Raw genomic sequence first — 46105 nt, 5'->3', positions numbered from 1 at the left:
GTCTTGCAGGTTGTAGAAGCCGACGTTGGTGTCGCCTGCCGACACCGTGACGTTGGGTAACTTGCCTTCGGGGTTGAGCAGCATGCTCCTGGCTTGTGAGTCCCGTGCAATTTCATGAAACACAAGGCGGCGCACCGCGAGCAGTGACAGAGTGCGTTCGCCAATGATCATGGACGGAAGGACGCGGGTACCACGCACAGTTTTCCCCTCCCGGTCTTTGTGCAGCGTGACCCAGTAGTCGCGCATGCGTTCTTCGGCGTGGGCGGCATCGTAGGCAAGGTAGCTTGGAGCGGGCATGCCCATGGCTTTCTGTTCTTCGAGGAGGTCATCCAATTCGGAACTTTTCACATTCCCGTTGATGTACGTGGGTGTGTTCAACCATTCGCGCGGCAGTCCAAAGAACACGTTTGGGTCGAAGTAATTGGGGCGGCCGGTGCCCCGCTTGAGGGAATAGAAGTAGTTCGCGTTCTCAAGGTAGTCGTTAAAGGTGTTCAGCGGAGCAGTAATCAAATCGCTTAACGCCGTGGCGAATTCATCTCGCTCCACGTGCGGTAAGTCTTCCAGCCGCAGGCGGCGAGGCACGCCACTAGTCACTTGGCCCACCGCATCGCCCAGCTTGAAGCGCTTCGCTTGCAGATCGTCGTCATTGGGCTGTGCGAGCCCTTGTGCCCACAGCAGATTCCATTGAGTGGGGTAGCTTCGGCGCATCAGCGGGTTGAGCCATTGCACGCCAAGCAGGACGGCGGCAGGAGCCTGGCCCGGATCACCTTGTTGTGCTTGCGTTTGCATGCGCGGCCAAGCGATGGGTTGGCGGTAGTAGGTTTTATTGGTCGGCATCTGGACTCCGGATTGACAGGCAGTAAGCAACAGGCAGGCGACGGCTAGCGCGTGGGTGGCAGCATGCCTGTAAGCGATGAGATGAAATGAATCGCGCATATGGGTTTCTCAGGCGTAGCGTGGTCCGCCTGGCGGCATGTGGAGGGCATCAAAGCGTCCGGGGTTTCGCGCATCGGGAATGCCGATGGCCCTGACTGCCCCCTCGGTAGCCGCTAGGTTTTTGTGTTGGGCCAGCATGCCTCCCTTGTAAGTCGCTTCTTTGGTGTTGTAGTAGGTGAATTCATCGTCCAGGTCGATGTTTCGCCCCTCCGGGCATTCATCCGTTTTCTCTGGCTTGCACCACCGCCAATCCGCCATCCGCCGCAACTGGTTCATCAACAACTCATCGAAGTGGCACATGCCCACGTCCACGTCATAGGCGAGCACATGCTCCGCATGCATGGCGTTGGTGAGGATGGTGGAGTGGTTGGTGGCTTGCGCGTCTTCGCCGTCCTTCATCAGGGCGGTGCGCTCTTGCTGTTCGAAAGCGCCAAACGTGGTGCCGCGCAAGGTGTGGTGTTGTGCGGCGTTCATCTTCTTGACGTCGTCTTCTGCAAAGGACACGCCCTTTCTGAGGGAGCCGTCGTCGTTGTAGAGTTCGCGTCGCGCGCGCTGGCGCACCCCGGCGTTCTGGTCGTAGCGCATGGCTGCTTCGCTGGCGGCATTGCCGTGGCCGGTCTTGCGTTGCTCGGCGTAGGGGTCGAACTGGCCTTCAGGGATGCTCCGCTTGCGGTTCAGCGCATCTCTGGCGGATTCCTTGTGCGCGTTGAAGGGGCCGATGGTGCGCACGCCATCCGGATGTGAGGTCTCGCCGGGTCGAGGCTCGCCGTGCGGCAGGTAAACGGCCTGGGGCACGATGCCGCCGCTGGGCACCTTGGGGGCATTGACCAGCACGGCCCAGTCATCCGCTGGGTCGGCATTGACGTTGGTGGCGCCCTTCACGGCTTGGCCGCCCCACATGATGGCTTGGATTGGAACGCCGGCAGCGCTGGCGACCAGCTTGCCCCAAATGCTCTTGCGCGAATCGCCCCAGATCCTGGCGAAGGAAACACCCGCGGTGTCAGGGGACGGCGTCCAGAAAGTGGGCTTGGTGTTCCGCGGTTTGAAGGTGCCGGTGGTGTCATCCCAACCGCTGCCCACATCGGCCGGCGTGGCGCCGATGGTGTCGTGCCAATAGCGGTAACGGTAGCCGGGTTCTGCCCCAACCTTGTACGGGGTGCCCGGCTTGGTTTGCGCCCAGACGCGTTGGAACAGAATGTCCCGGGCCCCGGTGGCTTGCACATCCTTGTCGTTCAGTCCAAGCCAGCCCATGCCTTGGACTGGTGAAACGGAGATGACGCGGTCGTGCGGGCAGCAATAGAGGAAGACGCGCCCCCGGGTCTGGTGGTCAGCGCTGTCCTGGGCGGCAGTGCGCGGGGTGTCGCCATTCTGAGGGCACGCGTTGAATCCGAGCTGATCCACGGCGTGGTGGCTGTAGTGTTGGGCCCGGGCCTGGAAGTGGCGCACGATGTCGAAGAAGCCCTTGAGGCCTGCAACGCGCGCGTCGTAGGTGACGCGGCCTGCGCCGTCAAATTGGCTGAAGTTATCCAGGCGGCTACCGCGCAGGCTGTAAGGCGGGTTGGCGAGGACGTAGGTATCGGCTACGCCCAATGATTGGAACTCGGGATGGTTAGCTCCGAAGTAGGCGGAAGCCAGGCCCACCATGTTGCCCTGGCTATGGCAGACGACGGTGACGGGGCAATCGCGTTCGAAGATGTCGCGGTGCAGCTCGCGGATGCGAGCGACCAGTTTGGCTAACCGCCACGCGGCAAAGGCCTGGTAGTGGCGCGTGGGCGCGCTATAGATCTGGCGGTCACTGGTTTGCAAGTGCTGAAGTTCAAACAGACCGCCCAAGACTTCGCTGTCGGTGCCCTTGCCGAACAGATCCGGCAGAGCGGAGGCGCCATTGACGAACGGACCGCCGCCCCACGCGTTTTTCTCGTCGAGCAGAATATTGCCGCCCACACTGGCAAGCTCGTTTCGAACGGTGCCATCTTCCTGGACGACGTCTTCGCTGCTGGCTTTGTAGCCCCAGCGGAAACGGATGACGGGGCTGGTGCCGCTGCCCGGTTCAATGAAGGTGTTGGCTTTGAGGTCGTCAGATATATAGCCGTCTTCTGTCAGCTCGGCTGTATAGCGCATGGGGCGGAGCTTGCCGCTCTCCTTGGGGTAGGCCATTTGTTCGTCATTGCGTTGCAGGCGGGCGTTGAGCCCCCTGCAAAGGCCTTCCTCTGCGGCGTCGAACCATTCGCCGGTGGAGTTGACGCCATGCACGAAGATGATGACGCCGGGTAGTGGTGCCGGATAGACGACCTTGCGGCATGGGCCGCCGGGCAGGGTGATGTCCGTCACCTTGATGCCGTAGAACGAGCGGCGGCGGGCGGTGACGGTAGTTTCGGGCAGAGCCTGTTCAGGGATAGTCATCGTGCAGGACCTCAGGGTGGAAGATGCGAATGCACACAGATCCACCAGTGTCGGAGCGTCGCGCACGAAATCGGCGAGACTCAACACTCTTTGACTTCATCGCCCCTGAGGCCGGCACGTAATGAACAACGATGGGATATGTTCGACGCGGCAGTTAGTCGAGAACGCATGAACAAAAAAAAGCGCGGCTCTCGTCCGCGCTTTATTCTTTGCACCGCCGATGTCAGGCCGATGCCGCCTGCTCCTTCGTCCATTTCTCCATACGCCTGGCCATCTCGTCGGGCGCCACGTCTTCGACATGCGTGGACACGGTCCACACGTGGCCGAACGGGTCTTTGAGCGTGCCGGAGCGGTCGCCGTAGAACTGATCCACCACGGGGCGGACTTCTGTGCCGCCGGCCTTCAGCGCGTTGGCAAACACGGTGTCGACGTTGGGTACGTAGATCATCAGCCCGACGGACGTGCTCTGCAGCGTGTCGGGGCTGGCGCAGATCGTGCCCGGCGCTTCGTCTGACAGCATGATGGGCGAATTGCCGATGCGGATTTCTGCGTGCGCGATGGTGCCGTTGGGGCCGTTCATGCGCATGATCTCGGTGGCGCCGAAGGCCTGCTTGTAGAAGTCGATGGCGCGCGCGGCGCCTTTGATGCTCAGGTACGGGGTGACGCTGTGGTAACCCTCGGGGATGGGCTGGACCGCCATGTCTTGTCTCCTGCAGCGTGTGTCGGAAAGCCGCTGCGGCATCAACCGCAGCGGCGCACGAACAGGATAGGTCAGCAAAAACGCGGGTGCGCGGCGCAAGCGCCCAGACGTGCGGCGGACGATGCTTACGCGCGCACGTGCGCTGCGAACGTCGCTTGCAGTGCGTCTACCGCAGCCGGCACATCGGCCGCCTGGGTGATGGCGCGCACCACCGCCACGGAGCCCACGCCGGATTCCAGCACGCGCGGCATCGCTGCCAGATCGATGCCACCGATGGCGACCAGCGGCGGCGCCGGCACGCGCGTGCGCATGGCGGCCGCATAGGCGAACAGGCGGCCGAGGCCCTGCGGCACGGTCGGCATGGTCTTGGTGGGCGTGGCGAACACGGCGCCCAGTGCAAGGTAGCTCGGGTTCAACGGTGCGACGCGCAGCATTTCGGCAAAGCCGTGCGTGCTGATGCCAAGGCGCAAACCGGCCGAGCGGATCGCCACCAGGTCGGCATCGTCGATGTCTTCCTGGCCGAGGTGAATGCCGTAGATGCCGCTGCCAGGCATCTGCGCATGCACGTCGAGCGCGACTTGCCAGTGGTCATTGATGAACAGGCGCGTGGCGCTGCCGCGTGCGGCGGCTTCTGCGCGGCGCACCTGGTCGACCACGGCCTGCGCGTCGTCCGACTTGAAGCGCAACTGCACCGTCGGCACCTTGAGCGCGACGAGGCGCGCCACCCAGTCCGCATCGGGCACGACGGCGTAGATGCCGAGCTGCGTCGGGCACGGCGCAAAGGCAAGGTCCGCTGCGGTCGGGCACGGCAACGCCGGTTCGATCACGCGGGGCAGGGCATCGAATTGCGTGGGCCACGCGAGGGCATCGGCATTGCCTTCGGCAATCCACGCGCGCGCCACGCACAGCGCATCGCGCGGTTCGAATGCCAGCGCGAGTGCCGCACCGAAGATGGCGACGAAGCGCGCATCGAATGCATCGCCTTGCGCCGCAGACGTGAAGCGATACATACCGAGGCGGTCGTGCACGGTGTCGATGCGTTGATCGCCTTCCACTGCAGTCAACACAACAGCGGCGCCAGCAGAGCGAGCACGTTCGGCTTGCGCCGTATCGGTCGTCAGCAGAACGGTGGCGGGGCTGGTGGCTTCGTCAGCGCGGTCGGTCACGCTCCAGGCGTGCGGTGCGCGACCGAACGCTTCCACATGGCGATCGACGATCTGCGCAGCAAGGGCTGCAGCTTCCGGCCACGCGGCGGAAAAACGCAAGGCGGATGCACTCATGCCTGCTTCTCTTCCGCATGCCAGAACGGCAAACCTACAACCGGCGTGCTGGCCTGCGCGACATCGCGCTCAGGCATCGGGCCCGACAGCCGCGCAAGGCGACCGGCCTGCGTGGCCATCGCAAACGCCTGCGCCATGGCCACCGGATCGCCGGCTTGGGCGACGGCGGTGTTGAGCAGTACGGCGTCGTAGCCCCATTCCATCACCTGCGTCGCGTGCGACGGCACACCCAGGCCCGCATCGACGATCAGCGGTACGTTGGGCAGGCGCTCGCGCAGCAGGCGCAGGCCGTACGGGTTGGTGGGCCCGCGGCCGGTGCCGATGGGTGCGGCCCACGGCATCAGCGCCTGGCAGCCGACGTCGAGCAGGCGGCGGCACAGCACGAGGTCTTCAGTGCAATACGGCAGCACCTTGAAGCCGTCGCGGATGAGGCGTTCGGCCGCAGCCGGCAGCGCGAGCGTGTCGGGCTGCAGCGTGTAGTCGTCGCCGATGACTTCGAGCTTGATCCAGTCGGTCTCGAACACCTCACGCGACATCTGCGCGAGCGTGTAGGCCTCGTCGGCGGAATAGCAGCCAGCGGTGTTCGGCAGCACGGGCACGCCGAGTTCGCGCAGCATCTTCCAGAAGCCCGCGCCGCCTTCGGGCGAGCCCGCGCTCTGGCGGCGCAACGCGACCGTCAGCATGGCCGGGTTGGACACACGCACGGCGTCTTCCAGCGATTGCGGCGACGGGTAGCGCGCGGTGCCCAGCAGCAGGCGCGAGGCGAAGGTTTCGTCGTAGAGGCGCAGCGGGTCAGCCACGGCGGACAGATTCGTAGTGGTCATCGAAGACTCCTAGCCGCCCACGACGGGCTGCACGAGTGCAATGCGGTCGCCTGTCTTGAGCGCGTGCTGCGCATGGCGCGCCTTGGGCACGAAATCGCCATTCACGGATGCGGCAAACGGCGGCGCGATCTGCAGTTGCGGCGCGGCCGCACCAATGGCGTCGGCCAGCGTGCTGCCCGCAGGCAGCGCGAGCGACAGGTCGTTGAGGGTGACGTTCAGCGTCATGACAAAACAGGTTCGGGGGATGCGGCTTCAGCGAACAGCCCGGGCCATTCGCAGTCGTGCGCATCGATGGTGCGGCCGTCCAGCAACGCGCGTGCAGTCGCCACAGCGGCTTGGGTGACGGCGGGCGCAATCATGTAACCGTGCCGGTACAGGCCGTTGACCGACAGCGTGCCCGCGCCATCCCAGCGCAGCGCGGGGCGATGGTCGGGCAGCGTCGGCCGGCACTGCGTATTCAGCTCCAGCACGCGGGCCTCGCCAAACGCGGGGTGCACGGCGTAGGCCGCAGACAGCAATTCCAGCGTGGAGCGCACGCTTGCCGGCGACATGTCGTCGGATTCCAGCTCAGTCGCGCCGATCACGTACACGTTGCCCGGCTTGGGCGCGATGTACAGCGGGTAGCGCGGATGCAGCATGCGCACCGGCCGCGTGAGCGACACGTCCGGCGCATGGATGCGCGCCACTTCGCCGCGCAGGCCACGCAGGCGCGGCCACTGCGGCTTGGCACCGAGGCCACGGCAATCGAGCACGAGGCGCGCGCCCAGCCCGGCAGCGGCGAGCGCGTCGGGGCTCGGATCGGCAACCTCCGTGTTCCAGCGCAACTGCACGCCCAGCGCTTCCAGCTCGGTCGCCAGCGCATCCAGCACGCCGCGCGGGTCAAGCTGACCTTCGCCCGCCAGATACAGGCCCTGCGTGAAGCGTTGCGCGAGCAGCGGCTCCAGCTGCGCAATGCCCGCTGCATCCACGGCGCGCAGATCGGCGGCCACGCGTTCGGGCGGCGCGGCATTGCGGACGTGGCTGGCAAACAGCGATGCCTCTCCACGATCCGCCGCATGCCACACGACGAGCGTGCCGGCCTCCTGGAAGAAGACCGGCGTGCGCAGCTTGGGCAACCAGGTGCGCCACAGCGCGAGGCTGGCCAACCCCAAATCCACGACGAAACGATCGGCCACGGCGGCTTCAGCCAGCGGCGCCAGCATGGCCGCGGCCACATACGCCGCGGCACCGCTGCCGTCGCGCGGGCCGCGCTCCACCACGGCAATGCGCGCAGGCGGCACCCCCGTTTGCGCGAGTTGCCACGCACACAGGCGGCCAGCGAGGCCGCCGCCGAGGATCGTTACGTCAAATGAAGTCGAGGTTGACATTGCACCGCTTGGCTTAGCTGTAGATCTTGCTGCCGCTCTTGCGGAACTCGATCGACTTTTCTTCCATGCCGCTCACGGCAGCAGTAGCGTTGGTGTCGAGCGTGGCCGCGTAGTCGCGCACTTCCTGCGTGATCTTCATCGAGCAGAACTTCGGACCGCACATCGAACAGAAGTGCGCGATCTTGGCGCCCTCGGCCGGCAGCGTTTCATCGTGGAAGGCGCGCGCCTTCTCCGGATCGAGGCCCAGGTTGAACTGGTCTTCCCAGCGGAACTCGAAGCGCGCCTTCGACAGCGCGTTGTCGCGCAGCTGCGCGCCGGGCCAGCCCTTGGCAAGGTCGGCCGCATGCGCGGCGATCTTGTAGGTGATGATGCCTTCGCGCACGTCTTCCTTGTCGGGCAGGCCCAGGTGTTCCTTGGGCGTGACGTAGCACAGCATGGCGGTGCCGTACCAGCCGATGTTGGCTGCGCCGATGCCGCTGGTGATGTGGTCGTAGCCTGGGGCGATGTCGGTCACCAGGGGCCCAAGCGTGTAGAACGGCGCTTCGAAGCAGTGCTTCAGCTCTTCGTCCATGTTGGCCTGCACGCGCTGCAGCGGCACGTGCCCCGGGCCTTCGATCATCACCTGCACGTCGTGCTCCCACGCCTTCTTGGTCAGTTCGCCCAGCGTGTGCAGCTCGCCGAACTGCGCGGCGTCGTTCGAGTCGGCAATGCAACCCGGGCGCAAGCCATCGCCCAGGCTGAACGACACGTCGTACGCCTTCATGATTTCGCAGATCTCGTCGAAGTGCGTGTACAGGAAGTTCTCCTTGTGATGCGCCAGGCACCACTTGGCCATGATCGAGCCACCGCGCGACACGATGCCCGTCACGCGGTCGGCCGTGAGCGGCACGTAGCGCAGCAGCACGCCGGCGTGGATGGTGAAGTAGTCCACGCCCTGCTCGGCCTGTTCGATCAGCGTGTCGCGGAACATCTCCCACGTCAGGTCTTCCGCCACGCCGCCGGTCTTGTCCAGCGCCTGGTAGATCGGAACCGTGCCGATGGGCACCGGCGAGTTGCGCAGGATCCATTCACGCGTTTCGTGAATGTGCTTGCCGGTGGACAGGTCCATGATCGTGTCGGCGCCCCAGCGGATCGCCCACACCATCTTTTCCACCTCCTCGGCCAGCGACGACGTCACCGCCGAGTTGCCGAGGTTGCCGTTGATCTTCACGCGGAAGTTGCGGCCGATGGCCATCGGCTCCAGCTCGGTGTGATTGATGTTGGCGGGGATGATTGCGCGGCCAGCGGCCACTTCCGCCCGCACGAATTCCGGCGTGATGTCTTCCGGGCGCTGCGGCAGGTTTGCGCCGTACGCGAAGCCCGGATGCTGCTTGAGCAGCTTGCGGTATTCGGGCTTGTCCATCAGCGCCTGCAGGTTCAGCGACTCGCGCAGCGCGACGTACTCCATCTCGGGCGTGATGATGCCGCGGCGCGCGTAGTGCATCTGCGTGACGTTGGCACCAGCCTTGGCACGGCGCGGCTTGGAGATGTGCGAGAAGCGCAGGTGCGCGGTGGCCGGGTCGTTGGCGCGTGTCTGGCCGTATTCCGACGACAGGCCCGGGAGGATTTCCGTATCGCCGCGCTCGTCGATCCACTTGGCGCGCACCGGGGCAAGACCCGCCTTCAGGTCGATGTGCACGTCGGGGTCGGAGTACGGGCCCGAGGTGTCGTACACGGGAATCGGCGGGTTCAGCATCTCGCCCTGGTCGGTGCGCGTGGCGGTCTGCTTGATCGTGCGCATCGGCACGCGAATGTCCGGGCGGCTGCCGATGATGTAGGTCTTGCTGGAAGCGGGGTACGCGAACTTCTGGTCGAGCTCGGTCTGCAGCGAGTCGAATGAGGCGGCGGGGGCGGTTTTGGCTTGGGGCATGGTCTCGTCCTTGGATGCTGTGGCCTGGTGGATCAGGCGGTGGACGAAACCGGGAGAGGTGGCGTGACCCGGAAGGGTGGGCTGCCGAGACTACGCGGTGTTCTGAAACTTCCCACGCCGGTACGAACCGGATCGGGTGCGAAGGGACTCTCTCAGCCGCACGGCCCATCCGTACGGCACCCCTGTTTCATCCAACGAGGCTGAATTTAAGCACAGGGCTGCCGGCGTTGCCAGCAAGAATTCCCGGCAGGTGACGGCTGCCGGGTCATTTCAGTCCAAACCCGCGGGCAAAGTGCATCGGGGCGCACGGGCACAGTCGGCTTGATCTGGCGCAATCCGGCCGCGTTTCACCTGTGCGACGCTCGAACCCATTTTTCATGCCTGTTGCGTTGCGGCAAAGCCGCTGGGGGGAGTTGTCATGCTGGAGCGTCGGTTCACACTCGCGGGGCGCAGCCTCGTGCCTATCGTGCAGGGCGGCATGGGCGTCGGCATCTCGGCGCACCGGCTGGCCGGCGCCGTTGCGCGCGAAGGCGGCATGGGCACCATCGCCAGCATCGACCTGCGGCATCACCATGCGGACCTCGTGGCCGCGACCGAGAAATCGCGCGACAAGGACGCCATCAACGCCGCCAATCTCGTCGCGCTCGACCGGGAAATCCGCGCCGCGCGCGCCGCATCGGAAGGCCGCGGCCTGATCGCCGTGAATGTGATGAAGGCCGTGGAATCGCACCCTGCGCTGGTGCGGCAGGCCTGCGAGAGCGGCGCCGATGCGATCGTCATGGGCGCAGGGCTGCCGCTCGATCTGCCGGAGATGACGGCGGAGCATCCGAAGGTGGCGCTCATCCCCATCCTTTCCGACTCGCGCGGCGTGGGCGTCGTGCTCAAACGTTGGATGAAAAAGGCGCGGCTGCCGGACGCGGTGGTGATCGAGCACCCCACGCATGCGGGCGGCCACCTGGGCGCGGCGCGTATTGAAGATTTGCGCGACGAGCGGTTCTCGTTTGCGCGCGTGCTGGATGAATGCCGGGAGTTGTTCATCAAGCTGGGGCTGGCGGCGGAGCAGATTCCGATCATCCTCGCGGGCGGCATCGATTCGCATGCCAAGGTGAAACACTGGCTCGACAAGGGCGCCGCTGCGGTGCAGCTCGGTACGGCGTTTGCGGTGACGGAGGAGGGCGATGCGCACGTGCGCTTCAAGCGGGTGCTGACGGGTGCGGAGCAAGGCGATATCAGCGAGTTTGTCAGCGTGGCCGGGCTGCCCGCGCGGGCCGTGATGACGCCTTGGCTGTCGCGTTATCTGTCTCGCGAAAGCGCGCTGCAGGCCAAGGCCAAGGTGCGGGACTGCCTGCAGGGGTTCGATTGCCTGCAGACGTGCGGCCTGCGGGATGGCATCGGCAAGGTGGGGCAGTTCTGCATTGACCTGAAGCTGGCGCAGGCGCTGCGGGGGGACGTGGAACGCGGGCTGTTTTTCCGCGGGGCGGGGAAGCTGCCGTTCGGGGAGGCGATCCGGCCGGTGCGGGAGTTGATGCATTACTTGTTGACGGGGGAGAAGCCGGTCGCTTCTTGATGTGGTTTTTTTTGCTTGTGGTGCATCCCTTGTTTCAGCCCCGGCAGGGTACGAAACACAGATGAACCACCAAGTCAAAAAACCACCGCCCCAATCCAGCTCGTATAGAAATCCCCCTCCACCCAGCCCGCCCCCCGGTGGTCTACCATGGCCCACACACCCAAAAGCGCCACGCCAGGAGACTCCCAATGCCCACAGAGGCCACCCACCGCGTCTTCAACCAGGTCCCGGACCTGACCGGCTTCAACCCCTTCACGTCCGACACCACGCTGCAAGGCGCGCTCGAACGCCTGGGCGGCGGCTGGAACGCCGGCGCGCTGCAAGCCTTCGGTGACCAGCTCGGCGCGCCGGAGACGCTGCAGTGGGCTGCGGAGGCCAACACCTATCACCCCGAACTCCACACCCACAGCCGCACGGGCGAGCGCATCGACGCCATCCGCTTCGACCCCGCCTGGCACGCGCTGCTCGGCCTGATGCGCAGCCAGGGGCTGCAGGCGCTGCCGTTTGCCGACCCGCGCCCGGGCGCCTGGGCCGCCCGCACCGCCGGTTATTTCATGCAGGCACAGATCGAATCCGGCACGCTGTGCCCGGCGACGATGACGTTCGCCAGCATTCCCGTGCTGCAGAAAGAAACCGCGTTGTTTGCCGACCTGGGGCCGCGTCTCTACGCCCGCGAACACGACGCACGTGATCTGCCGTGGCGCCAGAAAACCGCCATCCTCGTCGGCATGGGCATGACCGAAAAGCAGGGCGGCTCCGATGTGCGCAGCAACACCACGGTGGCAATGCCCTTGCGCGGCGAGGGCCGTGGCGCAACGTACGCCATCACCGGCCACAAGTGGTTCTTCTCTGCGCCGATGTGTGATGCGCACCTGGTGGTCGCGCGCATGGGTGCAGAAGACGGCCCGCTGTCGTGCTTCTTCGTGCCGCGCTTTCGCGATGACGGCAGCAAGAATCCGATCCAGATCCAGCGCCTGAAAGACAAGCTCGGCAACCGCTCGAACGCGAGCAGCGAAGTCGAGTTTCGCGGTGCGGAGGGCATCCTCATTGGCGAGGAAGGGCGCGGCATTCCGACCATCATCGAGATGGCGACGCACACGCGGCTCGACTGCGTGATCGGCAGCGCGGCCATCCTGCGCCACGCGCTGATGCAGGCGCTGCACCACGCGCGCCATCGCATGGCATTCGGCCGCCTGCTGGCCGACCAACCGCTGATGCGCAACGTGCTGGCCGATCTGGCCCTGGAATCGCAAGCCGCGACCTTGCTGATGATGGAACTGGGCAACGCGTTCGAGCGGGCCGATGTCGATCCGCTGGCCGCGGCGTGGAAACGCATTGTCACGCCCGCCGCCAAGTTCTGGGTCTGCAAGCGCACCATCGAAGCGACCGGCGAGGCGATGGAAGTCTGGGGCGGCAACGGCTATGTGGAAGAAGGCCCGATGGCGCGCCTGTACCGCGAGGCGCCGGTCAATTCCATCTGGGAAGGCTCGGGCAACGTGATGTGCCTGGACGTGCTGCGCGCCATCGGCCGCACGCCGGACGATGCGCTGCGCCTGGTGCACGACATTGGCGAGCGCGCCCAGGGCCACCGTGCCGTGCGGGCGGAGTTGGCCGCGCTGCAGGCGATGCTGCATCAGCCGGGTGACATCCAGGAAACCTCCGCGCGCCGCATCGCGCAGGGGCTGGCGCTCACGGCGCAGGCGGCGCTGATGCTGGCCCACGCCCACCCGGACGACGCCGAGCGCTTTATCGCCAGCCGTTTCCATCACCAGCATGGCCGTGTGTTCGGCACGCTCGATGGGCATGCGCAAGAACTCGGCGCCGTGCTGCAGCGCGCGTGGCCCGTGTAACACCACCCCGGGGAATGCGGCTAAACGTGAGCGCACGCTTTCGCCGAACGCTTTTCACCACGGACCGACGTCTGGCCGCTTATCCAGGCACCGCAGAGGTGCTTGAGGGTATACCCGCAATCAGCGCATAATGCGCGCCCATGGCGGCGCGTGACATTGCTTCACGTTTTGGCATTCCCCGGGGGGAGTGACGGCGCGCACGCCAGAGCTGCGCCGACAGGGCAACAGCGCAGCCAGTCGTGCCACTAGAGCCCTAACCCTCTCCCAGGACCGTTGACGATGTCGTTCCCCGCGCGCACGTGGCTGCTGGCCGCGCTTGCCGTTCCCGCCGCTGTTTCCGCCACATTCTTCTCACCCGACGCTGCTGCCGCCACCCCGACGCTGGATCGCATCCGCGACTCCGGCACGGTGCATGTGGCGTATCGGGAAGACTCCATCCCCTTCTCGTATCTCGATGGCACCAAGCCGGTCGGCTACGCCATCGACATCTGCTCGCGGCTGATCGACTCGCTGCGCACGTCGCTCAAGCGCCCGGACCTGAAAGTGCAGTACGTGCCCGTCACGGCCGCCAACCGCCTGGACGTGGTCGCCACGGGCAAGGCCGACCTGGAATGCGGCTCGACGAACAACTCGCCGGAGCGCCGGCAGAAGGTGGCCTTCACGATCCCGCACTACATCACCAAGGGCCGCATGCTGGTGAAGGCCAGCTCGCCGATCCAGCAATGGGAAGACCTGAACGGCAAGACGGTGGTGGCCGCGCGCGGCTCGACCAATGCCGACCTCGCACGCAAGCTCAACGAAACGGGCATGACGATCCAGGTGGTGGAGGCCAATGACCTGCGCAGCGCGTTTGCGATGCTGGCCGATGGCCGCGCCAACGCGTTTGCCGGCGACGACATCCTGCTCTCGGGCATGCGCGCCACGGCAAAGAACCCGGCTGACTACCGCCTGGCGGGCAAGACGCAGCTTGTGTCGTCGTACGCGATCATGCTGAGCAAGCAGGATCCGGAGTTCAAGAAGCTGATCGACCAGGCGATGACGCGGCTGATTGTCGACGGCGAGGTGCCGAAGCTCTACAAGAAGTGGTTCCAGCAGCCGATTCCGCCGAATGGGGTGAATCTGGAGGTGCCGATGAGTTATTTGTTGCGGGATTCGTTTAATACGCCTACGGATAGTGCTGGGAACTGATCTCTGATTTGCTTCGGGGTGCTCGTTGATGGTGTTGGGGCATCCCTGAAAGGCGCGCCCGAGATGGCGACTTCCCCTTGAATTTATGTGACCGTGCGGGGAAGGAGGCAAACTCGCTGCGCTCAGACAGGCCTCCTTCCTTTTTCCGCCCGCTCACAGAAATTCAAGGCGCCATCTAGGGCTCCAACGGCCACACCGTTGGTATGCGGAGGGCGGCGCTGCGGTTCGCCGCCCTCGCTGTTTTCAGTGCACCTCCGCCGGCGCTGCCTGCACCGCGATGCTGCTCACCACATTCAGTGTCGGGCGTCCGCCTTGACGCATGAGGTCTGCGGCGCGCTCGGCAATCATGATGATTGGGGCGTTGGTGTTGCCGCCGATGAGCGTCGGCATGACGGAGCCGTCGATCACGCGCAGGCCTGTCAGGCCGCGTACGCGCAGTTCGGGGTCGACCACGGCCATGCCATCGTCGGCGCTGCCCATCTTGCAGGTGCCGACGGGGTGGTAGATGGTGTCGGCGTGCTGGCGGATGAGGGCGCGCACGGCTTCGTCGTCGGAGCCGTCGCCGCGGATGTTGGCTGAATACAGCTCGCGCCCGCCCAGGTCGGCCAGCGGGCGCTGCGCGAAGATGCTCTTCACGGCGCGGAAGCCGGCGAGCATGCCGGCCATGTCGTCGGGGTCGGAAAGGAACTTGGGATCGATCAGCGGGGCGTCGCGCGTGTCGGCGGAGGCCAGGCGCACTTCGCCGCGGCTCTTCGGGCGCAGCACGCAGACGTGGCACGAATAGCCGTGGCCGTAGTTGAACGTGCGGTTGTGGTTGTCGGCCATGGCGACCACGAAGTGCAGTTGCAGATCGGGATCGGCCAGGTCTGGCCGGCTCTTGATGAAGCCGCCGGCTTCGGCAAAGTTGGTCGCCAGCATGCCGCGACGCTCGCGCCGGTAGCGCAGGATCTCGCTCAGCATGTTCACGCTGCCGCGCAGCGAATAGCCGATCAGGTCGAGGTTGAACGTCTTCTTGTGCAGGATGATGTCGAGGTGGTCCTGCAGGTTCTGGCCGACGCCAGGCAGGTCGTGCACGACCGGAATGCCGAGCGCGCGCAGATGCTCGGCCGGGCCCACGCCCGAGGCCATCAGCAATTGCGGCGAGCCGAATGCGCCCGACGACACGATCACCTCGCGCCGCGCACGCAACGTTTCGGTGCGGCCGCCGCGCTCCACCGTCACACCCGTGGCGCGCTTGCCGTCGAAGACGATGCGCAGCGCCTGCGTGTCGGGCAGCACCGTGAGCTGACGGCGGTTGCGGCAGAACGTGGCATCGGCCTTGTCGCCGCCATGCAGGTAGGCGCGCGCGGCGTTCCAGCGCTCGCCGTTGTACTGCGTGACCTGATACGGGCCGACACCCTCCTGCCGCGGGCCGTTGAAATCGTCGTTGCGCGGGTAGCCCGCGGCCACGGCGGCCTCGACAAAGCGACGGGCAATCGGGTTGCCGGTGCGCAGGTCACTCACGTGCAGCGGGCCGGTGCCGCCGTGCAGCGGATCATCGTCGCGACCCGCGCAGCGCTCGTTTCCTTCGGCGCGCCTGAAGTAGGGCAGAACGTCGCTCCAGCCCCAGCCGGTGCAGCCGAGCGCGGCCCAGTGGTTGTAATCGCTGGGCGTGCCGCGGATGTAGATCATTGCGTTCAGCGATGAGCTGCCGCCGAGACCGCGCCCGCGCGGCTGGTAGCCCTGGCGCCCACCGAGGCCCGGCTGCGGCACGGTCAGGAAGCCATAGTTGCGCTTGTTCTTGAACGGCAGCGACGCCGCGCAGCCGGCCGGCACCCACACCGAGAGGTGATGATCGTGCGGCCCGGCTTCCAGCAGGGCGACAGTGACGTCCGGGTCTTCGGTCAGCCGGCTGGCAAGCGCGCAACCGGCCGAGCCGGCGCCGACGATGACGTAGTCGAAAGTCAGCGCGGAGGTGAGCGAATCCGTGGCCATGGGTGTCTCCGGATGGTGTTTTTTATCTGGGCGAGCGACGCCGCCAGCTGTCTGCCGGTCCTGAATTCACATCCTAGGCGCGCTGGGTTGTTTCAAACGGCCGGGCTTACCCGCATTAGAGGCATCGTTCGATGTCACGCAGCAAACCGGCGCGCCGCCGCCCATCAACCCTTGCTCGAGTAGCGATGGCGGGATGCCGCAACGCAACAATTCCGCGCTGGCACACGGTTGCGCGGGCCCAGGCAAGCCTGGCATGCGGCACACGGCAGGCGCGTATCAGCCCGTCGCACGCGCGCGTGGCGACCATACTGCTTTGCAATTGCACCGATCCGCCGACCTTGCCAGGAGCCTCCCATGCAACCTGCCGACCTGCCCGCCCCGCATATGCTGCGCATGCAGCAGACCTTCGAGGCCATGCGCGCCGCCCACCAGGCCGACATGCTGCCCACCTGGCCCGTGCGCCGGGATCGGCTGATGCGCCTCAAGCGCCTTGTCATGGACAACCGCGAGGCCATCGCCCAGGCGGTCAGCGCAGACTTCGGCAATCGCTCGCGGCAGGAAACCGAGTTGCTGGAGATCTTCCCGAGCGTGGACGGCATCAAGCACGCGCTGTCGCATGGCAAGCGCTGGATGCGCGTGCAGCGACGCGGCGTGAGTCTGTGGTTCCGGCCGGCCAGCACGCGGCTGATTCCGCAGCCGCTGGGCGTGGCGGGCATCGTCGTGCCGTGGAACTACCCGATCTATCTGACCATCGGGCCGCTGGTCTCCGCACTGGCCGCGGGCAACCGGGCGATGGTCAAGCTCTCGGAATACACGCCGCGCTTTTCCGCCCTGTTTGCCGACCTGGTCGAGCGCAGCTTTGCCGCCGATGAAGTGCGCGTCATCAATGGCGATGCGGCCGTCGCCGAGGCCTTCTCGCGGCTGCCGTTCGACCACCTGCTGTTCACCGGCTCCACCAACGTCGGCCATCACGTCATGCGCGCGGCCGCCGACAACCTCACGCCCGTGACGCTCGAGCTGGGCGGCAAATCGCCCACGCTGATCGGGCCGGATGCGGACTTTGACCGCGCGGTGGAGCGCACGCTGGTGGGCAAGCTGCTCAACGCCGGCCAGACCTGCGTGGCGCCCGACTACGTGCTACTGCCCGCGGGCACCGAACAGCGCTTCATCGATGCCGCACGCAAGCTGGTCGGCAAGATGTACCCCGACATGGCGCGCAACCGCGATTACACGACGCTCATCAGCCCGCGCCACTTCCAGCGCATGGCCAGCCTGGCCGACGAGGCCCGCGAGCAGGGCGCGCAGGTGCTGCCGCTCACCAATGTTGCGCCCAACGACGCTACGCGCCTGTTCCCGCCCGCGCTCATCACCGGCGGCACCGACGACATGCGCGTCATGCAGGAAGAGATCTTCGGCCCGCTGCTGCCCCTGGTGCCCTATCGCACGCTGGACGAGGCCATCGACTACATCAACGCGCGCCCGCGCCCGCTCGCGCTGTACGTGTTCGAGCGCAGCAACAGCACCATCGACCGCGTGATGAGCAGCACCATCGCCGGCGGCGTCTGCATCAACGAAACCCTGCTGCACGTGGCGCAGGACGACCTGCCCTTTGGCGGCGTGGGCGCCAGCGGCATGGGCGCGTACCACGGCATCCACGGGTTCGAGCGGTTCTCGAAGATGAAGCCGGTGTTCAGGCAGGCCCGGCTGAACGGGCTGGGCCTGTTCCGCGCGCCGTACGGGAAGACGTTCGAGACGATGATGAAGCTGCTCGTGCGCTGACAAGTCATTAGCAGCAATGAGGTTTTAGCCACCAGGCATTAGCTTCTAGAATGCAGCGATGGCGAAGAACCTCGACATCACCCTCGTCCGCACCTTCATTGCCGTGGCGGAAAACGCCAGCATGACGGTGGCGGCCAACGCGCTGCACCTCACGCAGGGCGCCATCAGCCAGCAGATCAAGCGGCTCGAAGACGCCTTCGAATGCCGCCTGTTCGAGCGCGACGGCCGGCGGCTCGAACTCACCCACGCGGGTGAACGGTTCCTCGGCCGCGCCAAACGCCTGCTCGCCCTCAACGACGAAATCTGGGCCGACATGGCGGCGCGCCCGCTGCAGGGGCCGGTGCGCCTGGGCGTGCCTTACGACCTGGTCGGCACCGTTTTCCCGCCGATCTTCAAGGCGTTTACCGAAGCGTGGCCGTCGGTGGAATTGACCATCGTCTGCGGCACCTCACCCGAGCTGGCGGAGGGCATTGCGCGCGGCGAGCTGGACGTCGCCGTGGTCGAAGCGCCGGTGGATGAAGCCACAGGCGAATGCCTGTGCGTGGAGCGGCTGGTGTGGGTCGGCCCGCGCGGCGGCAACGTGCATGCGAAGCGCCCGCTGCCGCTGTCGATGGTGGACGAAAGCTGCGCCTTCCGCGCCCGCGTGCTCAAGGCGCTGGGCGAGCACGGCATCGAATGGCGCACGGTGTTCGAGAGCGGCAACATCGAAGCGACCACCGCCACGGTCCGCACCGGGCTGGCCGTCACGGCATGGCTGACGCCGACGGTGCCTGCGGACTTGGACATCCTCGGGCCCGAAGCCGGCCTGCCGGAACTGCCGATGTTTGCGATCAGCCTGCTGTTGCCGGCGCAAGGTGCGAGCCAGGCAACACAAGCGCTGGCGCACTGTATTCGAGACGGATTTTCTACGCGGCAGAGCGCGCTGGAGCGCAAGCGCGCAGCTTGATCTGCGGTCGGCTGTCTACCTGGCATCCCCGGCCCGCCCCGGGGATACGTCCATCCGTTGTTATGCGGCGGTGATCTGCCGTCGCTCGATGGCCGCCAATACCTCCCACGTGCGCGGATCCACGTCGCTCCCCCCGAGCGACATCGACAGATACGCGTCGATGGCATCGATAAAGCCCTTCACGAAGGCCTGCGGATACGCGTGTTCCGAGAAGTACGTGAGCTGCTCGCGCAGCATGCCCAGCCGCCGCTGGCCATGGGTCTGCATGTCAGCGCGCGTGCGGCACAGAAACGCGCGCGCCGAGATCGCACCGTTCAGGTAGAGGCGGTTGTTGGTCAAAGACATGCGGCACCTCCCGGTTGCGTGGGAAGCCTGCAGCGCCAAGGTGGAGGGGAAGGATAAGACGCGGGGCGATGCCCGCTGAGTGCGGTAGCCATGTAGCCTCCGGGGATAGGTTGATGGAGGCTCGCCGCTCGCTGCTAAACGAGGGTGGCGGGCCTGACGACGGCGTTAGCAGACCGGCCCTATCCCAGCTACCGGCAGACCCGAAGGTCTCACCGCCCGGCCCGCCATGAAACACATAGGCGTGCACAAGCACCGGACACAAAAATGCCGCGCGGAGGCGGCTGTCCGTCTGGGAAAAAGGGGTGGGCTGCTAAACCCAGTCACCGTTGGTGCGGTGACGGTGGGGATTATATGGTCACCGTCTTCTCCAAAGAGCGCTGTGCCATGAATTGCAGCCAATTCCGATAGCGATGGCTCACATTGCTCGCTAAGTTTGTGCGCTTCCCCTCATTGACGAACCACCACAATCTATACCACCCAGTGGTATATTTAGCCCTTACGAAAGCAGCATGAAGCCCCTCTCACCGCGCATATTCAAAACCAAGTGGTTCAACAAGGCGGCGAAAGCTGCAGGTATTGCCGACGTGGAACTGTGCCGGGCGGCCAAGCAGTTGACGCTGGGCATGGGCGACGATCTTGGTGGCAACGTATGGAAGAAGCGCTTGGACCAGAACCGCAGACGCGGCATCGTGGTGAACAAGATTGGCCACTGTTGGTTCTTTGTCTTTCTGTTCGCCAAGAGCGACCGAGAGAACATCAATGACCGTGAACTGAAGGACTTCCGAAAAGCTGCCGCAAATTTGGGCAAACTGCGAGACACAGAGATTGACTCGCTGGTCGAACTACAAGCGCTGGTGGAAATTTGCAATGACTAAGACACGATTCAAGAGCGACGCATCTGAGGCCATTCACAGCCTAGCCTCGGACCTGTATCGCGCCAAGCTCATCGACAAGAAAACCATGCGCGAGTACGACGACCTGTGCATAGAGCCTGTGCCGGAATTCGATGCGAAGGCAATCGCGCGCATCCGTAAATCTGTGAACGTCAGCCAAAGTGTGTTCGCTGCATACCTGAACACCACTGCTTCGACAGTGCGGCAGTGGGAGCAAGGTGACAAAAAACCTAGCGGCATGGCTGCACGCCTCCTGCAGCTGGTGCAGAAGCACGGACTCGCCGTGTTTTCCTGATTCGTCAACGCTGTAGAAAAAACAAAAACCCCGCCAACCGGCGGGGTCCCCCAAATCCTTTTGAGCCTGCAAGCAATCAAGCCTGCGGCGCTGCCCCATCTTCCGGAGCGGCCTCGCCTTCGGCCTTGGCTTCGTCCTTCTTTTCGAGCATCGCTTCCAGCGCGCCCGCGCCCTTGAAACCGGCGACGGCGGCGACGGCCTTGGTCAGCAGGCCGGCATCCGGATCGACTTTCTCGGCGGCTTCAACGGCGGCGACGGCGCCGGCGATTTTGCCCACTTCATCCAACAGTCCCATGGTCACCTCCGCGTGATTGAACGGGAGAGCCATCTTGCTCCCGGCAAGCGGCAGAAGTGCAAGCAAAGTTAAAAGTTTTTTGAGGGCGTTCGTTTGCGTACAGCGCGCATCACTCCGCTTCGGCGCCGGCAGGGGCGCCGGTGAGCGCAGCCAGGCGCTGACGGGCGCTGTCGGTAATCGGACTCGACTGGCGCGTCGCCACGTCGATCTGCACGATCACCGATTGCGATGTCGCGGCGCATTGGCCGTTCTGGAAGATGGCCTGCTCGAGCTTGACGGAGCTGCGCCCGATGCTCGCCACGCGTGTGCCGATCTGCACGGTGCCGGGCCAGAGGATCTCGTTGCGGAAGTCCAGCACAAGCTGCGCGATGACGAACTCGCAGCCGGGCGCGGCCAGTGGGTTGTCGGGCGTGAAGAGCATTTCCACGCGGCCGGTCTCCAGGTACGTGGCGAAGACGGCGTTGTTGATGTGGCCCTGGCGGTCGGTGTCGCCGTAGCGGAGCTTGTCGATGGACTGCAGCGGAAAGTCGTGGAGCGATGGGAGCGTCATCGTGATGAGCGGTGGGGCGGCGGTGCGTGCATTGTGCCGGGCTTTGCGCGCCGGCGCAGAACGCCGGTCAACCCAGCGCGCGCAATGACGTGCTGATGGCGCGCGCGCACTGCAGCAGGGCGGGGCCGAGCTTGGCCTCCATCTCGTCGGGCGTCCATCGCCCGGTCGGGGCAACGAGATGGATGGCCCCGAGCGCGCGGCCGTTGCCGCCGATCACCGGCGCGGCGATCGTCATGTCGCCGAGGAACAGCTCTTCGCAGTTGGTGGCGTAGCCGCGCTGGCGCGCCTGGCGCAGCGTTTCCATGATGTCCGCCACGTCGGTGCGCGTGTGCATGGTGTGCGCCACGCGCTGCGATGCCTCGACGATGGCCTGCGCTTCGGGCATCGGCAACGCGCTCAGGTAGGCGCGGCCCGACGCGGTGCAGTACATCGGGATGCGGCTGCCGATGGGCATGTGCACCGGCACGAAATGCGCGCTCACAAAGCGGGCGACGTACACCATCTCGTCCTGGTCGGGCTCGGTCAGGCACGAGGTTTCGGTGGTCAGCTTGGTCAGCTCGGCCAGGAACGGATTGGCCACGTCGATCAACGTGTCGGCGGCCAGGTAGTTGAAGCCGATCTTCATCACTGCGGGGGTGAGCTGGTAGCGCCGCGTCTGCGGATGCTTGCGCAGGTAGCCGAGCTGCTCGAGCGTGTAGACCATGCGCTGCGCCGAGCTTTTGTTGATGCCCGCCGCCGCGGCCACTTCGGCAATCGTCATGGTGCGGCGCTGCGCGTTGAAGGCGCCCAGCACGGCAAGCCCTTTCTCCAGCGACTGGTTGAACAGCAGGTCGGGGGCGTCGGCAGCGTCGGTCATGGCATGTGGCTTTCGGTTGGCAAATCAGCGCTCTTAGAATCGCATATCGATTCGCATGCATCGATCAGTGGTTTTCCATAGTTATTTATCGATGCAGCACGTTCGAATATTGGCATAAGCATTGCATGAAGGTGAACCGGTCCCCGTGGATGTGCGTTTGGGGTGCGTCTTTTTTCGTTGCCTGGAGGGTTGTCATGTCTGTCGTCTCTTTTTCACGCCGCTTCACGCTCGGTGCCGCACTGGTCGGGTGCATGCTCGGCACCGCTTCGTTCGCGTGGGCACAAGGTGCAGGCGCACCGGCTACCTACAACGTCGGCGCCACGGCCACCGGCGTGCCGTTCACCTTCCTCGACGTGAAGACGAACTCCATCCAGGGGATGATGGTTGACACCGTCAACGCGGTGGCCAAGGCGGGCGGCTTCAACGTGAACGTGCAGCAGACGGTGTTCTCGGCGCTGATTCCGTCGCTCACGTCGAACAAGATCGACATCATCTCGGCGGCGATGCTCAAGACGCCGGCGCGCGCGCAGGTGGTGGATTTCTCCGATCCGGTCTACTCGTACGGCGAAGGCCTGATCGTCAAGGCGGACGACGCCAAGAACTACGCCACGCTTGATGATCTGAAAGGCGAAGTCGTGGGTGCGCAGGTCGGCACGGTGTTCCTCGACATGCTTAACAAGAAGGGCATCTTCAAGGAAGTGCGCAGCTACGACTCGGTGGCTGACATGACGCGCGACCTGGCGCTGGGCCGCATCAAGGCCGGCCTGGGCGACCAGCCGATCATCGCGTACCAGATCCGCCAGAACGCCTTCCAGGGCGTGAAGCTGGCTGCCGGCTACAAACCCGCCAACGTCGGTGATGTATGCCTGGTGGTGCGCAAGGGCGATACCGAAACGCTCAGCCGCCTCAACAAGGCCATCGCCAAGATCAAGGCCGACGGCACGCTGGATGCCATCGTGAAGAAGTGGGGCATCTGAATTCCGGACGGGTGATGCGCCATGAGTGTTGCAACGTTTCTTGAGCACGCGCAGGACTTCCTGCCGATCCTGCTGAAGGGGGCGGTGGTCACGGTGGAGGTGACCGTGCTGTCGTTCCTGCTTAGCAGCGTGATCGGGCTGGGGCTCGCGCTGATGCGCCTGTCGCCCGTCAAGGCCGTGTCTGCGGCCGGGGCGACGATCGTCAACATCATCCGCGGGCTGCCGATCATCGTGCAGCTCTTCTACATCTACTTCGTGTTGCCGGACATCGGCATTCAGCTCTCCGCGTTTCAGGCAGGCGTGATCGGGCTGGGCATTGCGTATTCGGCGTATCAGGCCGAGAACTTCCGCGCCGGCATCGAAGCGGTCGACCCCGGCCAGCGTGAAGCGGCGCAAGCGATGGGCATGCGTGGCACGCTCATCATGCGGCGCGTGATCCTGCCGCAGGCCTTTCGCATTGCGCTGCCGCCGTACGGCAACACGCTGGTGATGATGCTCAAGGATTCGTCGCTGGTGTCCACCATCACGGTGGCGGAAATGACGCGCGCGGGGCAGCTCATCGCCTCGTCCACGTTCCAGAACATGACGGTCTACACGCTGGTCGCGCTGCTCTATCTGGTGATGAGCCTGCCGCTGGTGTTCGGCCTGCGCAAGCTCGAACACCGCATGGGCGCGGGGAGGGCCAAACGATGAGCATGATCGAAATCCGCGATCTGCAGAAGCACTTTGGCGACCATCACGTGCTGCGCGGCGTGAGCCTGCACGTGAACAAGGGCGAGGTCGTCTGCCTGATCGGCCCGTCGGGCTCGGGCAAGTCGACCGTCCTGCGCTGCATCAACGGGCTGGAGTCGTACGACGGCGGCGAGATCCGCGCCTTTGGCGAACGCGTCGATCAACACAGCAAAACCATCCACACGCTGCGCAGCCGCATGGGCATGGTGTTCCAGCGCTTCAACCTGTTCCCGCATCGCAGCGTGCTCGAAAACGTGATGGAAGGCCCCGTCTACGTGAAGGGCGAACGCCCCGAAGCCGCACGTGCCAAGGCGATGGCGCTGCTGGAAAAAGTGGGCCTGGCCGCCAAGGCAGAGGCGTATCCGGCGCAGCTTTCCGGCGGTCAGCAGCAGCGCGTGGCGATTGCCCGCGCGCTGGCGATGGAGCCCGAGGCGATGCTGTTTGACGAGCCCACCTCTGCGCTCGACCCCGAACTCGTCGGCGATGTGCTGGAGGTGATGCGCGAACTCGCCCGCGAAGGCATGACGATGATCGTCGTCACGCATGAGATGGGCTTTGCGCGCGAAGTGGCCGACCGCGTGTGCTTTCTGCACAGCGGCACCATCGTCGAAGAAGGCCCAGCCGCGCAGGTGCTTGGCGCTCCGCGCCAGCCGCGCACGCAGGACTTTCTGCGCCGCGTGCTGCACAAACCCGCCGATGCTCCCACCGGAGACCTCGCGCCATGACGCAGCCGCAACTCGACATGGCTGCGGGCGGCGAGCCGCTGCCGCCCTCGCTATGGGCAGCGACGGCGCCTGCTGCACCGCCTACACCGCCGTTGACGGAATCGATCGCCACCGATGTGCTCGTCATCGGTGGCGGTTACACGGGGCTGTCCACCGCGCTGCATCTGGCCGAACGCGGCACGCAGGTCACCGTGCTCGAAGCCAACGATCCGGGCTGGGGCGCTTCCGGGCGCAACGGCGGACAGGTCAACCCGACGCTCAAGCACGACCCCGATGAACTGGTGAGCCTGCTGGGCGCCGCGCGTGCCGAACCGTTGATCGACACCATCTCGCGCTCCGCCGACCTGGTGTTCGACCTGATCGACCGGCACCGCATCGACTGCCAGCCCGTGCGTGCCGGGTGGCTGCAGCTTTCCTATTCAGACAAGGCCGTGCCCGCGCTGCACGCCCGCGCACGGCAATGGGAGAAGCGCGGCGTGCCGGTGGAAATGCTGGACCGCGCCGCCGTCGCGCAACGTGTGGGCACCGAGGCATTTGCCGGCGCGTGGCTCGACGGCCGCGCAGGCGCCATCCAGCCGATGGCGTATGCACGCGGCCTGGTGCGTGCCGCGCAGAATGCCGGTGCCGCCGTGCATGGGCGCACCGCCGTCACGGCACTCGAGCGACAGGGCACGCAGTGGATCGCCACGACCAGCACGGGCGCAACGGTGCGTGCGCAGCGCGTGGTGATCGCCACGAACGGCTACACCGGTCCGCTCTGGCCGGGCCTGGCGCAGACGGTGCTCTCGGCCAACAGCTTTATCGTCGCCACCAGGCCGCTCAAGACGGCTGAAGCCGAGCGCATTCTGGCGCGCGGCGAAACGGCTTCCACATCGCAACGGCTGCTGCTGTATTTCCGCAAAGACGCAGCCGGGCGCCTGCTGATGGGTGGACGCGGCTTCTTTTCCGAGCCGCGCGACGCGCAGGATTTTGCACACCTCGAACGCTCACTGGAGCTGCTCTTTCCACAACTCGGCCCGCTGGAATACGAATACCGCTGGGCGGGCCGCATCGCCATCACGCGCGATTTCATGCCGCACATTCATGAGCCGGCGCCAGGCATCACGATGGCGCTGGGCTGCAACGGGCGCGGCATCGCGTTGTGCACCAGCCTCGGCCAGCAGATCGCCGCACGGCTGGCGGGCAGTGGCGAGGCGTTTCCGTATCCCGTATCGCCCATCACGCCGATCCCGCTGCATGGCCTGCAGCGCTTCTACATTGCGGCGGGCGTGGCCTGGTACAGCCTGCTCGACAAGCTGGGCGGCTGAGTACAGCGACACCCCAGGCCGGTGCGGCATGGTCTAGGATGAAGGCTCCTTTTCGTCACATCCTGGGGGGACCCATGTCGCACCGCCGCCGTCTTGCGCTCGCTTGTGCGGGCGCCGCGCTGTTTGCTGCCGCCACGCCGTCGTTCGCCTATTTCCGCAACGTGCTCGCCAGCACGATCATCGGCTCGATGAGCCCGACGGAGTTGAAGTCGTTCACCAAGGCCATCGGCGATGTGCTGAAGAGCAGCGCCGACAACGCGCCCACGCAATGGACCTCGCCCGCCACAGGCAAGCAGCCTGCCGTCGACGCGACCATCACACCGCTGGAATCCAGGACCGACGCCGGCCAGCCGTGCCGCCGTCTGCAGAGCGAACTGACGCGCGGCAGCAGCAAGGAGCAGTGGACGGCATGGCTGTGCAAGCAGCCCAGCGGCGAATGGAAGTTGCGGCGGCTGGCGCAGTAAGGCATCGGCTACCGCGCAGTCTGTAGCGCGGGCGAGCCGCCCCGATCCAGCGGCTCGCCCACCGGCGGCACTCAGCGGGCCGCCCGAAACGCCACCGCCAACCCGAGCAGAATCATCACCATCCCCGCCATCGCGGGGAGCGCCAGGCGATGGCCGAGCACAAGGTCATCCAGCAGCGCCGTCACCACGGGCACGAGATAGAACAGGCTCGTCACGTTGACGAGATTGCCGCGCTGCATGAGCCGGTAGAACAGCAACTGCGCTCCCACTGACATCACCACGCCCATCCACAGCAAGGCGGCGATACCGGGCAAGCTTGGCGCGAGCGCCAGCGATTGCGCAGGCAGCGCGAAAGCAAACGCCGCACACAGCACGAGGCTCACCGCGTTCTGCAACGGCAGCGTATCGATGGGCGACTGGTTCAGCCGCTTCTGCCCGATGGCGCCGACCGTCATGCACAACAGCGCGGCCAGCGCATAGCCGAGACCGGCCATCGGCACCTGGTGCGCATCGGCGCCGCCCACCACCAGCGAAAGGCCGCCCAGCGCGAGGAGGAGGCCGGCCATCCGCGGTGCGGACCAGATACGTTCAGTCACGAGCAGCGTCAGCAGCGGCTGCACGCCGAGCACCGTGGCCAACAGCCCGGGCGTGAGGCCGCGGTCCAGCGCGAGCAAATAGCAGATCGAATAGCCGCCGGTCAGCAAGGCACCGGTGGCGGCCACCTTCAGCCGTGAACCCGGCGCCGGCCACCACTGCCCGCGCCGCAGGCCCAGGCCCGCCAGCACCAAAGACGCGAGCGCAAAGCGCCCGACCAGAAACGCGAACGCCGGGACATGCTGCACCCCGATCTCCGCAAAGATTGCACCGCTGCTCCACAGCAGCACGAATAGAACCGTCGCGCCGGACCCTGCCAGCGCGGCTTGCATGGAACGCATTCCACTCACCTGTCGAAAAGAGATGTCGGGTTCCGGCGCGCAGGCAAGCGCCTGCCTCGGGCGCGTGCCCGAGCCTGGTTCAGGTCAACCGGAAACGAAGCGGCTGGAAATCAGCCGAGAGCGGGCGGCGGCGGCTGTGCAGCGACCGCGTCGTAGCCCCAGGAGACGACAGGAGGCGGGAAGGGCCCCGGCTGCACGCACACGTCATCCACGCGGGCGCGATGGCCGGCGGCGAGGAGGGTGGCGTGAAGTCGGGACATGAAGACGAAGATTCAGAGAATCAGAGAGGCGATAAATCGGAATTGGCCGATGGCGTCTGAGCAGACTATCGGGATCGCGCGCTGGGCGCAAGGGCGGCGCGTTACGGTTACTTCAGGTACGACTTGATCACCTGCATCACCGCATCGAGGTCTTCCTGGCGTTGCGCCTCGGCAGGCTCCTTCACGACGTGATCGGTCAGGTGGCCCTCGATGACCGCCGCCATCAGTCCGTTGACCGCACCGCGAATCGCCGCGATCTGCTGGAGGATGGCGGTGCAATCGCCCTCGTCGGCGAGTTGTTTTTCCAGCGCAGCGGCCTGCCCCTGGATGCGCCGCACGCGCGCCAGCAGCTTGGCTTTGTCGCGGATGGTATGAGCCATGGGTCGGGTATCGAGGTGAGGTGAACGACGCGGGAGGGTAGCATCACTATACTGGGGGGAGTATATTTCGCCTACCCGATTTCACTGCCCTCCCCATGACCGCGTTCACCACCCTGCTGCAGCAAGGCAACGCCTGGCTGTTCGTTCCCAGTGCGATCCTGCTCGGTGCGCTGCATGGCCTGGAGCCTGGGCATTCCAAGACGATGATGGCGGCGTTCATCGTCGCGATCCGCGGCACGCTCACGCAGGCGGTGTTGCTGGGGTTGTCGGCCACGGTGTCGCATACGGCGGTGGTGTGGGCGGTGGCCATGGCGGGCCTGTACTTCGGCCGCAACTGGAACGCAGAAACCACCGAGCCATATTTTCAGATGGTGTCGGCCGTGCTGATCGTGGCCGTGGCAGCGTGGATGATGTGGCGCACCTGGCGCAGCACGCACGCGGCGCACGACCACGATCATCATCACCACGATCACGGCCATGGCGAGATCCAACGCATCGACACCGGCCATGGCGTCGTGCAACTCGCCATCTTCGAAGATGGCGTGCCGCCGCGCTTCCGGCTGACACGCGAGGGCACGCGCGGCACCGCATGGTCAGCCGAGCAGGTGCAGGTCGTCACCGAGCGGCCCGACGGCAGCCGGCAAACCTTCCGCTTCGTTCAACGCGATGGCTTTCTGGAATCGGAGCAGGCCATCCCCGAGCCGCACGCTTTTGTAGCGCGCCTGTCGCTCGGGCACGAACACCATCGGCATGACTACGACGTCACGTTCTCCGAGCATGATCACGGCCATGGCGGCCTCGATGTTTCATCTGCCGAATACCAGGACGCCCACGAACGCGCGCACGCCAACGACATCCGCCGCCGCTTCGCCAACCGTGAAGTCACCACCGGCCAGATCATCGTGTTCGGGCTCACGGGCGGACTGATTCCTTGCCCGGCGTCGATCACCGTGCTGCTGTTGTGCCTGCAGCTCAAGAAGATCACTTTGGGCGCGGCGCTGGTGCTGTGCTTCAGCATCGGGCTGGCGCTCACGCTGGTGGCCTCGGGCGCGCTGGCGGCGCTGAGCGTGAAGCACGTCTCCCGGCGTTGGGGCGGCTTTGGTGAATTTGCACGCAAGGCGCCGTACCTGTCAGGCGTGCTGATTGCGCTCGTGGGGTTGTACGTGGGGTGGCAGGGCGTGCATGGGGTGATGCAACTGCCGTAGCAACGGCTGCGTGTTTGGTGTGACAAGGCTGCATCCATTGCCGCATGGCCTGCGTATCTGCAGGTACAGGCTGGGGCTGGTGCGGCGTGCTTTTCGTCGATGCAGTGTCAGGTTTGCATGCGCACCGCGACCAACCTGTGGGTCCGGGCGGCCACGCGCCGCTAGCGATCCAATGGATGCCGCCTCCGGCGGCACGTTCACCGCACGAGGAGTTCATCATGCACACCCGCCGCCTTACCCTGGCCTTGCTTGCCACGCTTTCCGCTTCCGCCGCGCTGTTCATCGCCCAACCGGCCTCGGCCGCGCAGGCCAAGTACGACCCGTACACGCAAGGCGCCGTCGACAAAACGGACCCGTTCACGCAGGGCGCTGATCGCCAGGCCGACACCTATGGCTATCTGTCGTGGAAGTACGATCGTTTCGATCCATATGCGCAAGGTGCCGATCGGCAAACCAGCGCACACGACGTGCTCGCATGGCGCGGCGATACGAGCTACCCGGGCAGCACGGACGGCGCTCGTGCGTGACGGGCCGGCATGGCGTGAGAGGGACCGTGTAAGCGCGGCCCTCCACGCGAGCCTCACTTCACCGAGGTTGCCCCGTCGACGATCCGGTCATACAGGGCACGCGCTGCAGGCGACAACTGCGCTGCCTTGCGCGTGACGAGCACCAGCGTGCGCGACACTTCGGGCTCGACCAGCTCCACCGTACGAATCATCGGATACGCGTTCTTCTGCATCGCCAACCGCGGCACCACCGCTGCGCCCAGGCCTTCGGCCACCAGCCCGAGCGCCGTTGAACTGCGCTGCACTTCATAGAACGAATGCAGCGTCACGCCGCTCGCCTTGAGTGCGCCGTCGAGCAGGCTGCGGTTGCCGCTGACCTCGCCGGCAAAGATGAGCGGGTGCGGCTGCAGGGCCTGCCACCGGATGCGGCGCCGCTTGGCGAGCGGATGATCGTCGCGGCAGACGAGGACGTACGGATCGCTCGTCAGCGGCACGCTCACGAGTTCCGGATGCTGGTCACCGGCAATGCTGATACCGAACTCGGCCTCACGACGCAGCACCGCCTGCAGCACGGAGGCCGAGGCGTGGTCGAGAATCTTCACGCGATCGTGCGGCCGGTGCTCGGAGAACGCGCGCAGGATGCGCGGGAGGTAGTGCACGCCCACCGTCGGCACGCAGGCGATGGTGATGTCGCCGCGCTGGCTCAGGCCGGTCTCGCGAATCTCCGTGAGCGCCTCGGACAACTCATTGAGCAGCCGGCGCGCCTGCGGCAGAAAGCGCTGACCGATTTCGGTCAGCTCGGTCCGGCGCGTGGTGCGCTCCACCAGCGCCACACCAAGAAACGCCTCCAGCTTGCGCAGGCGCTGCGTGATGGCGGTCTGCGTCACGTGGAGTGTGTCGGCGGCTTGCGTAAAGCTGCCGCTCTCCGCAATCGCCACGAATGCCTGCACGCCGAGCGTATCGATTTTCATTAGATAAATGAATGAATTCCAGCAATGAATTCATTTTACTGATCTCCCGCCGCGCCACAGAATGCCCGTGTTCGATCGCAACCCCGGCAAGGAGAACCAGCATGACCACGCAGCACGATTGGAGCGCAGATCAGTACGTCCGGTTTGAAGAAGAACGCACGCGGCCTGCCCGGGACTTGCTGGCCGCCGTGCCGCAAACGGCCATCCGCAGCGCCGTCGACATCGGCTGCGGGCCAGGCAATTCCACCGAGGCACTGATGGCGCGCGCGCCCGGCGCGGCCGTCCGCGGATTCGATACTTCGGCCGACATGATCGAGGCCGCGCGCAAGCGCCTGCCGCACGTGGATTTCGAGATCGCCGACGTTGCCACGTGGAACCCGCCCGAACCGTTCGATCTGATCCTGGCGAACGCCGTGCTGCAATGGTTGCCCGATCACGGCACGCTGTTCCCCAAATTGATCGACAAGCTGACGCAGGGCGGCCACCTGGCGGTGCAGGTGCCCGACAACCTGGACGAGCCGACGCACCGCCTGATGCGCGAGGTGGCTGCCGACGGTCCGTGGGCCGGCAAGCTCAAGGGCGTCGAACGCACGGAGCGGTTTGACCCACGCCGCTACTACGCCAAGCTGTCACCGCTGTGCAGTCGGGTGGACGTATGGCGCACCACGTATTACCACCCTCTGCGGGGTGGCGCGGATGCGGTGGTGGAATGGCTGAAGGGAACCGGCCTGCGACCCTTCCTCGCGGCGTTGAACGAGGACGAGCGTCCCGCATTTCTCACCCGCTATCGCGACGCGATTGCCCAGGCCTATCCGGCACTCGACGACGGCACGGTACTGCTGCCGTTTCCGCGTCTCTTCATCGTGGCGACGCGCAAGTAGGCGCAATCGCAGAAGCAGAAACGCCGCCATGAAAAAAAGCCCGACGGCAAATACCGGCGGGCTTTTTTATCCGACTTCTGCGTCGCTTAGCGCGACGGGTTCAGGGTCAGGTTCATGTGACGGTTCACATCCTTGTACAGCAGGTAACGGAAGCGGCCAGGGCCACCCGAATAGCAGGCCTGCGGACAGAACGCGCGCAGCCACATGAAGTCGCCGGCTTCCACTTCGACCCAGTCCTGATTGAGGCGATAGACGGCCTTGCCTTCGAGCACGTACAGGCCGTGTTCCATCACGTGGGTTTCGGCAAACGGAATCACGCCGCCCGGCTCGAACGTGACGATGTTGACGTGCATGTCGTGGCGCATGTCGCTCATGTCGACAAAGCGCGTCGTCACCCACGCGCCGTTGGTGCCCGGCATGGGGATCGGCTCGACGTCCTGCTCGTTCGTCACGAAGGCTTCCGGCAGGGGAATGCCATCGACGACCTGGTAGTGCTTGCGGATCCAGTGGAAGCGCACCGCGGCGTCGCTCACGTTGTGCAGCGTCCAGTCGGCGCCCGGCGGGATGAACGCGTAGCCGCCCGGCGTGAGCGTGTGCTTCTTGCCCTGCAGCGTCAACTCGGCTTCCCCTTCAACGACGAACAGCACGGCCTCGGCGTTCTTGTCCTGCTCGGGCTTGTCGCTGCCGCCGCCCGGGTTCACTTCAACGATGTACTGCGAGAAGGTCTCGGCAAAACCCGACAGCGGGCGGGCGATCACCCACAGGCGCGTCTGGGTCCAGAACGGCAGCCAGCTTGTGACGATGTCGCGCATCACTCCCTTGGGGATCACCGCGTACGCCTCGGTGAACATCGCGCGATCGGTCAGCAGATCCGTCTGCGGCGGATGGCCGCCATGCGGCGCGTAATACGTGGTCTTAGACATGTTGCATTCAGGCAATGGGTTGGTCCGGCCCCGGGCGCAAACAGCAACAGGCGGTTCGTACGCGGGCGGCGTTGACGATAGCGAAGTCGCCCACAATCGACCAATTAAATGTTCCGATAACTTCCATTCGATTTGCCACTACCGCGCCAGCATCAGATCGAGGTTCTGAACCGCTGCGCCGGATGCACCCTTGCCGAGGTTGTCGAACACCGCCGTGAGCAGGACCTGGCCGTAGTCGTTGGCGAACACGCCCAGCCGCATGTCGTTGGTGCCGTTGAGCGCCTGCGGGTCGAGATGCGGCAAGGCGGACGGCGCCTGCAGCGGCATCACGTCCACATGCTGCGCGCCGGCGTAGTGGTCAGCCAGACATGCGTGCAGCGCCGTCGCATCAACGTCGGCGTTGAGCAGACGCAGCTCCAGCGGCACCGTAAGCACAATGCCCTGGCGATACGCGCCGTAGGCCGGGACGAACATCGGCCGCTGCGTGAGTCCGGCGTGCAGTTGGATCTCGGGCGTGTGCTTGTGCGCCAGACCCAGCCCGTACACCTGGAACGGCAGGGCGTTTGCTGCCTCGGGCCCCTCGTACGTTTCCACCGCGGCGCGGCCACCCCCCGAATAGCCGGACACGGCATGAATGCTGATCGGGTAATCCGCCGGCACAAGGCCCGCCTGCACGAGCGGGCGCAGCAGCCCGACCGCGCCGGTCGGGTAGCAGCCCGGGTTGGTCACGCGCGAGGCGCCCGCAACACATTGAGCTTGCCCTTCGCTCATCTCCGGAAAGCCGTAGACCCAGCCCGGCGTGGTGCGATGCGCGGAGCTTGCGTCGATCACGCGCACGCGCGGGTTGACGATGGCCGCGACCGCCTCGCGCGCGGCCGCATCGGGCAAGCACAGGATGGCGATATCGCAGGCGTTGATGGCCTCGGCACGGCGTTGCGCGTTTTTGCGGGCGTCGGCGGGAAGCGTCAGCAGTTTCAGGTCTTGCCGCTCGACGCGGCCGCGCAGACGTTCGTGGATTTGCAGGCCGGTGGTGCCTTGGTCGCCGTCGATGAAGACGAGGGGCGTGGACATGGCTGGCGCTCCCAGGGAAAGAAGATGGTGATGAATGCGAGCCTCCATCTTCGAGCGCGACCTAGAATATGAAAAGTTGAATTTCACAACCGTCACATTCAGCTTTTCTGAATCATGCGAGAGATCAGCCTGGACCGCCTGCGCACGCTGGTCGAAGTTGCCCAGCGCGGTTCGTTTGCCGACGCGGCGCGGGCGCTCCATCTGGCGGCGCCCACCGTCAGCCTGCACATTGCCGAACTCGAAGATCGCGTGGGCGCGCAGTTGCTCTCTCGCAAGCGCGGGCAGGTGCAGCCCACCGCCATCGGCGAGGTGATGGTGGAGCGCGCCCGCAAGCTGCTGGCCGATGCCGAGCAGGCGCTGGACGACATCCAACGCCAGGTGCAGGGACTGAGCGGGCGCGTACGGCTGGGCGCGTCCACCGGCGCCATCGCCCACTTGCTGCCGCAGGCGCTGGAGGTGCTGCGGCAAGACCACCCCGGCATCGACGTGCAGGTGGCGGTGCTCACGTCGCAGGAAACGCTGGCGAGGCTCGCCGATGGCGCGCTCGACATTGGCCTCGTGGCACTGCCGCAATCGCAGGTGGCGGGGCTCGCCATCAAGCCATGGCGGCGCGATCCGGTGATGGCGTTCCTGCCGGCGCACTGGACGAGCCCCGCGCGCATCACGCCGGCTTGGCTGAGCGCGCAGCCGTTGATCCTCAACGACGCCACCACGCGTCTGTCACGCCAGACGACCGAGTGGTTCGCCACGGACGGTTATCACCCCGTGCCGCGCATCCAGCTCAACTACAACGACGCCATCAAGAGCCTGGTCGCCGCCGGTTATGGCGCCACGCTGCTCCCGCACGAGGCGTCCGCCGCACCGTCGGATGTGCGCATCACCATGCGGCCGCTGCGGCCTGCGTTGTGGCGCGAACTTGGCATCGCGCACCGGGCCGGCCACGTCGAGCGATCGACCCAGCATGTGCTCGACGTGCTTTGGATGCTGCGCGCGAAATAGCGCATTGCGCGCCTTGGCACCGTGACGAGGCGGAGAATCCGATGAATAAAGTTTGACTTCTTGTGTCGTGACAACTATCGTACGATATGTTTTTCGACATAACCCGGCGCGCCTAGCTGCCCATTCCGAGCCGCGCGCGCCGCCTCCTCCCTTTCTTTCGTCGCCCTCATGCCTCTACTTGATCCCTCGCGCGAGCGCCGGTTGCTCTGGCTGCTCGCGCTCACGCAGTTCACCGTCATCATGGATTTCATGGTGATGATGCCGCTCGGTCCGCAGATCATGCATACGTTTGGCATCGGCCCGGCGGCGTTCGCCACGGCCGTGTCGGTGTATTCGCTGTGCTCGGGCGCTTCCGGCCTGCTGGCCGCCACGTACATCGACCGCTTCGACCGGCGACGCCTGCTGCTGACCGTCTATGGCCTGTTCACGCTCGCCAACCTGGCGTGCGCGCTGTCCGGCAACTACGCCATGCTGCTGTTTGCACGCGCGTTTGCGGGCGTCACGGGCGGCGTGCTCGGGTCGATCATCCTGGCCGTGCTCTCCGACGTGATTCCGCCCGCGCGGCGCGGCGCGGCCACGGGCGTGGTGATGTCGTCGTTTGCGCTGGCAGCCATGGCGGGCGTGCCCGTGGGCATTGCGATTGGCGCGCACTTCGGCTGGTCGGCGCCGTTCTTCCTGCTGACGGCGCTCACGGTGCTGATCTGGCTCGGCGCGCGTCAGACCGTTCCGCCGCTGGCCGGACACCTCGCCGACAAGCGCAGCCAGACGTTCGGCGATGTCCTCGTCAACCTGTGGCGCCTGCTGACCAATCCGGGCCATCTGCGCGCGTTCGTGCTGACCTTCGTGATGATGGGCTCGCACATGCTGGTGATCCCGTTCATCTCGCCGGTGCTGGTGGCCAACCATGGCGTGGCGCCGCAGGATCTGTCGTGGCTGTACGTGGCGGGGGGTGCGGCGTCGTTCTTCACGTCGCGCGCGGTCGGCAAGCTGGCCGACCGCTACGGCCGGCGCCGCGTGTTCGTGGCGGCCACGCTGCTTGCCTGCATTCCCGTGCTGGTGATGACACATCTGCCCGACTGGCCCTTCGTTGGCATGCTGCTGTTCTTCCCATGCTTCATGGTGGTGCTGTCCAGCCGCATGGTGCCGATGCAGGCGCTGATGACGACGGTGCCGAACCCGCAGGTGCGCGGTGCGTTCCTGTCGGCCAACAGCGCCGTGATGTCGGTGGGCACGGGCGTGGGTGCGTGGCTGGGCGGCCTGCTGCTCGGCAATGGCGCGGCGGGCCACATCCAGGGTTACGGATTGAACGGCTGGCTGGCGGTGGCGGCCGGCCTGTTCTGCGTGTTCTGGATCAGCCAGGTGAAGGGCTCCGACGAGCGCGGCGATCCGTCGCTGGCGGCGCCGGCCGGCCCGTCTGCGCCGCAGCCGGTGCCGCAAGCCCCGCAGGCGGAGAAGGCCTGAGCGCTACTCGGCTTCGAGCACCGTCTTGAGCTTCACCAGGTCGCGCTGCACCCATTCGGCATCGGCTTCGAACTGCGCGTCGTCCATGTTGGGCTGCTGAAACAGCGTGAGCGAGACCGTGGTGCCGGGGCCATTACGCACCACGCGCAGCGGCACATAGACGACATTGCCGTCGGGCATCCGCACCCAGTGGTCGGCGATGCCGAAGTCGTTGGGCGGGCTGAAGCGGATGAACACGTTGCCATCGGTGCCGGCAGGCGCCTTGGCAATCCATTCGTCAGGCGCCGCGCCAGAACCCTGCGTGCCGGGTGCGAGCCCTTCGGACAAGCCGGTCGCCCAGATCGGGAAATTCAGCGGCTCGGCGAGGAACGCGGCCACGTCGTCAAAGTGGCGTTCGACGTTGATGCTCAGGGTGCGGACGTTGTGCAGCATGAGGCCTCCGTGTGCGGCGCGCGCCGGTGCCGGGCAGTATAGGCGGCGCTCAGGCCGGCAGTTTACGGAAACTGACCGCCAGGCGGTTCCACGTGTTGATGGTGCAGACCAGCAGCGTCAGGTCGACCAGCTCGGCGTCGGAAAACTGCGCGCGCGCGGCCTGCCACACGTCGTCGGGCACGCGCGTTTCGCCGACGCGCGTGACGGCCTCGGTCCACGCCAGCGCGCCGCGTTCGCGGTCGGTGAAGAACGGCGTCTCCTGCCAGACGCACACCGCGGCCAGGCGCCGCTCGTCTTCGCCGGCCTTGCGCGCATCGGCGCTGTGCATGTCAACGCAATAGGCGCAGCCGTTGATCTGCGAGGCGCGCAGGCGCACGAGTTCGGTCAGCGGTTTTTCGAGCGAGCTTTTGCCCAGGGCTTTTTCGAGGCCCATGACGGCCTGGATGGCGGCGGGGTTGCTCTGGTAGAAATCGAGGCGGGGTTCCATGGCGGGCTCCTGGGGTTTCGTGCTGGAGGATCGAAGGCAGTCTAGGGTCCACCGTGGCGCCGTGGAATCGCCAATCGGCGTGAATATCAGGTAGCCACCTTGCCGAGCGCTTCTGCCAGCTTGCCGAGCGCCGTGTCGATCTCCGCCACGTTCACATGCCCGTAGCCGAGCAGCAGGCCGGGCTGCGGCGGCTGCGCCACGAACATCCGCGCCGTGCCGTACAGGCCCACGCCAACGCTGTGCGCGATCTGGAGCAGCTCCGCTTCCGGCAGCCGCGCCTGCACGCGCGCCGCCATGTGAATGCCCGCGGCAGACGGCAACGGTGCCAGCCACGGCGCCAGCGGGCCTCGCAGATGCCGCAGCAGCGCCGTGCGCCGGGCCGCATATTCCTTGTGCATGCGGCGCAGGTGCTTGGCGAAATCGCCATCGAGCATGAACTTGGCCAGCGCCGCCTGCATGAGCGATTCGCTGTGCCAGTCGGCCACCTGCTTGGCGTGCCGCAGCGGCGCCACCAGGGAGGCCGGTGGCACCATGTAGCCGATGCGCAGCTCCGGGAAGATCGTCTTGGAGAACGTCCCCACGTAGGCCACGCAGCCGGCGGCATCGAGGCTCTTGAGCGATTCCATCGGGCGGCCGTCGAAGCGGAATTCGCTGTCGTAATCGTCTTCGACGATCAGCGCGTCATGACGTTGCGCCCAGTCGAGCAGTTGCGCGCGGCGCGCGAGGCTCATCGGCATGCCGAGCGGAAACTGGTGCGATGGCGTCACGTAGACGAGCCTGGCCTGCGGCGGCAGCGCCTCGACGACCAAGCCCTGCGCATCCACCGGCACCGGCACGACGTTCGCGCCGAGCGCCTGCAGAGCGATGCGCACGGGCGGATAGCCGGGGTCCTCCACCGCCACCGTATCGCCGGGGCGCACCAGCACCCGCGCGATGAGGTCGATGGCCTGCTGCGCGCCATGCGTGACGATGATGTCCGCCCACGCACACACCACCGCACGGCTGAAGGCGAGATAGCGCGAAACCGCCAGCCGCAGCGCCTGGTCCCCGCCCGGATCGTGATAGCCGCCGCGCCCGCGTGCCTGCTGGCGCAGGGCGTGCGCCACGCAGCGGCGCCATGCGTCGAAGGGGAAGAGACGCTTCTCGGTCACGCCGCCGGCAAAGTCGTACACCACGTTGGCGCGCGGCATCGGCAGCACGGCCGGCACCTCATTCCACGGCGTGTCAAACCGGCGCACCGGCGGCGTGGGCGAGCCGAGCTGGGCGGCGGCCGATGCCGGCGGCGTGCGCGCACGCAAACCTTCGGCGGCCTCGGCGACAAACGTGCCCGAGCCGGGGCGCGATTGCAGGTAGCCCTCCGCCACCAGACGCTCGAACACGTCCAGCGTCGTCTTGCGGGATACGCCGATCTGCAGCGCAAGGTCGCGCGTGGAGGGTAGCCGCTCGCCCGGCACGAGCCGGCCATCGAGGATGGCGGTGCGGAGCTGCCGATAGAGCTGGCCGGCAAGGTCATGCCGGCCGTGGATCGTCAGATGGACATCCATCGTGGGCGCAGTGGGCGAGTGGGCTGCGCCATTCTACGGCGACGTTCAGCCCTCGCGGCCGTCCACGCGCGCGGTCATCAGCCACGGGGTGTAGCGCCACAGGTAGGCCGCAAACCCGGCGACCCACAACGCGCTGGCCGCGCCGATCCACACGCCGCGCGGCAGCAGCGCCGGCCCGGCAACGCGCACGATGGCAGCCAGCGCGATGGCGGCGTAGGCGAAGTTCTCGGCGCCGCCCGTGCGCAGCAGCCGGCCGGTGTGGCCCAGTGCCGTGCGCGTGATCATGCCGACGATGGCGCAGCCGATCGCGCCTGCGGTCAGGGCATGCAGCGCGGTGGAGCGGCTGCCCCAGCCAAGCGCCGCGGCCGCCAGCATCGCAAAGCCGATCGGCAAGAACCCATAGGCCACATGCAGGATGGCGACCATGGGCGTGCGCAACGTGCGGCGCGTATCCCAGCCGCTCCAGCGGGCGCCGTGAAGCACCGCCGCCGCGGCGAACACAATGGCCGGCACGATGCCTTCCACAGGCGCCGCCAGCACCACCACGGCCAGGGCCGTTGCAGGCACGATCGCGCGCTCCACCCAGACCACGGTGCGGACGCGCACGTCCGGGATGGCGTTGGCCGTCAACATCGGGAACACGCGCCCGCCGATCACGGTGACGAACACGCAGACGAGGCCCGCCGCCGCGTCAAGGCAACGCAGCGCGACGAGGGGCTCGCCGCAGAGGAGCGCCGCATGGAAGCCGGCGTTGATGGTGCCCAGCACCAGCAGCGCAATCGCCAGGCCGTAGTTGCGCACGCTTTTCGCGCGCCGCAGGATGCGCAGGAATGTCACGCCGCACAGCGGCAGAAAGGCCACGTCCACCGCCACAGCCAAGGGCGCAGGGCCCGTCCACATCAGTACGCGCGCGGCGAGCCACAACGCGGCAAGCGCGGCGAGATGCATGCCTCGCGGCGTCTGCAGCCCCGTCCAGTTCTTGCCGGCGGTGAAAAGGAAGCCGACCACCACGGCAGCAGCAAAGCCGAACACCATTTCGTGCGCGTGCCAGAACAGCGGCGCCATCGTCGACGGGCCCAGCGCCGCGGGCAGCCACCCCAGCAGCGACCCCGCCCACAGCGCCATCCCGAGCGCGGCAAACGCTGCCGCCAGCAGATAGAACGGCCGGAAGCCGAGCGCCAGGATGGGCGGCCCCGCGTAACGTGGGCGGCCGTCCACGGCGGGCTGGCCGGCAAGGATCCGTTGCACCGGGGCTGGGCGGGACATGGTGTTGGGCGGCGGGCGCACTTAAAGGATGTCGTCAAGCAGGTCGGGCCCGAACACCTCGCGGTGGATGCGCTCGGCCGGCACGCCATTGGCGAGCAGCGCCGCGCGTTGCGCCTGCATGAAGGGCAGCGGGCCGCAGAGGTAGAAATCCGCATCGGTCGTGTTATCGCGCAGGAAGGCGTCGACCGCCATGCGGCCCGGCTGCGCCGGACGCGCGGCAAACTCGACGGCCTCGCCTGATTCGAGGAACACATGCGCCTCGAACGCCGGCAACGCCTGCGCGGCACGCTCCAGATCGTCGGCGTGGGCGACGTGCGATGCGGCGCGGTCGGCATGGCCGAACACGACCCTGCGCGCGCTGTTCTGCTGCGCGAGCGTGTTCAGCGTCGCGATCATCGGCGTGATGCCGACGCCAGCCGACATCAGCACGATGGGATTGCCGGTGGCGAGCTGCGGCACGAAATCGCCATAGGGCCGGCTGACGAGCAGCACCTCACCCTCGCGCGCGTTGGCATGCAGCCAGTTCGACACGGTCCCGGCAGGGCGGTCTGCATCGCCGGCATCCCGCTTGACCGAGATGCGCCACGTGCGGCCGTTCGGCGCATCCGACAGGCTGTACTGGCGCTGCTGCAGTGCGCCCGGCGCGAGCTCCACCTGCACCGAGATGTACTGGCCCGGCAGGAAATCGCCCAGCGGGGCATCGCCCACGGCTTCGAGCGTGAGCGAGACCACGTCGATCGCCTGCTCGCGACGTTCGACAATGCGCACGGGCTGGCGGTGGTCCGGGCCGCTGCCGCTGTGCTGGTACAGGCGTGCTTCGGCGGCGATCAGCTCGGCGGCCAGCAGCCAGTACGCCTCGTCCCAGGCGGCGATCAGCTCGGGCGTGGCGGCGTCGCCCAGCACCTCGGCAATCGCGCCAAGCAGGTGGCGCGCAACGATCGGGTAGTGGCTCGGCTTGATGCCCACGGCAGCATGCTTGTGCACGATGCGGTTGACCACCGGCGCAAGCGCCGCGTTGTTGCCGTAGTTGGCGGCGTACGCAAACACGGCAGACGCCAGCGATTGCTGCTGCAGCCCGTTCGCCTGGTTGCCCATGTTGAACACGTTCGTCAGCTCCGGATGGCTGGCGAACAGGTTGCGGTAGAACGTCTGCGTGATCGTCAGCCCGTGCTGGCGCAGGACGGGAACACTGGCGTCAATGAAAGGCCGGGACTTTTCGGACAGCATGCTGGCTCCAAATATGCGTAGTAGATGCATCAAATAAAACGCGGAAGCGCCAGCCTGCGTGCCGACGTGCCCGCGAACCAGGCAACCGCTTGCGTTGGATTCTATTAAAGATGCATTTGCAATACAACAAAATGAACTGCGGCAAAGCGGCGCATCGCCCGGGCGGCTTCCCCGATAAGATTCGGCTCTTCTGAATGTTTTCCGCAGCCCGCCATGCGACTGACCGACTACACCGACTACGCCCTGCGCACGCTCATCTACGTGGCCGTGCATCCGGACGAGCTCGTCACGATCCAGCGCATCGCGGACACCTTCGGCATTCCGAAAAACCACCTCATCAAGATCGTCCAGCAGTTGGGGCAGGACGGCTTCCTGCGCACCGTGCGCGGCCGCGCCGGCGGCATCACGCTGGGTCGGCCTGCCGCCGAGATCAACCTTGGCGACGTGGTGCGCGCCACGGAACCGGACTTCCGCATGGTCGAGTGCTTCCATGCCGACGAGAACCACTGCGTCATCACGCGCGTGTGCGGCCTGCGCGGCGTGCTGCACGCGGCGTTGCAGGCGTACTTTGATGTGCTCGATCGCTATTCGCTGCAGGATCTCGTCGACAAGCCCCGCGCTGTGAGCCGTGTGCTGGGAGCTGCCACACCGCTGCCCATGCCAGTTGGGCCCGGCAAGGCGGTGCCGCGCGCGTAGCGTCGTCTCACTCCGCTGCGGCGTCTGCCTCCTGACCTGCGGGCAGGCATGTTCGGTGCTGCACAACCGCTGTCGGCCGCGCCATTCCGGTGTCGGCCCGTTCAACAGATCAGCGGAGGTGTCATGAAATCGACTCGCGACAAGAGCGACAGGAGCAAGCACGCATCGCATGCCAAATCGACGTCGCACGGCAAGCACAGCAGCGCATCGAAGGACGCGTCCAAGGAGCGCAGCAGCCACGCCAGCCACGGCAAATCGAGCGAACGCGCGGGCGCCAAGTCCAACGAGCGCGGCGCACATGGCGGCAGCGGCACCCGCGAGCATGCCAAGCATTCGCCCATCGGCATCCAGAAGGCGCTGAAGGGGGCTTCGTACCCGGCGCGCAAGCAAGACCTGCTGGAAACGGCGCAGGCCAACGGTGCAGACGACAGCACCCTGCAGACCCTGCGCGACATGCCGGACGACGAGTACGACACGCCGGCCGCCGTCTCCAAGGCCATCGGCCACGAGATGTGACAGCCACGCACAGGAGGACGATTCCATGCAGAACAGCACATCAACGCACCGCTTCGGCGCCCGACGCATCGCGGCGCTATGCCTGGCCGGCAGCCTCGGGTTCTTTGGCGCGCTGGGCGCGGCCGGGGCGGCCACCGACAAGGCCGACACCACGTACGTCACCAAGGCGGCAGCGGCCGGCATGCTCGAAGTGCAGGCCAGCCAGACCGCCATCACGCGGGCAAGCAACCCAGACGTACGCGCCTTCGCGCAGCGCATGGTGAAGGATCACACCGCCGTCGGCGACGAATTGAAGAGCCTGGCCGGCAAGAAGGGCATCACCGTGCCCGATTCGCTGCCCCCGGACGAGCGCGCCAAGGTCGACAAGCTGAGCGCCATGGAGGGATCGAAGTTCGACAAGGCCTATGCCGAGGAGATCGGCGTGAAGGCGCACAAGGAGGCCGTGGCGCTATTCGACCAGGCGTCGAAGAACGCGAAGGATCCGGACATCAAGGCGTTCTTCACGAACAACCTGCCGGCCTTGCGCGAGCACCTGCAGATGGCGCAGCAGTTGAAACCCGCCAAGTGAGTCAGCCCATCGAGATGAGGCCATCATGAACAGCCGACACCAGAAGGGCGCTGGGCACCCGCCCGGCGACGACACGTATCTGACCGACGTATCCGAAACCGATGAAGAAGGCACCACCGTGCGCGAAGCCGAAGTGCGCGAGCGCGACATGAGCGAGGTGGGCGGCCGCAAATCGCACCACCAGCCGGCCGGCGAGGAAGAACGCGATACGTCTTCCAAGGACGCGCCCTGACTTGGGCGTGCATGCATCAGCCGGACAGCGGCCCCCTTTTGCGGGGCCGTTTGTTTTGGCTGCGGCACGGTGGCGCGGCTCTGTCCGGATCTGCCATTGGTGCCGGTGCAGTCACGCAGCGGTGCGGATCATGCGACCGGCGGCACGTCGGCGCGACGTAGCCACACCGTCACGGCAAGGCCTTGGCCGCCCGGGCCGGGTGCGAGCGCAATCTGCCCGCCCATGCGGTCGACGATCTGTCTCACGATCGCCAGGCCGAGGCCGCTACCTTGCGTGTGGACCGCGAGGCGCGTGAACCGCTCGAACACGCGCGCATAGGCCTCGGGCGGAATGCCGGGGCCGTTGTCGATCACGGTCAGCATGGCCCAACCGTAGTCCGCCGAAACCTGCACCGTTACGCGGCCACCTTCCTGCGTGTAACGCACGGCGTTATCGACGAGGTTGAACAGCATGGCGGCGATCAGCGTGCGGTTGCCCACTGTCCACACCGGCTGTTCGGCCGGCTCCATGCCCAGATCGATACGGCGGCCATCGGCCAACAGCGCGAGGTCTTCGAGCACGGTGCGCGCCACCTGTGAGAGGTCCACCACCTCGCTCGTCGCGGCCGAGGCTTCGGCCTGAGACAAGAGCAGCAAGTCGTTGATGAGATCCGCCAGATTGCGCGTGCTGGTGCGCGCGGCCTTCAGGACTTCGTGCAGCGCAGCATCGGCGTTGGCTTGCGCCGCCACCTGCATCTGCGTATCGAGAATCGCCAGCGGCGTGCGCATCTGGTGGGCAGCATCGGCAATGAAGCGCTTCTGCGTGAGCGCGTTGTCGGCAATACGCTGCAGGTACTGGTTGAACGCGCCGGCAATCGGCTGCAGTTCGTGCTGCAGGCCGTCGGGGTCGAGCGGCGCAAGGTCGGTGGGCGCCCGTGCCGACACATTGCCGGCCAGCCGCAAGATCGGTCGCAGCTCCAGCGTCAGGCCGATGAGGATCATCGCCAGCGCCAGGCCCACGAGCGCGAGTTGGCGCACCGTGGCCGGCCACCACAACTGGCGGATCATCGCGTCGCGCCCGTTCGTGGTTTGCGCGACGCGCGTGACGACGCGCTCGGTGCGGCCGGCGTCGTACATGGTGCGCACGACGGCGGCCACGTGCACGGGCCGGCCTTCCACGGTATCGGTGTAGGTGCCGGCGTCCGCTAGGCCCGCCGCATCAAACGCAGGGCGCGTGCCGAAGTCGAGCCGCCCGGCCAGCAGCCGGCCATGCTCGGTGCTGACCTGGTACGTGACCTGGTCGCGCACGGGGCTTTCGGGCGCGGCAAACACCGCCAGCGCGGCCGGCGGCACCGAGACGCGCAAGCGGCCTTCGTCCCATTCGACCTGGCCGCTGATCATCTGCGCGGCCGTGTCGAGCGCGTGAAAGTGCACGAGATCGGCGTTGTGGCGTGCGGCGGCCAGGTCCAGCCAGCCGTCCGCCGCCACATAGACGACCAGCGGCAATGCCAGCCACAACACCAGCCGCGCACGCAGGCTGTGCGCCCGCGCGGGGGCGGGGCCGGACTGCGCTGGCGCTGGATCAGGACTGCGCAGCGGAGGCATCGCGCAGCAGGTAACCGAGGCCGCGCAGCGTGACGATGGTGGCAGCGGAATGCTCCAGCTTCTTGCGCAGGCGGTGGATGTAGATTTCGATGGCTTCGGGGCTGGCTTCGTCGTCCATCCCGAACACGCCGTTCACCAGCGCCGGTTTGGAGACCGTGCGCCCGAGCTTGAGCATGAGGATTTCCAGCACGGTGTGCTCGCGCGCAGGCAGCACCAGAGGCTGGCCGGCCAGATTGAAGGTGCGGCTGCCGGTGTGGTACGTCAGGTCGCCGCATTGCAGCTCGACGGATTGGTCGGGCGCGCTGCGCCGCACCAGCACCTGGATCCGCGCAATCAACTCGCGAATCTCGAACGGCTTGACGAGGTAGTCATCCGCGCCGGCACCCAGGCATGCGACCTTGTCGTCGATCCCGCCGCTGGCCGTGAGGATCAGCACCGGCACGGCGTTGCGCCGTCCGCGCAAACGTTGCAATACGCCTTGCCCCGACAACGTGGGCAATTGCAGATCGAGCAGGACCACGTCGTAGTGTTGCGTGAGCAACAACGTGTCGGCAGATTCGCCATCGGTGGCGTGATCCACGGTGAAATGGGCGCGGCGCAGGGCTTCAGACAGCCAGTGCGCCAGCGGGGCGTTGTCTTCGATCAGGAGCAGCTTCATGCGAAAACAGCGCGTCCGAAAAATGAAAGCGATTTGTGGGTTGCCGCTTCCTAGAATGGTGGCGGCTGCCTACGCGCGCCGGAGGCATCACTCACCAGATCCGGACCGCGCGATACCGATATCTACAAAAGAGCCGGAGACAACTCAATGGGTGTTTTTACCTGCAGGAGCGCTCGCGCACGCGGCCTCCGGGGCTGGATCACGCCGTGGCTCGCTGCCCTGCTGGCAGTGGCAGCCTCACACGCCTTCGCCCAAGACCCGACGCGACTGACGCTCATGGTCAGCGGCACCGCCAAGATGATCTACCTGCCCGCGACGCTGGCGCAGCGCCTGGGCTATTTCCGCGACGAGGGGCTCGAGGTGGAACTGCTCTCGCAGCCTGCCGGCGTCGATGCCGAGAGCGAACTGCTCACCGGCTTTGCGCAAGGCGTGGTCGGCTTTTATGACCACACCATCGACCTGCAGGCCAAGGGCAAGGAAGTGCGTGCCATCGTCGTATTCAGCCAGGTACCGGGCGAAGCGGAAGTCGTCTCGACACGGTTGCCGGCAGCCGTGCAGTCGATGCGCGACCTGCGCGGCCGCACGCTGGGCGTGACGGGGCTGGGCGCATCGACGAGCTTTCTCACGCGCTACCTGATGGCGCAGCAGGGGCTGGCGGCCGGCGATTACACCATGCTGCCGGTCGGCGCCGAGCGCAGCTTCGTCAACGCACTGCGCAACGGCCGCATCGACGCCGGCATGACGACCGACCCGACGGTCTCGCGCCTCATGCACAGCGGCGAAGCCCGCGTGCTGCTCGACTTGCGCACGCTGGAAAGTACGCGCGCCGCGCTGGGCGGCCCGTATCCGGCCGCGTGCCTGTATCTGCAGACCGAATGGCTGGAAGCGCATCCGGACATCGCCGCCAAACTGGCCCGCGCCTTCGTGCGCACCCTGCGTTACATGCACACGCATGGCGCAGAAGATATTGCGGCCCGCATGCCGGCTGAATTCCGGCGCGATCATCCCGAGCTGTACGCAAAAGCGCTTGCCGCCGCGTTGCCCACCTTCAGCGCCGACGGACGCATGCCGGACGACGGCCCACCCACCGTCCTGCGCGTCCTCGCCGCCAGCAATGCCAACGCGCGCGACAAGCACATCGA

The 46105-nt window shown here is 66.2% G+C and carries 46 protein-coding genes, 1 pseudogene and 1 riboswitch (1 of these 48 only partly in view); of the genes and pseudogenes, 22 read left to right on the top strand and 25 right to left on the bottom strand.

Annotation, left to right across the window (positions count from 1 at the left end):
• From A6M56_RS03165 to thiC, 8 genes and pseudogenes are all read right to left on the bottom strand, one after another.
• Positions 1-936, bottom strand: a pseudogene (locus tag A6M56_RS03165) (hypothetical protein); the annotation flags it as partial.
• Positions 937-945: 9 nt separating this feature from the next.
• Positions 946-3339 (bottom strand): T6SS effector phospholipase Tle3 domain-containing protein, encoded by a 2394-nt coding sequence (locus A6M56_RS03160; RefSeq protein WP_102080470.1) that lies wholly within the window; start codon positions 3337-3339, stop codon positions 946-948.
• Positions 3340-3562: 223 nt separating this feature from the next.
• Positions 3563-4039, bottom strand: a complete 477-nt coding sequence (locus A6M56_RS03155; RefSeq protein WP_102080469.1) for a VOC family protein — start codon at positions 4037-4039, stop codon at positions 3563-3565.
• 125 nt (positions 4040-4164) lie between these two features.
• Positions 4165-5319: a thiamine phosphate synthase gene (locus A6M56_RS03150; RefSeq protein WP_102080468.1), complete on the bottom strand. Its 1155-nt coding sequence runs from the start codon at positions 5317-5319 to the stop codon at positions 4165-4167.
• Positions 5316-6143 carry a thiazole synthase gene (locus A6M56_RS03145; protein WP_027678721.1) on the bottom strand — a complete coding sequence of 276 codons (828 nt, stop codon included), beginning with the start codon at positions 6141-6143 and terminating at the stop codon, positions 5316-5318. The genes A6M56_RS03150 and A6M56_RS03145 overlap by 4 nt, the downstream gene beginning before the upstream one ends.
• A 9-nt stretch (positions 6144-6152) precedes the next feature.
• Complete coding sequence (thiS, locus tag A6M56_RS03140; protein ID WP_045785383.1) at positions 6153-6368, bottom strand: sulfur carrier protein ThiS; 216 nt, start codon at positions 6366-6368, stop codon at positions 6153-6155.
• Complete coding sequence (locus tag A6M56_RS03135; protein ID WP_102080467.1) at positions 6365-7510, bottom strand: FAD-dependent oxidoreductase; 1146 nt, start codon at positions 7508-7510, stop codon at positions 6365-6367. Before A6M56_RS03135 ends, thiS begins: the two co-directional genes overlap by 4 nt.
• Before the next feature lie 13 nt (positions 7511-7523).
• Positions 7524-9419, bottom strand: coding sequence for a phosphomethylpyrimidine synthase ThiC (gene thiC / locus A6M56_RS03130; RefSeq protein WP_045785381.1), 1896 nt, complete (start codon positions 9417-9419; stop codon positions 7524-7526).
• A gap of 92 nt (positions 9420-9511) precedes the next feature.
• Positions 9512-9613, bottom strand: a riboswitch (TPP riboswitch).
• Positions 9614-9837: 224 nt separating this feature from the next.
• On the opposite strand from thiC, the gene A6M56_RS03125 reads away from it, so the two are divergent.
• The 3 genes from A6M56_RS03125 (at position 9838) to A6M56_RS03115 (ending at position 14024) form a co-directional block, all read left to right on the top strand.
• Positions 9838-10986 (top strand): NAD(P)H-dependent flavin oxidoreductase, encoded by a 1149-nt coding sequence (locus A6M56_RS03125; RefSeq protein ID WP_104610776.1) that lies wholly within the window; start codon positions 9838-9840, stop codon positions 10984-10986.
• 188 nt (positions 10987-11174) lie between these two features.
• On the top strand, positions 11175-12836 hold the full coding sequence (locus A6M56_RS03120) for an acyl-CoA dehydrogenase family protein (protein ID WP_045785378.1): 1662 nt from the start codon (positions 11175-11177) through the stop codon (positions 12834-12836).
• Positions 12837-13115: 279 nt separating this feature from the next.
• The gene (locus A6M56_RS03115) at positions 13116-14024 is read left to right on the top strand and encodes an amino acid ABC transporter substrate-binding protein (protein ID WP_102080465.1); all 909 of its coding nucleotides are present in this window, start codon (positions 13116-13118) and stop codon (positions 14022-14024) included.
• A gap of 243 nt (positions 14025-14267) precedes the next feature.
• On the opposite strand, the gene A6M56_RS03110 is transcribed toward A6M56_RS03115, so the two are convergent.
• Positions 14268-15998: a GMC family oxidoreductase gene (locus A6M56_RS03110; protein ID WP_102080464.1), complete on the bottom strand. Its 1731-nt coding sequence runs from the start codon at positions 15996-15998 to the stop codon at positions 14268-14270.
• Positions 15999-16352: 354 nt separating this feature from the next.
• Here A6M56_RS03110 and A6M56_RS03105 point away from each other — a divergent pair, with 354 nt between their 5' ends.
• Together A6M56_RS03105 and A6M56_RS03100 are read left to right on the top strand one after the other, a co-directional pair.
• Positions 16353-17777, top strand: a complete 1425-nt coding sequence (locus A6M56_RS03105; RefSeq protein ID WP_257984073.1) for a coniferyl aldehyde dehydrogenase — start codon at positions 16353-16355, stop codon at positions 17775-17777.
• 58 nt (positions 17778-17835) lie between these two features.
• Positions 17836-18723: a LysR family transcriptional regulator gene (locus A6M56_RS03100; protein ID WP_102080463.1), complete on the top strand. Its 888-nt coding sequence runs from the start codon at positions 17836-17838 to the stop codon at positions 18721-18723.
• Positions 18724-18783: 60 nt separating this feature from the next.
• Here the strand turns inward: A6M56_RS03100 and A6M56_RS03095 are convergent, their stop codons facing one another.
• Positions 18784-19068 carry a hypothetical protein gene (locus A6M56_RS03095; protein ID WP_063392378.1) on the bottom strand — a complete coding sequence of 95 codons (285 nt, stop codon included), beginning with the start codon at positions 19066-19068 and terminating at the stop codon, positions 18784-18786.
• Between the two features lie 509 nt (positions 19069-19577).
• Here A6M56_RS03095 and A6M56_RS03090 point away from each other — a divergent pair.
• Both A6M56_RS03090 and A6M56_RS03085 read left to right on the top strand, forming a co-directional pair.
• Positions 19578-19943, top strand: a complete 366-nt coding sequence (locus A6M56_RS03090) for a type II toxin-antitoxin system RelE/ParE family toxin (RefSeq protein WP_102080462.1) — start codon at positions 19578-19580, stop codon at positions 19941-19943.
• Positions 19936-20256 (top strand): helix-turn-helix domain-containing protein, encoded by a 321-nt coding sequence (locus A6M56_RS03085; protein WP_102080461.1) that lies wholly within the window; start codon positions 19936-19938, stop codon positions 20254-20256. The genes A6M56_RS03090 and A6M56_RS03085 overlap by 8 nt, the downstream gene beginning before the upstream one ends.
• Positions 20257-20332: 76 nt before the next feature.
• Here the strand turns inward: A6M56_RS03085 and A6M56_RS03080 are convergent, their stop codons facing one another.
• From A6M56_RS03080 to A6M56_RS03070, 3 genes are all read right to left on the bottom strand, one after another.
• Entirely contained in the window at positions 20333-20551 is a 219-nt protein-coding gene (locus A6M56_RS03080) for a hypothetical protein (protein WP_062737641.1), read from the bottom strand.
• A gap of 109 nt (positions 20552-20660) precedes the next feature.
• The gene (locus tag A6M56_RS03075; RefSeq protein WP_102080460.1) at positions 20661-21101 is read right to left on the bottom strand and encodes an acyl-CoA thioesterase; all 441 of its coding nucleotides are present in this window, start codon (positions 21099-21101) and stop codon (positions 20661-20663) included.
• A gap of 67 nt (positions 21102-21168) precedes the next feature.
• Positions 21169-21957 (bottom strand): IclR family transcriptional regulator, encoded by a 789-nt coding sequence (locus A6M56_RS03070; RefSeq protein WP_045785368.1) that lies wholly within the window; start codon positions 21955-21957, stop codon positions 21169-21171.
• 194 nt (positions 21958-22151) lie between these two features.
• Here A6M56_RS03070 and A6M56_RS03065 point away from each other — a divergent pair, with 194 nt between their 5' ends.
• The 5 genes from A6M56_RS03065 to A6M56_RS03045 all read left to right on the top strand — a co-directional run bounded on the left by A6M56_RS03065 (position 22152) and on the right by A6M56_RS03045 (position 26162).
• On the top strand, positions 22152-22934 hold the full coding sequence (locus tag A6M56_RS03065) for an ABC transporter substrate-binding protein (RefSeq protein WP_180964274.1): 783 nt from the start codon (positions 22152-22154) through the stop codon (positions 22932-22934).
• Positions 22935-22955: 21 nt separating this feature from the next.
• Positions 22956-23627 (top strand): ectoine/hydroxyectoine ABC transporter permease subunit EhuD, encoded by a 672-nt coding sequence (ehuD, locus tag A6M56_RS03060; RefSeq protein ID WP_045785367.1) that lies wholly within the window; start codon positions 22956-22958, stop codon positions 23625-23627.
• Positions 23628-23629: 2 nt separating this feature from the next.
• On the top strand, positions 23630-24391 hold the full coding sequence (locus A6M56_RS03055; RefSeq protein WP_286757745.1) for an amino acid ABC transporter ATP-binding protein: 762 nt from the start codon (positions 23630-23632) through the stop codon (positions 24389-24391).
• Positions 24388-25698: an NAD(P)/FAD-dependent oxidoreductase gene (locus tag A6M56_RS03050; protein ID WP_102080458.1), complete on the top strand. Its 1311-nt coding sequence runs from the start codon at positions 24388-24390 to the stop codon at positions 25696-25698. Before A6M56_RS03055 ends, A6M56_RS03050 begins: the two co-directional genes overlap by 4 nt.
• Before the next feature lie 74 nt (positions 25699-25772).
• Positions 25773-26162: an RT0821/Lpp0805 family surface protein gene (locus A6M56_RS03045; protein ID WP_102080457.1), complete on the top strand. Its 390-nt coding sequence runs from the start codon at positions 25773-25775 to the stop codon at positions 26160-26162.
• 71 nt (positions 26163-26233) lie between these two features.
• Here the strand turns inward: A6M56_RS03045 and A6M56_RS03040 are convergent, their stop codons facing one another.
• Positions 26234-27097: a DMT family transporter gene (locus A6M56_RS03040; RefSeq protein WP_102080456.1), complete on the bottom strand. Its 864-nt coding sequence runs from the start codon at positions 27095-27097 to the stop codon at positions 26234-26236.
• Positions 27098-27464: 367 nt separating this feature from the next.
• Positions 27465-27737, bottom strand: a complete 273-nt coding sequence (locus A6M56_RS03035) for a metal/formaldehyde-sensitive transcriptional repressor (protein WP_062737648.1) — start codon at positions 27735-27737, stop codon at positions 27465-27467.
• 95 nt (positions 27738-27832) lie between these two features.
• On the opposite strand from A6M56_RS03035, the gene A6M56_RS03030 reads away from it, so the two are divergent.
• Positions 27833-28942, top strand: a complete 1110-nt coding sequence (locus A6M56_RS03030) for a nickel/cobalt efflux protein RcnA (protein ID WP_102080455.1) — start codon at positions 27833-27835, stop codon at positions 28940-28942.
• A 218-nt stretch (positions 28943-29160) separates the two neighbouring features.
• Entirely contained in the window at positions 29161-29469 is a 309-nt protein-coding gene (locus tag A6M56_RS03025; RefSeq protein ID WP_027678745.1) for a hypothetical protein, read from the top strand.
• A 53-nt stretch (positions 29470-29522) separates the two neighbouring features.
• On the opposite strand, the gene A6M56_RS03020 is transcribed toward A6M56_RS03025, so the two are convergent.
• The gene (locus A6M56_RS03020; RefSeq protein WP_102080454.1) at positions 29523-30419 is read right to left on the bottom strand and encodes a LysR family transcriptional regulator; all 897 of its coding nucleotides are present in this window, start codon (positions 30417-30419) and stop codon (positions 29523-29525) included.
• Positions 30420-30520: 101 nt separating this feature from the next.
• Here A6M56_RS03020 and tam point away from each other — a divergent pair, with 101 nt between their 5' ends.
• A complete protein-coding gene (tam, locus tag A6M56_RS03015) occupies positions 30521-31300 on the top strand; it encodes a trans-aconitate 2-methyltransferase (protein ID WP_102080453.1) in 780 nt (259 codons plus the stop codon).
• Between the two features lie 86 nt (positions 31301-31386).
• Here the strand turns inward: tam and A6M56_RS03010 are convergent, their stop codons facing one another.
• Both A6M56_RS03010 and argC read right to left on the bottom strand, forming a co-directional pair.
• Complete coding sequence (locus A6M56_RS03010) at positions 31387-32223, bottom strand: bifunctional allantoicase/(S)-ureidoglycine aminohydrolase (protein ID WP_027678748.1); 837 nt, start codon at positions 32221-32223, stop codon at positions 31387-31389.
• A gap of 138 nt (positions 32224-32361) precedes the next feature.
• On the bottom strand, positions 32362-33294 hold the full coding sequence (gene argC, locus A6M56_RS03005) for an N-acetyl-gamma-glutamyl-phosphate reductase (protein WP_102080452.1): 933 nt from the start codon (positions 33292-33294) through the stop codon (positions 32362-32364).
• 114 nt (positions 33295-33408) lie between these two features.
• Between argC and A6M56_RS03000 the strand changes: the two genes are divergently transcribed.
• Entirely contained in the window at positions 33409-34293 is an 885-nt protein-coding gene (locus tag A6M56_RS03000) for a LysR family transcriptional regulator (RefSeq protein ID WP_045785357.1), read from the top strand.
• 168 nt (positions 34294-34461) lie between these two features.
• Positions 34462-35754, top strand: a complete 1293-nt coding sequence (locus A6M56_RS02995) for an MFS transporter (protein ID WP_102080451.1) — start codon at positions 34462-34464, stop codon at positions 35752-35754.
• Between the two features lie 3 nt (positions 35755-35757).
• Here the strand turns inward: A6M56_RS02995 and A6M56_RS02990 are convergent, their stop codons facing one another.
• The 5 genes from A6M56_RS02990 to A6M56_RS02970 all read right to left on the bottom strand — a co-directional run bounded on the left by A6M56_RS02990 (position 35758) and on the right by A6M56_RS02970 (position 40710).
• Positions 35758-36186 (bottom strand): hypothetical protein, encoded by a 429-nt coding sequence (locus A6M56_RS02990; RefSeq protein WP_045785355.1) that lies wholly within the window; start codon positions 36184-36186, stop codon positions 35758-35760.
• 49 nt (positions 36187-36235) lie between these two features.
• Entirely contained in the window at positions 36236-36673 is a 438-nt protein-coding gene (locus A6M56_RS02985; RefSeq protein ID WP_102080450.1) for a carboxymuconolactone decarboxylase family protein, read from the bottom strand.
• 86 nt (positions 36674-36759) lie between these two features.
• Complete coding sequence (gene pdxR / locus A6M56_RS02980) at positions 36760-38217, bottom strand: MocR-like pyridoxine biosynthesis transcription factor PdxR (RefSeq protein WP_045785353.1); 1458 nt, start codon at positions 38215-38217, stop codon at positions 36760-36762.
• A 45-nt stretch (positions 38218-38262) separates the two neighbouring features.
• A complete protein-coding gene (locus tag A6M56_RS02975) occupies positions 38263-39483 on the bottom strand; it encodes an NnrS family protein (protein ID WP_102080948.1) in 1221 nt (406 codons plus the stop codon).
• A gap of 21 nt (positions 39484-39504) precedes the next feature.
• Positions 39505-40710, bottom strand: a complete 1206-nt coding sequence (locus A6M56_RS02970; RefSeq protein WP_102080448.1) for a globin domain-containing protein — start codon at positions 40708-40710, stop codon at positions 39505-39507.
• 213 nt (positions 40711-40923) lie between these two features.
• Here A6M56_RS02970 and A6M56_RS02965 point away from each other — a divergent pair, with 213 nt between their 5' ends.
• From A6M56_RS02965 to A6M56_RS02950, 4 genes are all read left to right on the top strand, one after another.
• Positions 40924-41406, top strand: coding sequence for an RrF2 family transcriptional regulator (locus A6M56_RS02965; protein WP_102080447.1), 483 nt, complete (start codon positions 40924-40926; stop codon positions 41404-41406).
• Between the two features lie 123 nt (positions 41407-41529).
• The gene (locus tag A6M56_RS02960; protein WP_045785350.1) at positions 41530-41922 is read left to right on the top strand and encodes a DUF2795 domain-containing protein; all 393 of its coding nucleotides are present in this window, start codon (positions 41530-41532) and stop codon (positions 41920-41922) included.
• Between the two features lie 25 nt (positions 41923-41947).
• A complete protein-coding gene (locus A6M56_RS02955; protein WP_102080446.1) occupies positions 41948-42490 on the top strand; it encodes a DUF4142 domain-containing protein in 543 nt (180 codons plus the stop codon).
• 25 nt (positions 42491-42515) lie between these two features.
• Positions 42516-42722, top strand: coding sequence for a hypothetical protein (locus A6M56_RS02950; RefSeq protein ID WP_096744101.1), 207 nt, complete (start codon positions 42516-42518; stop codon positions 42720-42722).
• A 128-nt stretch (positions 42723-42850) separates the two neighbouring features.
• On the opposite strand, the gene A6M56_RS02945 is transcribed toward A6M56_RS02950, so the two are convergent.
• Positions 42851-44305 (bottom strand): sensor histidine kinase, encoded by a 1455-nt coding sequence (locus A6M56_RS02945; RefSeq protein ID WP_286757740.1) that lies wholly within the window; start codon positions 44303-44305, stop codon positions 42851-42853.
• The gene (locus A6M56_RS02940) at positions 44283-44963 is read right to left on the bottom strand and encodes a response regulator (RefSeq protein WP_045785346.1); all 681 of its coding nucleotides are present in this window, start codon (positions 44961-44963) and stop codon (positions 44283-44285) included. Before A6M56_RS02940 ends, A6M56_RS02945 begins: the two co-directional genes overlap by 23 nt.
• Before the next feature lie 147 nt (positions 44964-45110).
• Here A6M56_RS02940 and A6M56_RS02935 point away from each other — a divergent pair, with 147 nt between their 5' ends.
• Positions 45111-46105: the 5' portion of an ABC transporter substrate-binding protein gene (locus tag A6M56_RS02935; RefSeq protein ID WP_286757739.1), read on the top strand. It continues 55 nt past the right edge of the window; 995 of the gene's 1050 nt are visible here — the first part of the coding sequence; it begins with the start codon at positions 45111-45113; the stop codon falls past the right edge of the window.

Origin of the sequence: Ralstonia sp. RL (assembly GCF_001683835.1) — a bacterium.
Classification (GTDB): domain Bacteria; phylum Pseudomonadota; class Gammaproteobacteria; order Burkholderiales; family Burkholderiaceae; genus Ralstonia; species Ralstonia mannitolilytica.
Note: the sequence above shows the minus strand (reverse complement) of the source record. Positions and strands in the feature narration are given on the sequence as shown.

Coding starts and splice junctions, on each gene's coding strand:
- A6M56_RS03135 (WP_102080467.1), bottom strand. CDS start 7,510: ATGTCAACCTCGACTTCATTTGACGTAACGATCCTCGGCGGCGGCCTC.
- A6M56_RS03115 (WP_102080465.1), top strand. CDS start 13,116: ATGTCGTTCCCCGCGCGCACGTGGCTGCTGGCCGCGCTTGCCGTTCCC.
- A6M56_RS03085 (WP_102080461.1), top strand. CDS start 19,936: ATGACTAAGACACGATTCAAGAGCGACGCATCTGAGGCCATTCACAGC.
- A6M56_RS03155 (WP_102080469.1), bottom strand. CDS start 4,039: ATGGCGGTCCAGCCCATCCCCGAGGGTTACCACAGCGTCACCCCGTAC.
- A6M56_RS03035 (WP_062737648.1), bottom strand. CDS start 27,737: ATGGCTCATACCATCCGCGACAAAGCCAAGCTGCTGGCGCGCGTGCGG.
- thiS (WP_045785383.1), bottom strand. CDS start 6,368: ATGACGCTGAACGTCACCCTCAACGACCTGTCGCTCGCGCTGCCTGCG.
- A6M56_RS03000 (WP_045785357.1), top strand. CDS start 33,409: ATGCGAGAGATCAGCCTGGACCGCCTGCGCACGCTGGTCGAAGTTGCC.
- A6M56_RS03080 (WP_062737641.1), bottom strand. CDS start 20,551: ATGGGACTGTTGGATGAAGTGGGCAAAATCGCCGGCGCCGTCGCCGCC.
- A6M56_RS02940 (WP_045785346.1), bottom strand. CDS start 44,963: ATGAAGCTGCTCCTGATCGAAGACAACGCCCCGCTGGCGCACTGGCTG.
- A6M56_RS02965 (WP_102080447.1), top strand. CDS start 40,924: ATGCGACTGACCGACTACACCGACTACGCCCTGCGCACGCTCATCTAC.
- A6M56_RS02990 (WP_045785355.1), bottom strand. CDS start 36,186: ATGCTGCACAACGTCCGCACCCTGAGCATCAACGTCGAACGCCACTTT.
- A6M56_RS03025 (WP_027678745.1), top strand. CDS start 29,161: ATGCACACCCGCCGCCTTACCCTGGCCTTGCTTGCCACGCTTTCCGCT.
- A6M56_RS03075 (WP_102080460.1), bottom strand. CDS start 21,101: ATGACGCTCCCATCGCTCCACGACTTTCCGCTGCAGTCCATCGACAAG.
- A6M56_RS03030 (WP_102080455.1), top strand. CDS start 27,833: ATGACCGCGTTCACCACCCTGCTGCAGCAAGGCAACGCCTGGCTGTTC.
- A6M56_RS02970 (WP_102080448.1), bottom strand. CDS start 40,710: ATGCTGTCCGAAAAGTCCCGGCCTTTCATTGACGCCAGTGTTCCCGTC.
- A6M56_RS03065 (WP_180964274.1), top strand. CDS start 22,152: ATGTCTGTCGTCTCTTTTTCACGCCGCTTCACGCTCGGTGCCGCACTG.
- A6M56_RS03105 (WP_257984073.1), top strand. CDS start 16,353: ATGCAACCTGCCGACCTGCCCGCCCCGCATATGCTGCGCATGCAGCAG.
- A6M56_RS03055 (WP_286757745.1), top strand. CDS start 23,630: ATGATCGAAATCCGCGATCTGCAGAAGCACTTTGGCGACCATCACGTG.
- A6M56_RS03050 (WP_102080458.1), top strand. CDS start 24,388: ATGACGCAGCCGCAACTCGACATGGCTGCGGGCGGCGAGCCGCTGCCG.
- A6M56_RS03010 (WP_027678748.1), bottom strand. CDS start 32,223: ATGTCTAAGACCACGTATTACGCGCCGCATGGCGGCCATCCGCCGCAG.
- A6M56_RS03045 (WP_102080457.1), top strand. CDS start 25,773: ATGTCGCACCGCCGCCGTCTTGCGCTCGCTTGTGCGGGCGCCGCGCTG.
- pdxR (WP_045785353.1), bottom strand. CDS start 38,217: ATGGATGTCCATCTGACGATCCACGGCCGGCATGACCTTGCCGGCCAG.
- A6M56_RS02960 (WP_045785350.1), top strand. CDS start 41,530: ATGAAATCGACTCGCGACAAGAGCGACAGGAGCAAGCACGCATCGCAT.
- A6M56_RS03070 (WP_045785368.1), bottom strand. CDS start 21,957: ATGACCGACGCTGCCGACGCCCCCGACCTGCTGTTCAACCAGTCGCTG.
- A6M56_RS03120 (WP_045785378.1), top strand. CDS start 11,175: ATGCCCACAGAGGCCACCCACCGCGTCTTCAACCAGGTCCCGGACCTG.
- A6M56_RS03150 (WP_102080468.1), bottom strand. CDS start 5,319: ATGAGTGCATCCGCCTTGCGTTTTTCCGCCGCGTGGCCGGAAGCTGCA.
- A6M56_RS03090 (WP_102080462.1), top strand. CDS start 19,578: ATGAAGCCCCTCTCACCGCGCATATTCAAAACCAAGTGGTTCAACAAG.
- A6M56_RS03040 (WP_102080456.1), bottom strand. CDS start 27,097: ATGCGTTCCATGCAAGCCGCGCTGGCAGGGTCCGGCGCGACGGTTCTA.
- A6M56_RS03160 (WP_102080470.1), bottom strand. CDS start 3,339: ATGACTATCCCTGAACAGGCTCTGCCCGAAACTACCGTCACCGCCCGC.
- tam (WP_102080453.1), top strand. CDS start 30,521: ATGACCACGCAGCACGATTGGAGCGCAGATCAGTACGTCCGGTTTGAA.
- A6M56_RS03100 (WP_102080463.1), top strand. CDS start 17,836: ATGGCGAAGAACCTCGACATCACCCTCGTCCGCACCTTCATTGCCGTG.
- A6M56_RS03110 (WP_102080464.1), bottom strand. CDS start 15,998: ATGGCCACGGATTCGCTCACCTCCGCGCTGACTTTCGACTACGTCATC.
- A6M56_RS02995 (WP_102080451.1), top strand. CDS start 34,462: ATGCCTCTACTTGATCCCTCGCGCGAGCGCCGGTTGCTCTGGCTGCTC.
- A6M56_RS03125 (WP_104610776.1), top strand. CDS start 9,838: ATGCTGGAGCGTCGGTTCACACTCGCGGGGCGCAGCCTCGTGCCTATC.
- argC (WP_102080452.1), bottom strand. CDS start 33,294: ATGTCCACGCCCCTCGTCTTCATCGACGGCGACCAAGGCACCACCGGC.
- A6M56_RS02945 (WP_286757740.1), bottom strand. CDS start 44,305: ATGCCTCCGCTGCGCAGTCCTGATCCAGCGCCAGCGCAGTCCGGCCCC.
- A6M56_RS03020 (WP_102080454.1), bottom strand. CDS start 30,419: ATGAAAATCGATACGCTCGGCGTGCAGGCATTCGTGGCGATTGCGGAG.
- A6M56_RS03095 (WP_063392378.1), bottom strand. CDS start 19,068: ATGTCTTTGACCAACAACCGCCTCTACCTGAACGGTGCGATCTCGGCG.
- ehuD (WP_045785367.1), top strand. CDS start 22,956: ATGAGTGTTGCAACGTTTCTTGAGCACGCGCAGGACTTCCTGCCGATC.
- A6M56_RS02955 (WP_102080446.1), top strand. CDS start 41,948: ATGCAGAACAGCACATCAACGCACCGCTTCGGCGCCCGACGCATCGCG.
- A6M56_RS02950 (WP_096744101.1), top strand. CDS start 42,516: ATGAACAGCCGACACCAGAAGGGCGCTGGGCACCCGCCCGGCGACGAC.
- A6M56_RS03145 (WP_027678721.1), bottom strand. CDS start 6,143: ATGACCACTACGAATCTGTCCGCCGTGGCTGACCCGCTGCGCCTCTAC.
- A6M56_RS02985 (WP_102080450.1), bottom strand. CDS start 36,673: ATGGAACCCCGCCTCGATTTCTACCAGAGCAACCCCGCCGCCATCCAG.
- thiC (WP_045785381.1), bottom strand. CDS start 9,419: ATGCCCCAAGCCAAAACCGCCCCCGCCGCCTCATTCGACTCGCTGCAG.
- A6M56_RS02975 (WP_102080948.1), bottom strand. CDS start 39,483: ATGTCCCGCCCAGCCCCGGTGCAACGGATCCTTGCCGGCCAGCCCGCC.